Source organism: Rhodobacter xanthinilyticus (genome assembly GCF_001856665.1).
Taxonomy (GTDB): Bacteria; Pseudomonadota; Alphaproteobacteria; order Rhodobacterales; family Rhodobacteraceae; genus Rhodobacter; species Rhodobacter xanthinilyticus.
In genome coordinates this window covers 3,284,559-3,340,732 of the sequence record NZ_CP017781.1, presented here as the reverse complement: position 1 = coordinate 3,340,732, position 56,174 = coordinate 3,284,559, and the positions used below count along the sequence as shown (strand labels likewise).

Sequence of the window (56,174 nt, the reverse complement as noted above, 5' to 3'; positions counted from 1 at the left end):
CCAGGCGATGCAGATCCGGCTGATGCTGTCCCAGATCATTGATGCCGGGCTGAGAACCGACCCCGATTGCTGTGCGGCGATGATGGCGCTCAGAAACCGGCTGGCCGCGGCCGGTCAATGATGAGGCAGGCCCTGACGGAGGGGCTGGCGCGGCGGTCCGGCGTGGCGGTGGCTCTGCTGCTGGGGGCCGAGGCCGCGGTGCTGTTTGCGCTGGGGCGGGGGCTTCATGCCGGGCTTGAAACGCGCAGCTGGCTGGGTCCGGTGCTGCTGTGGCTGCATGAAGCCACGCTGGTTCTGGCTGGCGTTGCGGCGCTGGCGGTACTGTCGGGGCTCTGGCAGCCGGCGACGCGCCACATCATGCTGACCGCGCGGCGCAGCGCGGTGGCCTGTGGCCTGCATCTGGCGGCTTTTGTGACCACAGCAGGGGGGTATGCGGCGCTGGCCACGGGCGGGCGCGGCGCAGCCCTTGATCCCGTGGCGGTGGGGGGGGCACTGGTCTGGCTGGCCGGGGCCACCGCGCTTCTGATCCCGCCCACGGCCAGAACCCGGGGTCTGCGGCTGCTGCTGGGCGGCGGGGCGGCGCTGGCTGCGGCCTGGGGTCTGGTGGCGCAGCTGGCGCAACTGCCGCTGATGCACCTGCAGGCCATCATCGAAGATCTGACGCTGCGGCTGACGCTGCGTTTTCTGGATCTGCTGCATGTCGCCCCGATCGAGATCCTGCGCGATGCGGCCGCCAAGCCGGTGTTGCTGTCACAGGGTTTTGTCATTTCCATCGCAGCCTCTTGTGCGGGTTACGAAGGCGTTGCGGGCGCCGCGACGCTGATCCTGCTTTATGCGATGGCCGAACGGCAGAGGCTGCACAACGGGCGGGCGGCGCTGCTGGCCCTGGCGGCCTGCGGGGCGGTGTTCCTGATCAATGCGCTGCGCATCGCACTGCTGTTTGCGATTGGCGCCGGTGGCTGGGCCGATCTGGCACTAAACGGGTTTCATTCGCATTTCGGCGCGGTGGGTCTGTTGCTGGTGATGGCCGGTGCGGTGGCGGCGCTGCAACTGCCGGCGTTCCAGCGCAGTGCCGCGCCGCGCGCGATGGCCGCGGCCGCCGGTGACCGCCCGGCTGATACGCTGACTGACGCGCTGCCCACGATCATGCCGCTGGCCGGGATGACCATGGCCGGGCTGCTGCTGGGGCTGCTGGCCGGGCCGGTGAACTGGCTTTACCCCCTGCCGGTGATGGTGGGCGCAGCGATGGTCTGGCGGGGCTGGCCATCGCTGCGGCCGAGGTTCGCGACGCCCGCCCTGCCCCGCGCCGCGGCCACCGGCGCGGCAGTCTATGTGATGTGGATCTCTCTTGTGCCGCCCGACCTCGACGGCAGCGCCCTGATCGGGCAGGCACTGGGCGCTGCCCCGGCGGCCGTGGCGCTGGTCTGGCTGGGCCTGCGCACGGTCGGGGCGGCAATCGCCATTCCGCTGCTGGAAGAAATGGCGTTTCGCGGCGGGATTCAGCCCGCGCTTGCCGCCTGGCTGGCGCGGCAGAATGCGGGCCGACTTGGCCCCTGGATTGCCGCCGCCCTGGCGGCGCTTGGTTTTGGGCTGCTGCATCAGGATGCCGTGGCCGGCACACTGGCCGGGCTGGCCTATGGCGCACTGACGCTGAAGGGCCGGGGCCTGTCTGATGCCGTTGTGGCCCATGCCACCACCAACGCACTTCTTGCTGCCCATGTGCTGGTCACAGGGCAATACTCTTACTGGTGATCCGACATGATCAAACTGTTGACTGCTCTGATTTGTCGCTGCGGGGTGGGCCCCGGCCTGCTGTATGCCACGGGAATAATGGCCTGGCTGCTGGCCGCACCGGTCCTGGCGCAGGGCGCGCCAGACATCATCGCCCGGGTCGATGGCCAGATCGTGACGACAGGCGATGTGGAAAACTACATGCGGCTTTTGACGCCCGAACCCGGGGAATCGGCTGACTCGCTGCGCCAGCGGGCGCGCGATCTGTTGCTGGCCGGGCTTGTGGTGCGGCGTCGGCTGATCAGCGGCTCTGACGGGCCGGAAGACAGCCTTTTGCTAAAGCTGAAAGAGGCGCAGCGCCGGGTGATGCTAGATCACTATGTGGCACAGAATTCGACCCGCTACACCCCGACCGAAGGCGATATTCAAGAGTTTGCCCGCCAGAATCCGCAGATGTTCGAAGGCCGCGCAAGCTATCGCTATGTCGAGGTGATCTTGCATGAGATGACAGAGCCGCACAAGCAGGCGCTGCGCAGCGATCTGGCGGGCCTGCCGCAGGGGCCGCTGACCATGGCGCAGGTGACCGATCTGCTGGCCCGGCTGCGCGCGGCCCGGCTATCGTTCAGCGCCCTGTCGGTGACGCGCAGCACCGAACAACTGCCCCGCTCGTTTTCAGCGGCTCTGGATCGGCTGTGGTCAGGGCATCAGCGGTTCACCCTGATGCCGACCGCGGTGGACCAACGGCTGATCCTGCTGATCGACCGCACACCCGATCCGGTGCGGGTTGAAGACATGCGCGATCAGATCGCAGACGGATTGATCCGCCAGAATGCGGCCGACCAGCGTGACCGGATCATTCGCGATCTGGCCCACGAAGCGTTGCAGGGGTCATCGGTCGGCATTCCGGCGCCGACGGCAGATCGCGCGACCGCCAGCCCGCAGGCGGCATCCGCGCCGCGGCCAAACCTGCGCATCGCGCTGATGGCCGCGCTGGCCGGCGCCGCCTGCGGGCTGGCGGCAAGCTGGCTACAGGCCGCGGGCAGCTGGTTTGACCCCGACGACGAAGAGGATTCGCTGCTGCAAAACCCTGCTGCGCGGCTGGTGGCCGCGCTGCCCATGATGGCGGTGCCGCTGGTCTGTCTGGCGTTTCTGCTGACCTATAACCCGCCTTCGGCAGACTGGCGGCAATCCATGATCCTGATGGCGGCAGCGGGGGGGGCCGGGCTGTCGGTAGGGCCGCTGCTGCACAGGGTGGCGCCGCGGTCCATCATCATGCTTGCGCCCCTCGCGGTTGCGCTGATCGTGGTGATCCAGATCGGCGCCGTTCTGCTGTGGCCATGACCTGAGCAGGCTAGGCCCCCGGCGCCGCCCGGGGCAGCAACAAAAAAACCGCGCTGCGATGGGCGCAGCGCGGTCCAGTCAGGGCAAACGGAACAGATCAGATCGCTGTGGGGTTGGGCAGGACGGCAAGCCGACCCGAAGTCTGTCCGCGCCGCCGCCACATCCAGCCGAGGCCGGCCAGAAACACAAACGCCACTGAGGCAAAGCCGCCGCGATCCATTTCGGGCACCGCCGAAACATCCCAGTTGGCGGTGAGTTCCGTGGTCTGGAACCCGGAAACCCCGGTTTTCTTGAAAGACAGCGTATCGCTGTAGGGCTCGCCGCTACCGGCGCCGAAGGTATAAACATAATAACCGGCCTCACCGACCTCGGTATAGAACCGGAAGGACAGCGAAGACAGCTCGCCCGACACCGTGTCATAGGAACCCGAAAAGAACGTCAGGTCATCGCTGGTCAGGGCCCAGCTTCCCAGCGGCGCGGTGAAGGTGCCGGTGAATTCAGACAGGACCCCGTCAGTGCCCGAAAACGTGCCGATGACCGAATGCACCCCGGAGCCCAGATTGGTGATGTAGGGATCTTGGGCATCGGTGTAGATGCTGAAGTTGAAGTAGTCTGTCGTCTGTGCCGCGGCCGCCAGAGGTGCGACAGTGAATGCGACCATCGTTGCCAATGCTTTGAGCATATATCACCTTTGTAGGATGCTGCCATAAGTCTGTGCAAGATTACCCTGTTGCAAGGCCCGGCCCCAAGAACGCTTCGGGCATTGCGCAGTATCTAAAGTGTTCGCCGTGCTGTCCGGTTCGGCGCCCATTCCCCGGCCGGCACCCGCGCAGCAAGATCAGCGACCCCGATTCCCCTTCTGGCCGTGCCCGCCATGCCGGGCCTTTTGCAATGTATCGACACGGCAGGGCTCTGTCGGGCAAACTGGCGGATGGGCGGCCTGTGCCGTTATCCTGGCAGACCGATCTTATGCCTTCCGTTACGGGTTTGGCGGTGTTTGCGATCCAGCCTGTCGCCGTGCAGCGGATAGCCCCGCACAACACCGCAGAGGCGCTGCGCGGTCGGCGATACCGACCGCGTCGAGGATTTGGCGCCCGATGGCACCAGATCGGCAAAGTAGCGGCCGATAACCCGGAGCGACGGGGGCAGAGGATCGGCGCCGCGCACCCAGCACCGGCGCGAAATGGCTCCAGTCCCGGGAATAGGCCTTCAGAGTGTTCTCGGAGGCCGCAGCCTTGGCATATAGTCGCGCGCGGCTTCTACCAGGCGGTCGAGCGTGCTCGGTGTCCGTGATTGCAGCGCTTTACGATGCCTCCAAGAGCACGATGAACATTCCGGCCTACAGAAGCTGCGTTAATGCGCGCGCGGATGGCCAAGCATAGCTGTCCCTCAATCATCGCACGATCTCGCCCGCCATCACGGCCCGCCCATGAACGACGAGCGTCGCGGTGAACCTTGGACAGCCGAACTTCTGGATGACATCCAGAACGCGAGCCTCGTAAGCCGCTTGTCCGATGAGACGGCACAGGTCTAACAGGGCGCTGAAATAGTCCCGCCTCGACAGAGATATGAGAACATGATTCACCGTCGGCACGATAACGGCGGGGGTTATGATGCGCGGGACGGACGAGACGAGCGGGTCGCTGTTCAGCTATGTCGATCTGGAGGCGCGCATCCCCGCGCGGCATCCGTTGCGCAAGATCCGGCAGGTGGTGAATGATGCTCTGGCCAGTCTCGATGCCGGGTTCGAGGCGCTTTATGTCGACTTCGGCCGCCCCTCGATTGCGCCGGAGCGGCTGATCCGGGCGAGCCTGATCCAGATCCTGTTCTCGATCCGCTCCGAGCGGCAGTTGATGGAACAGATGCAGTATAACCTCTTGTTCCGCTGGTTCGTCGGTCTCGGGATCGACGATGCGGTCTGGGTGCCGACCGTGTTCAGCAAGAACCGCGACCGGCTGCTGACAACCGACATGTCGCGCAAGGTGATGGCAGCGATCCTGGCCCATCGCGAGGTGGCGCCGCTCTTGTCGGACGACCACTTCTCGGTCGATGGCACGTTGGTGAAGGCCTGGGCCTCCATGAAGAGCTTCCAGCCGAAGGCGACCGACACGCCGTCTGACGACGATCCGGGCGGCCCGTCCGGTCAAGACAGCCCTGCCGAAGACCACCCCGAACCGACACCGTCCGAGACCGACCCGATGTCCCGTCCCACCCGCCAGAACCGCAATGCGGAAGTCGATTTCCGGGGCGAGAAGCGGTCCAATGCCACCCATGCCTCAACCACCGACCCGGATGCCCGGCTCTACAAGATGTCCGTCGTCAGAACATTTGGCGCAACTTGTGGCGTAGATTAGCGGAGAGCGGGCCTCGTCTGTGGGATGATGTTATGCGGCGAGCTTGCGGTGCTGCAAGCGCCGATATTCGAGGGTCTGTCGTTTGATCCTTTCACGCTGTTTGAGGATGGTCGGCGCCCTGCCGAAGTAGGCGTCGGCGGGCGTCACGTTGTTCAGGCTCTCGTGGTAGCGCTGGTTGTTGTAGTGCTCGACGAAGGCCTCGATCTGGGCCTCAAGGTCGCCGGGCAGGAAGTGGTTTTCGAGCAAGATGCGGTGCTTCAGGGTCTGGTGCCATCGCTCGATCTTGCCCTGGGTCTGGGGATGACACGGGGCGCCGCGGACATGGCTCATCTTCCGCGCCTCGATGTATTCCGCCAGTTCGCCAGCGATGTAGCTGGGGCCGTTGTCGCTAAGCAGCCGGGGCTTGTGCTGCACGGTGGCGCTGTCGCAGCCGGAAGCCGCCAAGGCGAGGTCCAGAGTGTCAGTCACGTCCTCGGCCCGCATGTTGGTGCACAGCTTCCAGGCGATGATGTAGCGCGAGAAGTCGTCGAGGACGGTTGAGAGATACATCCAACCCCACCCGATGATCTTGAAGTAGGTGAAGTCGGTCTGCCACATCTCGTTCGGGCGGGTGGTCTTCGTGTGGAACTGGTCGGCCGCCTTGATCACGACATAGGCCGGACTGGTGATCAGGTCGTGGGCCTTGAGCAGCCGGTAAACCGTGGCTTCCGACACGAAGTAGCGCTGCTCGTCGGTGAAGCGCACGGCCAGTTCTCGGGGGCTCAACTCGGACTGTTCCAGCGCCAGCTCGATGAGTTGGTCGTGGATGCACGCCGGGATGCGATTCCACACCCGGCTCGGTGCCGATGGCCGATCTTCCAACGCCTCCGGCCCGCCTTCAAGGTAACGCTCATACCAGCGATAGAACGTCCGGCGGGGGATGCCGAGCTGGTCCAGTGTGCGCTTGGCGGGCAGGTGCGACTGCTCGACGATCCTTATGATCTCGAGCTTCTCGGATGCGGGATACCTCATTCGTCGCCGCCCCCATCCGCGATCATGCTTTTTTTAAGCAAGCGGTTTTCCAGCGTCAGATCGGCCACGCATTCCTTCAGCGCACGGGCTTCACGACGCAGGTCCTGCACCTCGCCGGTGGTCGCGGCACGGGCAGTGTCGCCCGCCAGGCGGCGCTTGCCCGCTTCCATGAATTCCTTCGACCAGGTGTAGTACAGGCTTTGGGCGATTCCTTCCTTGCGGCACAGCTCGGCGATGCTGTCGTCACCGCGCAAGCCTTCCAGCACGATCCGGATCTTGTCCTCGGCCGAGAAATGGCGACGCGTATGCCGACGGATGTCTTTGACCACTCGCTCTGCAGGGGGCTTGGTCGGCGATTTTGAATTAGAGGATTTGGGCTTCATCTTCGTTCCTTCGTCACTACGACGAAGCCCAAATCCTCCTTAAATCACAACCTCAAATCTGTGCCATAGGCGCTGACGGGGGACAGTTTCACCTATTGAAAACACGTGCTCTAGCTCTGGGCCAAAGTTCCTCGTGTTTACAGCCGTCAGCAGAGCCAATCAATTTGTCTTATTGGGAACCGGTCGTTCACTTGAAGACGGCCAAGGGCGGCTCCGTCCGCATCAGCGACATTCGCCCCGGATTTTGCTGCACAATGCCACGACCGACCGCTTCGAGGAAGCTACGCCGCGGCGACGACGCATGCTCAACCGGCGGCTTTGGGCCGGTCACGTATGCTGTGCAATGATACTTCGCGTCGTCAGAACCGCCGCAGCCAGTTGGGTTCTGTCAGAGGGGCGAAGACCCAGCCCGGCCAGATCGAAGGAGAGCTGATCTGACTCAGCGGCACCCGCAGCGGTCCGTGCAGCCCTCCCTCGCGCCCGCCCTGACGGTGCTGGCTTGGGATCGAGCTGTTTTTGCGAGGGAGATTGAGCCGCTTTGGGCAGCGCATTCGCCTCGGCCCCCTGTGCCCCCGCAGCCGCCCGCACCTCCTGCAGTTCCTGCTTCAACCTCTCCACCGTTTCCCGGGTCTCAGACATCTGCCGATCCCGCCGCAGCCCGTCCTCGTCCGGATACGGGAAACTCCCCGCCTGACCGGCATGCAGCGCCTTTAGCGCCGGATCCTCGAAATACTTGATCCGCCGCGCCCGGATCGGCATCTGCGCGTCGATCACGAGGATCACCTCGTCGAGGTCCATGCGGCGGGCCTGGTCCTCGGTCAGGAGCGGGGTGTCCTCTGTCCGCTCGGAAACGCTGCGCCCCTCAAACGGATTGCGTCCAACAGCGCGAGAGCGGGTCACCACGCGCTTGGTCGTCTTGCCAACGGCCTGGCTCAGCTCCTCAATGGTCTTCTGCTCGGACGGGGTGAGGTAGAGTTTCACACCTGCGCCGCCCTGAAGCGACCTGCGGGTGTTCTCACCATAGATTTCGTCCAACGCCGGAATGGTCTGGGTGACAATGGCTAGGTTCCCGCCGAAAGAGCGCAGCGTCTTGATGCTCTCGGCGACGATCGGCATTTTGCCGAGCCGGTCGAACTCGTCGAGCATGATCATGACGGGCCAAGGCTCGTCGTCTCCGGGTTCCTGAGCCTGCAGCGAGGCGATCAGGTCCGAGAAGAAGAGGCGGATCAGCGGAGCCAGCGGGCGGATCATCTCTGACTCGACCACGAGATAGATCGCATGCGGGCGGCGGCGGATATCCCGGAATGAGAAGTCAGAGGTCGCGGTGGCCGCGTCAATCGCGCGGTTGTCCCAAGTGTCGAGACCCGATGTCATGAGAAGCGAGAGGTAGGAAGTGAGGGTGTCGTTGTTGGTCGATGCCATACGCTCGAAGATCAGCTTGGCCGACTTGTTCTTCACCTCCTGCGAGCGTTTCAGATATTCCTTCTGCTTGTCGCCGCCTGAGGCGGTGATGCGGTAAATCTCGCCGATGGTCGGCACGCCGCGCTCGAAGGCCAGAAGGCCGGCCGCCACGAAGAGGTCGATACCCCCGGCCAAAAGCCCGCTCAGCTTTTCATTGTCGGTCTGCAGGAAGAGCTTCGCGGTGAGTTTAAGCTCCATCTGCTGCCTGTCGGGGTTGGTCATGGCCGCGATGCGCGCCAGCGGATTATAGCGATGTGTCGGTCGGTCCCAGTCGGTCGGCGCGAAGCGGAAAACCTTGTCCCCCATGCTGGCGCGGAAGCGCGAGGTCTCACGGAAGTTCTCGCCTTTCACGTCGAGCACCACGGCCGAGCCCTTGAAGGTCAGAAGGTTCGGGATCACGAACCCCACGCCCTTGCCCCGGCCTGTAGGCGCCACGATCAGCGCGTGGGGGAAGGTTTTTGAGACAAGGAACGGGCGCCTGGATTTCGGGGAGCCGAGCTTGCCCAGAAGGAAGCCGCCGCCCGGCTTGGCAAAGAAACCGTTCCTCTTCATCTCGCTGCGAGTCTGCCAATGCGTCGTCCCGAAGCGGGTCAATGCATCCCCCAGAAGCGTGACGCTCAGCATCAGCGATGCCAGGCCGAAGCCGCCAAGGATGAGGTTCACCCAGAGGAAGTCTTTCGGTGCAGACTGAGACAGACCCCGATATTCGCGGGCAAGCAGGGTGACGTCGAAACGCGAGGGAGAAAGCCCATAGCGGAACATGACAAAGCCGGTCGCCACGACATAGCCCATGGCGAGACCGACCAGCACGAGGCTCAACACTCCTAAGGCAATCTTGCCTTTATCCATGGGTGATCCCCTTCTCACCATGTGCCGCGGCGTGGCGCGCGCGCTGCGCCTCGATCTGCTCTTCGGCCAGAGCATCGAGAACGCGCTCCATGGCTAGGCCATGCGCGGTGACCTCGCTGCTTTGAAGATAGGTCTTGGCGAGTTCCAGCTGGCGCAGCGGATCCTCGGTGAATTTGTCCAGGACGTCCGCGTTACCGGCCCGCAGCGCGTCGATTGCGTCGGAGCTTAGTCGCTCGTTTATCTGCCGGACGATGTCCTGCTGCTCTGCCTCGGAGAGCGGGCCCTCGACGTCGGCGTTTCGCACAAAGGCCATGACGGTTGGCGCTGTCTCTTCCAGATACCGGCGCTCGGCGTAGTCTTGTCGCGCGTGGTCCTCGATCTCGAAACTGCGCTCGCTGATATAGGCACGCGACGCGCCAAGCGAACGAAGGTGATTGATTTCGTCCTGGACGGCTTGACCGAATTCGTCATCCGGCATCTCCGTGCGATAGCGGGCGAGGATGCGGAGCTCTTCCGTGATCGGACCGAGATGATCCGAAGGATCCCGCAAGGCGAGGTCCATGTCGCCAGCATGCAGCGTGCGGTCCTGCTCCGATACCGCATATTGCGGCGGCATTCGACTGTCAGTCATCTGTTCCCAAGCCATCGAGGCCAATTCGGCATGCTGCGGGGATCTCTGCGCGTAGGCGTCGAACGCGGCGCGGGCCTCTTCAACCTCCACGGCGCCCGCCCGCCGCACCGAGGGGTCGTCGGAGAACGGGTGATCGAAATCCGTCCGGCGGAACTGCGCCACCAGCGCCCTGAACGCCTGCCGCTCCGATGGGGCAAAAATGTCGGACCCGTCTTGCGCGAGATCACTCCCAGGTGTCGTCAACCGCTCACCAAGCGCTGCCTTGGCGTCATGCACCTCGTCGACCTCGGTTGGCGCGCGCAGGACGCGTACATCGGTCAGAACATCGCCCAACCGAACATGCACGGCTTCCAGCCGGTCGAGCGCGTCTTCCCGGTCCGCAGATTTCTCCAGATCGAGGTCGCTTGCTTTGGCAATCGCTTGTAGGTCCTGTGCCAGCCACTGGCGTTCCAATGCGGCATTGCCTGCCCCTTCCCGCAGGCGCGCGGCCACAGCCTCGGCATCGATGCCTGTGCCTTGCAACGCCTCGGCCAGCTTTGGTGCCACCTCTCTATCGTCAAGACGCGCGAGGTGATCTTCACTTAAGTTCGGCCTTGCATAGATGCCGTCCCGGGACGGGGCATCGATCAGGGCGGCGGAGCGATCCCCGAGCGGGTTCAAATGCGCGACCGAGGCCAGAACGTCGGTCAGCTTGCGCTCGATCACCGGCCTCTCGGCCGCCGGCGCTCTGTCGATCGCCGCCTCGATCTGGCGAATGTTCTGAGAAAACTCGGTGATCAGCGTGTCGAACGCTGCTTCGTCTTGGGACATGTAGATGGCTCCGTCAGATTGAATCTGACCGCCACTGGCAAGGATGGTGCTGGCCCTCTCGAGCGCCTCGGACACGTCTTCGAAATTCGAACGGGAGGCCTCCGCCGCGAGCCCGCGATAGATCAAAGCGTTGTGCCGGACGGTTTCCAGTGCGGCCGCCAAGTCAGCACCGGTTCTCTGGCGCTCGACTGGGGGACGACCTTCGTCGCGGGCCTTGTAGATTTCATCGATCTCGGCGCGGTAGGTCGTGACGCCGCGATCCAGACGACGCGTCGCCTCAAGGCGGATCCCATGAACCCGGGCCGCCTCGACCATCGCCTCGCGAAAGGCGTCGTAGTTGAAGTGATGATCCTTCCCGAGAAAGAACATTTCGCCATCCTTGCTGCGGCGGTTCAGAACGATATGCGCATGTGGATGCGCGCGATCTTGGTGTATTGCAGCAATATAGTCGAATTGCGACCCCTCACCTTGAAAGAACTTCTCGCAGACCGCCTGGGTGATATCGCGCACCTCTTCACCCCTGGTCCCAACCGGGAATGCCATCAGGAGATGCGACGTATGGCCAAGCTTGGGGCTGTAGCGCTCGTTCCACTGGTTCTCGAACCGCCGCGCCACTCGGTTGATCTCGGCTTCCGAGAGCTGCTTCTTCCCGTCATGGGTGCCGCGACTGTCGAGGATATGGGTCGACTTCGTCGTGAGATATGTGAGCTGAGCCCGTAGCTGCGCCCCGGTGTGGCAGCCCCCTTTCGAGATAGCCTTGAAGATCGCTGGCGAATAGCCGCGCGCGGCCCGAACCATCTGCGCGCCCTTAGAAAGCCCCTGCCAGGATCCCGAAACTCGGCTCCAGCCGCGGTCAAATAGCGCCGGGTCGATGCCACGGACCCGGTCACTCCGCTCCATTTTCATCCCTCTCGGCGAGGTCCACCAGGGCAGAGCTGATCTCAATGTCCAGCACGCTGCGCCGCGCACGCGACATCTCCTGAACCTGGTCGGCCAGATCGAAGACCAGACCCGCAAGGGCGCGGACGTCACGGTGGCTTGAGGCCGGGTAGGACAGTCTCTCGCCCCGCAGCTTGGCCTCGTTCAGACGTCGCGCGATCTGGTTCACATTGTTGCCAACCCGGTTGAGCGCGGCGCCGAGATTGCGCAACTCGTCACACATCTCGTCGTCGGGCAGGAAGACACCTTCGGCCGCCAGCATCAGGCGGCGCATGGCATCCGAGCGGTGCGCAATCCCGCGCCGCGACAGCGCCGCGTCGAACCGGCGCAGGTCGTCGTCCGAGACCCGGATCCCCACAACCCGCGATCGGCTGCCGTTCGCTGTCTGACGCTCATCCCGGTGGTTCACCACGTTGTAGATCGTCTTCAGGCTGACATCGTAGCGCGCGGCCAATGACGCCGCGGAGACGCCGTTCCGGCGCTCCTGGGCGATGGTCGATCGTTCGATCTCTGACAGTCTGCGACGGCGGGGCATTTTGAAGTTAACGTTCCTATTTCTTGCCAACTTCGTACAAGCCCGCCGACTCCCAACGCAAGTGAAGTCGGCCATAAGGGCTTGTACTCAATGTAGAAAATCGCCCTGTAGGGGCGATTTCCCGTCCTTAGTCAAATGGATCGCGCTTCGCGCTCATTGCACCACGCGATGCGGTCCCCGCATCGCGCATCGCGTCTTTTGCACCCCGTCTCTTGCACCCCGCAAGACGGGTTTTGCTGCGTGCTGACCGTCTCGCGTCACCCGCAGAACGACATACGCGAGACTGCCTCCCGTCGTCTGGAGCGCGCTATCCGTCACCTGCATTCCGTCCGCAGTACATCGCCGAGTGCATCCCGACATTTGGAGGGTGTGCGGTGCCCCGCGACGAATGCTGAAGGCGCCACGGCAGACGTCGCACGGTCATCGCACAACGCCGCCCGCTGCATGCCAAACGCGGGTCGCATCCCGACTTCTGCTTGACCCCTCCGCCTCATGCGTTTAGCGACATTTTGGTATTATCGTTGCGATTCACTATTTTTGCGGAGGATCAGAATGCCGAACGAAAATCTTGTGGTGGTCGCAGCGATGGCCCGGAAAGGGGGCAGTGGAAAAACGACGCTTTCGCGCGCCTTGATCAGCGCCGCGATCGCCGCCGGACGCAGAGTGATGTTGATCGACACGGACAGCACGAGGGTACTCGGGGCCTGGCATGCTCGGGCGGAAGCCGGTGGGCTGAGTTCGCCGCTTCTCTGCTCGGCCACCGTCGAAAGCGTGGCGGGTGTCGAGGATCAGATCGATCAGGTCTACATGGCAGGCACGGCAGACTTCATCTTCATCGATACCGCAGGGGTCGGTGCCGAATGGTCAGACGGCATCGCGGTGCTTGCGGACCACATCGTGACGCCCGTCATGCTGTCGACGTCTGATTTCGATGTCGGAGCGCAGACAGCTGATTGGTTTGAGAAACTGAAATCCCGCGTTGACGACCCCTCCAGCCTTCCGCGCCACCACGTCGTCCTCAACATGGTTGACCCGAAAACGACCCGTGCTGACGCGGCCCTGATTGAAGAAGCGCTCACCCGTTTTCCGGTGATTGAGACCGTCATGATGCGGCGGAACACCTACAAGGAGATGGACCAGAAGGGGCTTCTCCACGCCTTGGCGCTGGAAAAGCAATCTGATCCAAACCCTCTGATGCGTCCACATGTACGTCATGTCGTCGAGGCGCTCGAGGAGGCGACGGACATCCTCAACAATATTCTTGCTGCGTGAGGACAGTCGATTGCGCAAGAAGATCCCGACCATCACTGGGCCAGACCCAGCCTACGCCGCCACCCTGCAACAGGGTGACCGCGAGATTCCCGGGAAGGAAGATGAGGCACAGGTCACAGCAACAAAGACAGGCACCCCAGCCACTGACGTTGACGCTGATCGGCACGAGCCAGAGCTTGTGCCGGGAGGTACCGTGGCGCCGCACCAAGTCACCGCGGAAAGCTCTGACCCGCATACCAGCCTGAGAGCTCCCGTATCGGCGCGCGCATTGAGCCCGACCCGGAAGATCGACATCAGGGTCAACGCACTCGAACGACAGGAAGCTGCGCTAGAGACTTGTGGTGTTGAGCCAGCACATGTGGTGCGTGCCGCCCTGCGCCGTGCAGTCAAAGGCTGGCAACTGTCGCCGGTCTTCGCGCCAGTCGCGGAGGAGCGGCGCGCTCGAAACACGCAGTGGCAGGCCCGGACATCACTGGCAGTCGATGCGGCCAGCCTGGGTATGCTCCTTCGGGACCACGACCCCCTCGACGTCTTGAGTAAATGGGCTCTGATCCGCGGTCAGGTGGAACCACGCATATGGGGCGAGATCGACAAAATCTTGGAAGAAATTGCTGTTCGCGCTGCATCGCCGCATGAACCGTAAGATACCTATCTGAAAAGATAACTTGCATTTCGCCGGTGGATTTTCGCCCACCCGGAACGGTTCATCTTGCAGTTGCAGAAACCTAGTCCTAACACCAGCTAACAGGAATTTCAGACCTCAGTAGTGACGAGTTGCGAGGTCCATTTAGGAGGAACGCATTATGAATATGAAGCCCCGCCTGACTGGCGAACCGATCATGCGCATCCTCTGCAAGACATCTGAGAATCTGGTTGGCTACCTTTACCAATGGAACAATGGTGACGTGCAGCCTGCCTGGTTCGACGGCGCCATAGCGGACGTTCGCTATGAACCATTCTTTCAAGCGCCGGAACAAAACCCCGCCGATCCGAAGGCCCCCAGACCGCGTCAGCAAGGTCTGACGCACCTTGAAAAGGTATAGCTCAAGGCCTCGCGTCGGTTTGTGGGTCACCCCATCGCGCAGGTCCTTTGAGCGATAGAGTTGACTTCTATGCCTCAGAAGTGGTCTAGATGTGAGTTATAGAAAGGATGTCTATAACTCATGGCTTGGAACTGGACGCTGCCTGATTGGCCGGATTTCCGGTATGACGCCTCCGCTCTGGAGCCGTTTGAGCAGACGTTCCTGCTGTCGTCCGGAGAAATCCTCGGCGCGGTCCATCATGTCAGCCAGCCGGAACGCGAGCAACTCCGCATCGAACTGCTCAGCGAGGAAGCGATGCAGACGAGCGCCATCGAGGGTGAAATCCTCGATCGGCTCAGTGTGCAATCTTCGCTGCGCCGCCATCTGGGCCTCGATCCGGACAGCTACCCTGCCAAACCGCGCGAACAGGGCGTCGCGGAAATGATGGTCGACGTCTATTCCAGTTTTGCAGAGCCGCTAACCCATGAGACACTGTACCGCTGGCATCGGATGCTCCTGTCCCATGACCGTCGGTTGAAAACCATTGGGGCCTACCGACAACACGCCGAGGCGATGCAAATCGTTTCCGGCCGCCTTGACCGGCCCACGATCCATTTCGAAGCGCCGCCCTCGGAGCGGGTCATGCCTGAGATGGAGCGATACGCGGATTGGTTCAACAAGACCGGGCCGGGGGGAGCAGAGCCGCTTCCAGCGCTAACGCGCGCAGGGCTAAGCCACCTCTATTTCGAGAGTATCCACCCATTCGAAGACGGCAACGGCCGCTTGGGTCGCGCCCTCGCTGAAAAGTCGCTGGCGCAGAACATTGGCCAGCCGACCCTCATCTCGCTCGCCTTCACCATCGAGAAGGAGCGCAAGGGATACTACGATCAGCTCGAGCAGCATCAAAAAACGCTCGACGTGACCGATTGGCTCGTCTGGTTCGCAGAAGTTGTCTTGAAGGCCCAACAGGCAACACTCGACCGCGTCGGCTTCTTCATCAGCAAGGCACACTTCTACGATCGTCACAGAGACCACTTGAACGAACGCCAGGCCAAGGCCATCGCTCGAATGTTTCGGGAAGGCCCTGGCGGTTTCAAAGGCGGCCTCAGCGCCGACAACTATCTCAAGATCACCGGAACTTCACGTGCAACCGCAACCCGCGATCTGCAGGATCTGGTCGAGAAAGGCGCGCTCAGCCGAACCGGTGAGCGACGCCATACGAGGTACTGGTTGAACCTGAAACCACGGGCGTCGAACCAGCTACAATGATTGGCGTAGAAGTGAGGCAGCGTCAAAGGCGTTGCCTATTCTCTGAGCGAGACAGATTGGTTTCCGGCACTATCCGCGCGCAGGTCAAGATCAGACGCAGATGAGAGGACAAAGCCAAGATTGTCGCCGAGGCCAAAGGGATAAATCACAGGTTGGGCCTCTAGCGTTCCGAGTCCGACAGGACGACCTACGGCTTCCAAAACGGCAGTTGTCATCCAACGCACGAGGTCCGATCCTTCCAACGCACAGGCTTTCTTCCGGGTTAGCGTCTTGCCGTTGTCGCTTCGATCAAGCAGCGCCCAGTCTATCTGAGACTGAAGGACCATATTGGTCATCCGTCTGGTCCCCTCACGTTCGCCATAGATTTCTGCCATCCGACGATGCACTTCAGCGGTCGTGCAGTCGCCTTGAAGCGAGGTCAATCTGCCAACGATCTCGGCCACTTTGGCGAAGAAGGGATATGTCACGATAGCCATGCCCCATGTCAGGGCCGCCGGCGAGGTAGATGGTGCCGATTGGAACAGTTCCACGCCGCGTTGAGCAAAAGGCTCCAGATCCTTTCGCGGCTCCAACCAAAGGCGGTTCAGTACGGTTCTGGTCTTCTTCCTAGCCGCAGGCCCTGAATGGGCTTCATCCAACAGAGCATCGAGCTCGCTGATGTCAGCGAGACCGGCCCTGACTTCCAGCGCTTTTTTCGCCCACTCGAGGCGGATGAAGCGGTCAAATCCTATCTGAGGTGCTGTCGGTCGCATGTTCTTCTTTCTTCATTCTTATCTTCACAAACGGCACAACCAGTTCCTCTAACGCCATTCCTCCATGAGCAACTATCTTGTTCCCTCTTGGCACTGTACCGGGGCACGGTTATGAGACAGCGCGTTGCGCTGGTCATGCCGCCATTTTGAACCCTTTGGCGGCGTCGGTTTCAAGGGCCTTCTGTTCGGCCCTGATCTGATCGGGCGTTTTGTAGCCGTGCCGTTCCCGCAGCCATGATGCGTTGTATCGCGCGGCGAAGGCGGCCAAAGCATGCCTGAGCTCTTCGACGGTCACAAAATGGCGGACCCAGAGCAGTTGCTCCTTGAGGGTGCGTATGGCCCGTTCGGCCACCCCATTGCCCTCGGGCTGGCGCACGAAAGCTGGTGAACTGGTGATCCCGAAGCATTTGATCTCGCTCTGGAAGTCTTCTGACATGTAGTTCGATCCGTGGTCGTGCCGCAGGATCAGGCCGAGGGCCGTATCCGGCCCGATACAGCCGAAGTGCCGGGTGACGCCCTGACGGATCGGTTCCAGCGCCTCCCACCGGCTGGCACTTGAAGACGCATGGGTGCCGACGAACTCGCCCGAGCAATGATCCACCGCGATGAACACGTAGGCCCGTCCCTCCCCGATGGTGACCGTCTGGGTCATGTCCGTGCCCCAGACCTGATCGACCCGCTCAGTGACGATCGTCCCGTCATGGGGATGCGCATCCCGCTGGACGGGTCGCTGAGGTGCCAGAAGGTCGTTCTCCTTCATGACCCGCCGCACCCGACGGGGGGCGGTACAGACGCCCAGATGCCGAAGCCGCGCCCATATCTTCCGGTAGCCTTCCCCGGAAAACGGCGAGGCTTCGATGATGGCCTCGATATGCTCCAGAAGCGCGCTGTCGCTGCAGGCCCCCTCCGGACCACGACGACGTGGCGGCCGCGCCTCATTGGCGGCATTGCCCGTAACACGATGCCGGTACACCGTCGCCCGGGGGACCCCCCAGATGTTGCAGACACGCGTCGTCCCGTAGCGCCGGTGCGTGGAGATCGAGTGCGCCTGGCTCATGTCCTCGACCTCCGCCGGGCCAAAGGGCGGCCGCCCTCCAGCTTGTCGATCTTCGCGTACAGCAACTCGTTGGCCATGGTGATCTCGCCCACCTTGGCCTGCAGCCGCGCAATCTCGTCGTCACGCTCATCGCGCTCGCGTTCCTTCAGCGCACTCTCGGCCGCCATGAGCACCCGGTCGCGCCATTCGGACAGCCGGTGAACCGGAACGTTCAGGTCCCGCGACACCGCCTCCAAGCTCTCACCCCGCATGAGCCGCTGAACCGCCACGAGTTTGCGCTTCGCCGAAAGGCGCCTGGCAGGACCGGCCACGGCCCCGCCGTCGCCAGCGTGATGGGCGCGCGCCGACGGGGCCGTGGCCTCCGTCGCACCTGAGGTGTCGTCGATCTTCTTGTCCATGCTCTACTCCCCTTTCCTGAGAGAAATAGCGCTCCGAACTGTCTCAAGAAACCGTGCACCAGCCCATTCCCTCTTGGCACAAACGCGCCGCGTTCATTCGCGTAAACTGGCAAGAAGTCGGACGGAAGCCCTGGACCGCTAAACTGAAATGCATCGATATCGGGCGGAACGGATGCAGTGGAAACGGCGGTGCAAAATTAGGCCACGGTAGCGGCGGGATCGTCTCGCTGCGGGCGGAGTAAAATCCTGCCACTTTTCCCTTCTTGCGGCAGCAGGGAGGGTGGGGAGATTTATACCGTGGAACTTTACAAGAAGGTTCGCTTGGCGTGTGCCGAGGGCATGAGCGCGCGGGCGGCGGCGAAGCATTTCAACATTTCGCGCGGGACGGTTGAGAAGATGTTGGCCTTCTCGGTGCCGCCTGGCTACCGGCGGGACAAGCCGATCAGGCGGCCGAAGCTGGACGGGTTCACCGAGTTCATTGACGCCTGGCTTGAAGCCGACAAGGCGGTGCATCGCAAGCAGCGTCATACGGCCAAGCGGATATGGGAACGGCTTCAGGCCGAGCATGGCTTCACCGGCGGCTATACGATCGTCAAGGATTACGTGCGTGAGCGTGAGCGGCGGACACGGGAGATGTTCGTGCCACTGGCCCATCCGCCGGGCCATGCTCAGGCCGATTTTGGCGAAGCGGTCGTCGTCATCGCCGGTGTCGAGCAGAAGGCGCATTTCTTTGTCATCGACCTGCCGCACAGCGATGCCTATTTCGTCCGGGCCTATCCGGCGGCGACGGCGGAGGCCTGGATAGACGGGCATGTCCGCGCCTTTGCCTTCTTCGGCGGGGTGCCGCAGTCGGTGCTCTACGATAACGACCGCTGCCTGGTCTCGAAGATCCAGCCAGATGGCACGCGCATCCGCGCCACGCTGTTCAGCGGCTTGCAGTCGCATTACCTGTTTCGGGATCGCTATGGTCGGCCCGGGAAGGGGAACGACAAGGGCGCTGTCGAGGGGATGGTCGGCTACGCCCGCCGCAACCACATGGTGCCGATCCCCCACTTTGCCAGTTGGGACGCCTTCAACGCCGACCTTGAAGGGCAGTGCTGCGCACGCCTCACGCGCATTCTTCGGGGTCACAAGGAGACGATCGGCGAGAGGCTGCAGCGCGATCTGGCGGCGATGCGCCCATTGCCTACTGCCCCGTTCGACGCCTGCGACCAAGCGAGCGGCAGGGTCAGCTCGCAGTCGCTCGTGCGCTATGACACCAACGATTACTCGGTCCCGGTCGCCTATGGCCATCAGGATGTCTGGATCCGCGGCTATGTCGATGAGGTCGTGATCGGCTGTCGCGGGGAGGTGATCGCCCGACACCCGCGCTGTTACGATCGCGAGGACATGATCTTCGACCCGGTTCACTACCTCCCGCTGATCGAGCGCAAGATCAATGCCTTGGACCAGGCTGCGCCTCTGGCGGAATGGGACCTGCCCGAAGAGTTCCAGACTTTGCGCCGCCTGATGGAGGCGCGCATGCTCAAGATGGGGCGCCGCGAGTATGTGCAGGTGCTGCGGCTGCTTGAGACCTTTGGCATGGATGACCTGCATGCCGCCGTGAAGAAGGCCCTGAAGCTGGGCGCGGTCGGCTTTGACGCCGTGAAGCACCTCGTGCTTTGCCAGGTCGAGAAGCGCCCCCCAAGGCTTGATCTCGATGTCTACCCCTACCTGCCGCGGGCGAACGTCGAGACGACGCGTGCGGCCAGCTACATGGCCTTGATGTCGGAGGCGGCGGAATGAGCGAGGCTCCGAAGATCCTGCTTGCCCACCATCTGAAGACGCTGAAGCTGCCCACCTTCCTGCGGGAACACGAGAAGGTTGCGCGCCAATGCGCCGCCGAAGGGTTGGACCATGTCCAATTCCTGTCGCGCCTCGTTGAACTGGAACTCATTGACCGCGAGCGGCGGATGGTCGAGCGCCGCATCAAGGCTGCGAAGTTCCCGGCCACCAAAAGCCTCGACAGCTTCGACTTCAAGGCGATCCCGAAGCTGAACAAGATGCAGGTGCTGGAACTGGCGCGCTGCGAATGGATCGAACGGCGTGAGAACGTGATCGCCCTTGGCCCCAGCGGAACCGGCAAGACCCACATTGCCTTGGGCCTCGGGTTGGCGGCCTGCCAGAAGGGCATGTCTGTCAGCTTCACCACCGCCGCCGCGCTGGTCAACGAGCTGATGGAGGCGCGAGACGAACGTCGGCTGCTGCGCGTCCAGAAGCAGATGGCTGCCGTCAAGCTGCTGATCATCGACGAGCTCGGGTTCGTGCCCCTGTCAAAGACCGGCGCCGAGCTGCTTTTTGAGATGATCTCCCAGCGCTACGAGCGCGGTGCCACGCTGATCACCAGCAATCTGCCCTTCGATGAATGGACCGAGACCTTCGGCACCGAGCGGCTGACCGGCGCGCTCCTCGACCGGTTGACCCACCACGTCAACATCCTCGAGATGAACGGCGAAAGCTATCGCCTCGCGCAAAGTCGCGCGCGCAAGACCGGCGACAACACCTGATCCAAAGTATCAGACTTGGACCTGACGGTCCAAGGCGGCCAGTCACCCGCAAGCTATATGGAGAGCGCGGCTGACTGGCCGCCGCCCATCAGCCGCGTCTCGCGCAAACCCAAAGTGGCCCAATTTTGCGCCGCCCCGTGGCCCAATTTTACTCCGCCGTTGACAACGTCACGAAGGCAGTCGTCTGCAATGGACCAGATGAAAGAGATGAGCTTGTTGTGGGCGGCCTGGTTCAAAGTGCTAACTCGTTTCTGTGTGTATTGTGGGGCTTCTGGTGGCGTCGTTCTTGCATCCGGCTGAGTGCAGTTATTCCCTCTTGTGGTCCCCTAAGGCTGCGTCAGGGTTCAGCAGAACAATCTGCTGCTCCTGGGGGTGCCTAGCGTCCGGGTCAGTGTCGAGTCCAAGCCGCCGGAGCGCATAGTAAAGCAATGCCCGTCGAACCCTGATTTCTGCCTTGCCACCGATCATGCCGTAGTCGAGCGAGATCACCTTGGCCTGCGTCTCGGAAAGGGCAGGGTGGGGGCCGATTTCCAGAGTTGCGAAGGTGTGCCAATCCTGATCGTCTTGGGCCACAACGTGGGACGCTCGCGACCCACGGATGTCAAGGATCCGAGACAGCAGGAAATCCTTGAACACCTCGTCGCCGAAGCAGAACGCACGGGTGTGCCAGCGGAAGCCGTCGAACGCGATGGCATGCGGCGCGATCCAGCGCCACCGAGGCTCCGGGTTGGAAAGGGACTGATACTGCACCTCGATCGCCTCGGACCGGCGGATCGCATCGACCACGGACCGAAGGGTTGCAGGATCGACGCCACGCGCTGGGGTGGGAGCGGAATCGTAGGCGGGCAGTCCAGCGATCCAGCAGTCGTCCTGATCGAGGATGCCGTCGGCGACCGACCGCAGTTGCGCCAGGTATCGACCGGCATCCAGCTTGTCGAACACCGGCTTGAAGCTAGGCTGGCGTACATAGGTCCGCAGGCTGCGGTCGTAGTCCATGTTGTCAGGGGCGAGGCCGATGTAGCGGCTCAGGTCGGATGACGCCTGGTTCACCGACAGCCCGAACTGCTCCATCACATCGCTGCGGTTCACATGCCCCTCCCAAAACAGGCGGAACTCGATGAACTCGAGCCTCTGCTCGACCCCCCAACGAAGCTCCGACCTATCGTTGCTCACCACGCTCTCCCGTTATCGGTCGATGCGCATGGAAATTATGCGCGCCCAATTTCTGGGCCTTCTTCGACCGTAGCTGCGCGATGCTTGGGGATCAATCGAAAAGGGAAGGGTTGGCGCGCAATTATCCCAAGGATTGCCGCAGGTTCTGCGCGACGGCATCAGCCGCCATCCGCACGGGTTCGGCGGCAAGATGGGCATACCGCGCCGTGGTCTGGACCTGCGTGTGGCCAAGGAGCTTGCCGATCATCGGCAATCCCTGACCCGAGGCCACGGCCGTTGAGGCGAAGGTGTGGCGCAGGTCGTGGATGCGGACGTCCTTTACCCCGGCGCGGGCACGGACGCGCTGCCAGAAAGATTGCAGATCGCTCAGGGGCTTGCCGGGCAGGGTGCCCGTGATGACCCACGGGTTGCCGTCGATACGCTGGGCGTCCCGCAGAAGGTCCGCCACCGGCTGACCTACGTGGACGACCTTCGCCCCGGTCTTGGAATCCGGCAGGCGCAAAGCAGGGCTGTCGAAATCGATGTATGACCACTTCAAGGACATGATCTCGTTCAGGCGGCAGCCGGTCATGATCAACAGCCGTGCGGCGAGGATGGCCGATGGCAGTTCTACCCCTTCCGCCTCCATCTCGCGCAGCACCTCGCCGATCCGGCGCAGTTCCGCCGCACTCAGGAACCGTTCGCGCTTTTCCTCGGGGTACTTCCGGATGTGCTTGCGCGGGTTGGTCCCGTCTGGACGCAAGCCCCACATTTCGGACAGGCTGAACATCTTCGAGATCACCTCGAGGCAGCGGTTGGCCTGATAGGGGATGTGGCGCAGGTCGTGGTGGAACTTGGCGACATCCGCCCGCGTGATCCCTGTGACTGTCAGCTGCCCGATGGCGGGAAGGATGAAGCGCTGCAGGTTCCGGCGATACTCCTTCCCCGTGCTGGCCTTCACGCGGATCGCGATGTGTTCCTTGTCGAACCGCTCTGCCAGTTCCTTGATGGTGATCGCCTTGCGCCCGGCGTCGCGCTCGGCAGCAGGGTCCTGCCCGTTGCGCGCAGCGGCGACGATGGTGATGGCACGGGTGCGTGCCTGTTCGCAGGTCAGAACCGTGCTGGGGCCAAGGCTGATCCGCCGCGACCGGCGCCCGGCACGGTATTGCACGACGTAGCCTTTCCGCCCGCTTGGCAGCACCCGAAGTCCGAAGCCGGGGATGTCGTTGTCCCAGACGAAGTATTCGGCGGCTTGGGCTTCTGCGGCGTCGACGATGCGCTTTGTGAGTTTGGGCATGGGAGATCGGCTTCCGAGTTGTCTGGCTTCCACAGTGCGCAATGCGGAGGGCTAGTCAACGAACACATTGATATTGCGTGTAAAAAGGAAAATCCGCGTATTCTCACGCAGGGGCTGAATCGTAGTCGTGAGCAGAAAGGATTGCCCGGACGAATCAGAACGCAGGTTCCGGTCTTCCGACCGCGCTGCTAATGTCTGCGAAAAGAAACGGAATCCACATGGCGTCGAAATCCACCCTCAATGCAAAGAACCTGGAGGCGCTCGGCACTGAGCGTCTGGCGCAGCTGCTGATCGAGATCAGCACTGGCGATGCCGCTGCCAAGCGCAAGCTGCGCCTGGCGCTCGCCGGAGCGGAAGGCCCGAGGGAAGCGGCGCGGGAGATCACGAAGCGGCTGACCAGCATCGCGAAGGCACGGACCTTCGTGAACTGGCAGAACCGCAAGCCGCTGGTGAAGGACCTGCAGACCCAGCGCAGCGCCATCATGGAACAAATCGCCCCGCACGATGCTGGTGAGGCGCTTGCGCTGTTGTGGCGATTCATGGCTCTGGCCAAGCCCGTTTTCGAACGCTGCGACGACAGCAGCGGCACCGTCATCGACATCTTCCACCAGGCCTGCGCCGATCTGGGCGAGGTGGCCAAGGCGGCAGGTGCTGTGCCCGAGGCGCTGGCGCGGCAGGTTCTTGATGCGCTGCAGGACAATGGCTTCGGCCAGTATGACGGCTTGATCGCCATCATCGCCCCTGCGCTGGGCCCCGATGGCGTCGCGCATCTGAAGGCACTGGTCGAGGAGCTTGGGCGCACGCCCGTGCCGGTGCCGCCAAAGAGCGAGTGGCAGGCCGTCGGCTGGGGCAGCGGCGGCACGCGCTATGCCCACGAAATGGACGAACGCGCGCGGCAAAGCACGGTCGAGATGGCGCTGAAGGACATTGCCGACGTGCAGGGCGATGTCGATGGCTTCATTGCGCAGTACGATCCAAAGACCCGCAAGGTCCCGAAGATCGCGGCCGAGATCGCGCAGCGCCTGCTGGCGGCGGGCAGGGCAGGGGACGCGCTTGGCTTCATCGAGCGGGCCGAGGTGAAAGAGGCGGGCTGGATCCCGCCCGAGTGGCAGGACGCCCGACTTGCCGTGCTCGAGGCGCTTGATCGGAAAGACGAGGCGCAGGCATTCCGTTGGGCGTGCTTCGAGCGCGACCTGTCGGGTGAGCACCTGCGGGCCTATCTGAAGCGCCTGCCGGATTTCGACGACATCGAGGCCGAAGAACGTGCGATGGCGCACGCCGCCGCGCACCCGGACCTGCTGGCCGCCTTGGCCTTCTTTCTGAACTGGCCATCGCTTGGCCACGCCGCGCGATTGCTGATCGAGCGGCAGGACGAGGTCGATGGCGATCACTACGAATTCCTGGCCCCGGCGGCCGAGACATTGGCCGAGAAGCATCCGCTCGCCGCAACAGTGGCGCTGCGGGCGATGATCGATTTTACGTTGAACGAGGGGAGGCAGAAGCGCTATGGCTATGCCGCCCAGCACTTGGCAACCTGTGCCGATCTCGCCGGACGGATCGAGGACTTCGGACCGGTCGAGCCGCATCACGCCTATGCCGCGCGCCTGAAGGCAGAGCATGGCAAGAAGACCGGCTTCTGGTCGCGGATGGACGGTTGATGGCAGTGCTACCGGAAAATCATTCCGCTACCCATTGGAAGCATGGTGGAAGCATGAGGGGAAAAACCGCTGCGCAATCCTGACAATCCGCGCGCAGTTTGGGCTTGTGGCCCTATCTCGCAATTGGCAGGTTATGCGAAAGAAAACGCGATTCGTCGCGCCTGATCATATTTCGTTTGACACGACTCATAACCTGAAGGTCACAGGTTCAAATCCTGTCCCCGCAACCAAAAAACTACGCGTTGTCAAACGCTTAAGCGCCGCCAACAAGGGCGGCGTTTGCGTTTCTAACACCCTTGGAAGCACTGTGGAAGCAAGAGGGAAAGAAGCCCTTCGCAATCAAGCGTATCGCGGGTACCACCAGAAAGTTCTCCAATCAAACAACCACCTGCACCTGCGCTGCGTTCATCGCTGCAATCGCTGCTTCAATCTCCGTATAGAGGTCCGTTTCGACATCTCCGGTATCCAGTTCAACGACAAGAGCGAAGCGTGCCGTCCTCTGGTCGACGTTCTGGGTCGACTTCGACTTCCACCAACCAGCCACTGGATGGACCGCAAGCATGTTTCTCTGGGCGAGGTCGGAGGCAGCGCACCGCAACTCGTCGATGTGTAAGCTCCCCACATCGCGACGGTTGCGCCCATAGACCCACCCATCATTGTCGCCTACAGCTTCCGCATCCGGGTCATCCGCCAGCTTGTTTATTCGGGCCTTGAACTGCGCCTGGTTTTCATTGGCTCGGTTGAGCTTGAAACGAAGATTGTGCGAGGCGTAGCGGAACTTCGATCCGCGTGCCGCTTCCGAGGGATTTGGCTCAATGAACGTGCTCAGTGTAACTCGTAGCGTTACTTCAGCGGCGGCGAGCGCCCTGAGGGCATTGCGAGGCCAGGGAAGCTCAAAGAACTTCATCTGATTGTGGACAGGGTCAGCCCCGGCCGTGGCGCTCGGCCGATATGGGATGATCGTATCCTGGACGATGAGAGACAACGCATTCACCGCGCTGCGTCGTGCACGCGCTTGGTCCGGGACGCCGTAGCCGTACCGCCGAAACAGCTTCGCAAAGTCGCCCTTTGAGGGATTTGCTGGCAGATGCGTCTTCATCTGCTGCGTCCACCTCGCAGACGAGACGAAGATCGCCCGTATCGTCTCTGGCCACAAGGCAGGGTAGTCCTCCCAGAGCTCGGTAACAGCCTTCGCAGCAAGAGCCGTTGCCGCGCTGGTGTCTGCCGTCGTCGTCAGTGAACGTCGAGGATAGCGGTGATCCGTAGTAAGTAGCGAAAGCGCCGCATGGTTCATCGGGTGCGGCGGACCGTCCTGGATCCAGTTACCACCTTCCATGACCACGTCCGGCTTGATGGCCCAGTGCCGCGACCAGCTGGCAGTCCTAGATGACGGAGAGAGATCACCCATGGGCGCGACTGGATACCCGGTCGAACCCGCCGGAAGCCTCGCCTTGTCAGTATACCCGCCGACGCAGATTGAGTTCCAAGCTTGAGCAGGGGATTCAATCTCATGGTCAAGGTCGTCACAAACGGAAAGGTAATCGGCTCCTTCGAAGCGACCTTGATCCCTGATGTTGCCCGCTGAAATCACAAATAGTCGCTGCAGACGCCGATCTCCCGACACACCAGCTGCAAGTTGATCAATCTCACTGGACCAAGATGTGGGTGCGCCGTCGTGTGGCGTGTCCTGGTCGGTCGTGCTTGCCATCGAAAACGTTCGGCCACGCTCGGCATTCGCCTCGACCGCGTTGATGGCCTTGAGAACTACGTCTCCCAAAAGGTGATAGGGATTCTGGCCAGCATCAGGGATGATCTTGGCTGACTCAAGCCGATGCCGAACATGCACCGGTAGGTTGCTTTGGATCAGCGGCAGCAAGTCCCCATAGAGCGCAAGACCTGCCAATTGCGTGCCATGCCCGTGCGTGTCATCCAGCCCCCATCCGGGTTCTGCTGCATGCCGATCAACTGGATCAAGGTAAGGTCGAACTAACGGGTGATTCAGCCCCACACCGCTATCAAGTAGCGTAATGTAACGTGGATCCGCTGCAGCGGGCGGCTGCAGGAGACGTTCCATCGCTTGCGCCCACTCAGCCTGCTCATCCGGCGGCATACCGTCAAAATAGTCCGAGAGGACGGTCGGGGCGGCAAGGGCCTTCACAATTCCAAGGCTGCGGACTGCCCCGGCTATCTGAGCGTGGGTTGCGTGGCCAACTACTACTACGTCTTCAGGAAACTCAAGGCGCCCTCCTCCGGCCTGACCTTCCCCGCCTTCAAACCGGATTCCGAGGCCGCGCGCATTCGCAATGAAGTGATCAGCTTCGCTGCGGTCCAGCCAGATTTCCCAGGGATGCGTTGCCCCATCGTCTGCGGGAAATTTAGCTGCAGGACTTCGCCAAAGTGCGCGCAGTCCTGCCTCAACGATGGCCTTTATGCTCTGCACAAGGTCGGCATTCTTAGGCCGGCCCTTCGGGGTGTCCTCGTCCTGAAAGGCTTCGACCTTCCGACGTAGATTGGCCACGCCAGTTGGCGACGCAAAAACTGTGGCGCGGGCGGGAGCCGCACCATTCTCGGCGGCAGCGTCAACTCGGAGCAGGTGTAGGCCGCTTGAATCAAGGCTCTTGGTCACGAACGGTTCGTTCGGTCTCGCCTCAATCTCGAGATAGACCCCAGGGCGCCCCTGCTCTGAGGGATCCCCGAGCCCATCGATCGCTCGCAAAAGCGCCAGCGCATGCGCGCGGCGGTTAGGCACATCACTCGGATGCTTTGTCTGACCGTTGACCTTTGCCTGAAACGCGACTGCTTGTCCGGGGCCGTTTATGATCAGATGAGGGCGATTGCGTTCCATTCAGCGATGTTCCAAGTCCATGCAACGAACGCCGACGCTCCATTGATGCGATAAGCGTATCCGTCAAAATCCTGTCGGTAGAGGACAAGACCGCGCGTCGCCCGGCATCTTCCCCCGCAGCAACAACATCTGCGGTTGAAAGACCTTCCGCAACCCTCGACACAGCATCCCAATCCACATCAGTGACGCTGAAACCGATCAAGCGCCGCCGCAAAGCCTTTTGAACCGCCTCTCTGGAGGGCAACTCGTATGGCAGCACGAGTTCGAAACGCCGAAGGATTGCCCTGTCCAGAATCTCAGGGATATTCGTGGTGGCGACAACGATAGACGGCCCGGTATCTTCATCTAGGAACTGGAGGAACGAGTTCAGAATTCGCCTGGCTTCTCCAACGTCATTTTCGTTTCCGCGAGACGCCGCGAGCGCGTCGATTTCGTCGAACAGGTAAACGCCACGAGTTGTGCGGATCGCATCGAAGATCAGGCGCAACTTCTGAGCGGTCTCTCCCATGAACTTGGTGATCAGCCCATGAAGTAGAACTGTGAACAAGGGGAACTTGAGTTCCCCTGCCAATGCTTCAGCGCTCAGGGTTTTTCCTGTGCCTGGAGGGCCCGAAAAGAGAAGTCGTCGACGTGGATGTAGCCCCTTCTCTTCAAGAAGATCGCGCTTCCGAGTTTCTACAACGATTTGACGCAGTTCGTCGGAGAGGTGATCCGGCAAAATCAGGTCGTTGAGCGTTGTTGTCGGGTATCGCGCGCCCAAGATGCCCGCGAGATCACCCCGCGGAGCTGCCAGCGGTGTCAACTTCGCAGTCGCAGCGGCCTTCGGTGTCTTTGATGCTTCAGCCCATTGGCGCAGCTGTTCCGCTAACCGATTGTGGCCGCGCTGTTCTTCTGCCGCAGCAAGCTGCATCGCGAGATCGAAGAATCGCTCTTCGTCCCCCTCTGCATGGCTCTTTATGAGCCCGATAAGTTGCTGTGCCGAAGCCATTTTTGAGCCTTTACGACCTTCTCGTCGCGGCCTAAAATCCGCGCCTTTCGTTACTGTTTAGCAATCTCGGGGGCTGATGCGCCAGCAAAACCGGTCTCCGAGCCTGAGTTTTTCCGTCGCGTTGCCCGCGGGACTCGTGATCGTTGCAGTCCTTCCGATCTTTGTTTTCTCCAAGATGCTTAACCTTCGACCCCAAGGGGGATGTTGTTGCCGCTGACGTGGGCTGATCCCAGGTTCGCCTAAGTCTATGCAGCGGATAGAGGAAATGCGTTGACAAACCTGCCTCCCTTGACGCAAGTTCCAATCATCGCAGAGGTGCGCCCGGAGAGAAATCTCGCGGGCGCTTTTTCGTTTGTGGCCCCGGGCGGGAACGGCACCACCCATCCTCATATCTCCCTCGCGAACCAGCGGATGCGGCCTATGATGCGGATCTCGTCGGCCGTGCGCTCGTAGGCGGGGTAGAGCGTGTTGTCCGAGATCACCCGCACAGCTGGTGGGTCGCTGTTGGGAATATGCTCGAGGCGCTTTGCCACCAGGCCCATGCCGTCGTCGAGGACGAAGATGCCGGGGGGGCTGGGGAACTGGCGCGTCATGTCGACTAACACGGCGTCGCCGTCCTGCAGCGTGGGGACCATGCTATCGCCTTCGACATGCATGATCCGGAGCTGTGACGGGTTGGCCTTCAGCTTGTGGCGGATCCACGACTGGCGGAAGTGGTAGGCACGGCCGGGCGTGTCGCCATCCTCGGTCACCACTGCGCCGCCACCCATGGCGGGGCGGGGCGTGGCATGCGCGATCGCCACGAAGGTATCTTCGGGGTTCTCGCTGAAGGGGGAGGGGCCCTCGATCTCGCCGATCCCGTGAATCAGCCATTCGCGGTCGACCTTCAGCACGCGGGCGACATCGGCCAGACGGTCGATGCTGGGGCGCGAGGAGCGTCCGCGTAGGATGTCATAGACGAAGGAGCGGTTGACCCCGGCCATCTCCGCAACATGGGCCGGTGCCAGGCCGAGCTGGTCGGAGCGAGCCCGCAGACGGTCGGCCAGGGTGTGATGTTCGGTCATCTTTTCCCCAAGGGGCTGTGGATAGAGTGGGATATGACAGGATTGAATTGGGATCGTCAAGCGGTTAGAACAAAAGCCAAACAGATTGCATTGGAATCGGGGGCCCGGATGGAGATCGAGAAGGCGTATTTCACCCTGCCGGAAGTCCTCGCCCGGTGGTCGATGCCCGAGGTCGATCTGGTCTATCTGGCCGAGAACGACCAGCTGCGGCTGTCGGTCCGCATCCTGAACCTGCCCATCGAGTTTGGCGACTACGAGGAAACCGACGATGGCCGCTGCTACTCGATCCCCACGGAGCGGTCCTTGTTCAATGGGCTGCTGGACCTGCACGTCCAGGACGTCTTCCAGCTCTTTCGCAAGGGTGAGGTCAGCGTCACCCGCTTCCGGACCGCAAAGGCGGACTATGCCTGTTTCTACGGCTCACGCGAGAGCCTGACGATCCGCAAGCCAGATTTGATGCTAAGGCGCGAAGAACGCGACCGTTTCGAGGCGGCGACAGGCTTCGGCGGTGCCTCAGGCATGAAGCCAGCGGGCGAGTTTCACGCCTCTGTCGACTATCAGAGCGTCCGCTGCCATGGCCGGGAGTTCCGGCTGGGTCCGATCCAGGCACAGGTCGTGCGGATCCTGCATGCGGCGGCCAAGCAGGGCGATCCGTGGCAGAGCGGCAAGGCAGTGCTTTCGCAGGCGGGGTCGCGCAGCCTCAAGATGGCCGACGTCTTCAAGTCCAAGAAGGACTGGCCGCTGCTCATCGAGTCGAACGGCCGTGGGGCCTATCGCCTCGCTGGCCTCTGAGTCGGACCCTCCGCGCGTCCCTGTTTGCTTCCCGCTGTGGGATGCACCGGGGGATGGAGGGGGATGGCGATCCCACCGTCATACGTTTCACCCCATGATTGAAACGGTCCGGCTGATCCCCCGCCGCATCCCACTCTGATCCCGACGACATCCCCGCATCGCCCCGTGCATCTTCCTCCCAACAACACACCGGGAGAGGACGATGCAGACCAGAACCTGCCTGAACCAGACCGAACTCGCCGCACGCTGGAGCATTTCGGCGCGCACTCTTGAACGCTGGCGCTGGACCGGCGAGGGCCCGGCCTTCCTGAAAATCGGTGGCCGTGTGGTCTACCGGCTCGAGGATGTGCTGGCCTACGAGCAGGCCCGCCAGCGGCGCAGCACCGCGGATCGGGGCGCGGCATGATGGCCCGTCATTCCATCCTCCGGGCCACGGGTGTTGTGTCGATCTTCGGCGCGGCCGGACCAGCGCTCGACGAGGTCGGGCTTTCGGCCTGGATCGCGCAGGCCGCCCCCGGCGAGACGCTGGTCTACCATCGCGGCTTTCTCGCGGTCGACGCAACCTCCGTCATCTCGAAGCTGCCCGCCGAACAGCAGCGCGCCCTGCGCCTGGTGGCATCGGCCGCGCTGCGTGCCGCCGAGCAGGGTCTTGTTCACCTCGTGCAAGCCCGGATCGGCCCCGACCAGTTCGCCTACATCGCCATCGCCCGGGCCAGACCCCGCCAGGCCGGTCCCTCCCTTTCGGTGCGCCTCCTCGAGGCCGCCTGACCCCATTCCCCATCACGGAGACCCCCATGACGTTCCCGCAGAACACCCCCAGCATCGATCAGCTGATCAACCTGCCCGCAGGCGAGATCGCCCAGCTTCCCGTCGAGCTTCTGGCCGCCCTGCAGCGCGAGATCGATGCTGCCGCCAAACAGATGAAGGCCGTCACCGCACGGTTTTCCACCGCGCTCGAGGTCCGCTACGCCGCCCGCGCTGCCGAAGCGCGCCGCGCCTGTGGCAAGGACACCGGCACCGTCCGCATTGTCGATGGCGATTTCACGGTGGTCGCCGACCTGCCGAAACGCGTCGAATGGGATCAGGCCAAGCTCGCCGTCATGGTCGAGCGCATCCGCGCCGCGGGAGAGGATCCGGCCGAATACGTCGAGATCAGCTTCAAGGTGCCCGAGCGCGCCTATGTCGCCTGGCCCGAGGCGATCCGCCAGGGCTTCGAGCCCGCCCGCACCGTCAAGACCGGCACGCTGAAGATCGACCTCCTGCCGCAGGAGGACCGCGCGTGAGCCTGCCCATCATCACCGCCGACCAGCGGCTGGCCGAGCCCCGCGGCATCAAGGGTTGCATCTTCGGCAAGTCCGGCATCGGCAAGACCAGCCTCCTCTGGACGCTCGACCCGGCCCGCACGCTGTTCATCGACCTCGAGGCGGGCGATCTGGCCATCGAGGGCTGGCCGGGTGACAGCATCCGGCCGCGCACATGGGCAGAGTGTCGGGATTTCGCAGTGTTCATCGGCGGGCCCAATCCGGCGCTGCGCGACGAACAGCCCTACAGCCCCGCGCATCATGCCGCTGTCTGCCAGAAGTTCGGCGATCCCGCCGCGCTCGACCGCTACGACACCATCTTCGTCGACTCGATCACTGTGGCAGGGCGTCTCTGCTTCCAATGGTGCAAGGGCCAACCCGAGGCGCTGTCGGAAAAGACCGGCAAGCCGGATGTGCGCGGGGCCTACGGGTTGCACGGGCGCGAGATGATCGCTTGGCTGACCCACCTCCAGCACACCCGGGGCCGCAACGTCTGGTTCGTGGGGATCCTCGACGAGAAGTTCGACGACTTCAACCGTCGCATTTTCCAGCCGCAGATCGACGGCTCGAAGACCGGCCTCGAACTGCCGGGGATCGTCGACGAAGTGATCACCATGGCCGAGTTGAAGGCCGACGGCGGTGATCCCTACCGCGCCTTCGTTTGCCACACCATCAACCCCTGGGGCTTCCCTGCCAAGGACCGTTCCGGTCGCCTTGGCCCGGTGGAAGAGCCGCATCTTGGCCGCCTGATGGAGAAGATCCGCGCCCCCGGCACGCCCGCGCCCCGCCGCCTGACCTTCACGCCGCTCGCTGATGGCGCGGCCGATCACCCCCTTCCGCAATCCTGATCCGCAGAGGAGACACCCCATGGGTTCCTGGAACGACTTCAACGACGCGCAGTCCAACACCAACCTCATCCCCAAGGGCACGCTGGCCAAGGTGCGGCTGACGATCCGCCCTGGCGGCTTCGACGACGCATCGCAGGGCTGGACCGGGGGCTATGCCACCCGCGGCTCGACCGGCGCCGTGTACCTGAACGGCGAGTTTACGGTGACCGAAGGCCAGTATGCCCGGCGCAAGATCTTCACCCTGATCGGTCTCTACAGCCCGAAAGGGCCCGATTGGGCCAACATGGGCCGCAGCATGATCCGCGGCATGCTGAACTCGGCGCGAGGGATTTCCGACAAGGACCAGTCCCCGCAGGCGCAAGCGGCGCGGCGGATCAACGGGCTCGGGGATCTGGATGGGATCGAGTTCCTCGCCCGGATCGATGTCGGCACCGATGCCACCGGCGACGACAAGAACGAAATCCGCAGCGCGGTGACGCTGGACCATCGTGACTATGCCCAGCACATGGGGCTGGCGGCGCAACCGGGCTATCACCCGCCCGCACAACCCGCGGCGCAGCAGCCGGTCCAGCAGCAACCTGCGTCGCCGGTGCCCGGTCGTCCCTCCTGGGCACAGTGAGGGCCTGATCCATGCGCCTTCGCCCCCGTCAGAGCCTGTTCGTGGAGCGCAGCCTCGCTGCGCTCTGCGATCACGGCAACACCCTCAGCATCGCCTCGACGGGCTTCGGCAAGACCATCGCCCTGTCGGCGGTTGTCGCGAAGTCCCTCGAGGGCGGTGATGCCAAGGCCTGCATCCTGGCCCATCGCGACGAGTTGACCGCGCAGAACCGGGCGAAGTTCGGCCGGGTCGCGCCTGGCATCCCCACGTCCGTCGTCGATGCCGAGGCCAAGAGCTGGGCCGGACGTGCGACCTTCGCCATGGTGCCGACCCTCTCGCGACCCACCAATCTGGCCGCGATGCCCGCGCTCGACCTGCTGGTCATCGACGAGGCGCATCACGCGGTGGCTGACAGCTACCGCCGGATCATCGATCATGTCCGGGGTGCCAACCCCGCCTGCCGGATCTTCGGCGTCACCGCCACGCCGAACCGGGGTGACCGCAAGGGTCTGCGCGAGATCTTCGACAATGTCGGCGACCAGGTGCGGCTGGGCGAGCTGATCGCCTCGGGCCACCTCGTCCCACCCCGCACCTACGTCATCGATGTCGGTGTGCAGGACCAACTGCGCGCGGTGCGCAAGAGCGCCGCGGATTACGACATGACCGAGGTCGCGCAGATCATGAACCGCGCGCCGGTGACGGACGAGGTGGTCCGGCACTGGCAGGAAAAGGCGAGCGAGCGGCCGACCGTGGTCTTCTGTTCCACCGTCGCCCATGCCGAAAACGTCGCGGCGGCCTTCAAAGGCGCAGGTGTTTCGGCGGCCGTCATCCATGGCGATCTCGATGCCAGCACGCGTCGCCGGATCCTCGCCGCCTATGCCTCAGGCGAAATCCGCGTCATCGTCAACGTGGCCGTGCTGACCGAGGGCTGGGACCATCCGCCCACCTCCTGCGTCGTGCTGCTGCGGCCGAGTTCCTACAAGTCCACCATGATCCAGATGGTCGGGCGCGGTCTGCGCACGGTCGATCCCGAGGAACACCCCGGTGTCGTGAAGACCGACTGCATCGTGCTGGATTTCGGGACATCGAGCCTGATCCACGGCACGCTGGAACAGGATGTCGACCTCGACGGCAAGACCGAGGCCGGTGAGGCGCCGACGAAAACCTGCCCGGCCTGCGAAGCGGAAATCCCGCTTGCCGCCATGGAGTGCCCGCTCTGCGGCGAGGTGTTCGCGCGCGACCTGGAGGAGCAAGGCGAGGGCCAGGATGCCGTCCCGCTCTCGGGTTTCATCATGTCCGAGATCGACCTTCTCAAACGGTCAAGTTTCGCATGGGTCGATCTGTTCGGCGATGACGCGGCCCTGATGGCCAACGGCTTCAATGCCTGGGGCGGGATCTTCTTTCTCGATGGACGCTGGCACGCGGTGGGCGGTGCGAAGGGGCGTGCACCCCGGCTTCTGGGCGTGGGCGAGCGGACGGTTTGCCTCGCGCAGGCCGATGACTGGCTGAACGAATACGAGACCGACGAAAGCGCCTTCAAATCGAAGGGCTGGCTGAAGCAGGCCGCAACCGAAAAGCAGCTGCAATACCTGCCGCCTGAGTTCCGGCGGGACTATGGCCTGACCCGCTATCGCGCTTCGGCGCTGATGACCTTCGGTTTCAACAAGCGTGAAATCCGCCAGCTTGTCGGCCGTGCCAGCCCGGACATCGGGAGGGCGGCGTGAACCATGTCGCGGAAATCGCATCTGCACCCGACCAGGTTTCGGACCGTGCACGCCTCTGGCACCCACGCTTCGTGCCCTGTGCCGTCTGCCTGCGTCCCGCGCAAGGCTTCGGCTTCTTCAACCCCGCCAAACCACGCCCCCGCAAGCATCGCTGGTTCTGCTCGATGCCCTGCCAGACCTGGTTCGCGGCCCGCCATCGCAAAGGACTGACCATGCAGGGAATGACCGAGGAAGAGCGCGCGGCCATCGCGCTGGTGATGAAGCGTCTGGGCCAGACGATGGACCAGATCGGCTGGGACAAGCGGCTTCGCGATCTCACGGCGGCCGAGGTCACCGCTCTGATCGAGGAAGTGCTGGAGGGCTACGGCGCCGAGATGTCGCGCATCGCCGCCACGGCGGAGGTGCCGTTCTGATGCTGGACTACAATCACCGCCCCGGCATCGCCGAACGCGTCAACGCTGCCATCGATGCCGCGTTGATCGCCGAGCGCGAGGCCACGCCACCTCGAACCTATCTCGGCGCATCCCGGCTGGGCCATGCCTGCGAGCGCGCGCTGCAGTTCGAATTCGCAGGCGCGCCCAAGGATGAGGGCGCGGATTTCGGCGGCCAGACGCTGCGGATCTTCGAGATCGGCCACCAGCTCGAGGATCTCGCAATCCGCTGGCTGCGCGCGGCCGGGATCGACCTCTACACCCGCAAGGGCAATCGCCCCGATGGCGAACAGTTCGGCTTTTCCGTCGCGGGGGGGCGCATCCGGGGCCATGTCGACGGGATCATCGCCGCGGCACCTGCGCCGCTTGGCATCGGCGTTCCAGCGCTTTGGGAATGCAAGACCATGAACGCGAAGAACTGGCGGGCCTGCGTCAAGGACGGGGTCGCCGTCGCGAAGCCGGTCTATGCCGCGCAGATCGCGCTCTACCAGGCCTACATGGAAGGGACGGTCCCCGGCATATCGGCCCATCCGGCGCTGTTCACGGCGATCAACAAGGACACCGCCGAACTGCACCACGAGCTTGTGCCCTTCGATGCAGGGCTCGCGCAGCGCATGTCGGACCGGGGCGTGCGGATCCTGCAGGCGACCGATGCGGGCGAGCTGCTGCCCCGGATCGCCACCAATCGCGACTTCTTCGAATGCCGCTTCTGCCCATGGGCTGCACGCTGTTGGGGGCTGCCCGCATGAGCGACGACAAAATCATCCACTTCAGCCCATGGCAGGATTTCAACGACGCCCCGGGGGCAGAAGATCCGTTTGGCGTTGAGCCAGACCCGGTCCAGATCGCGACGTTCCTTGATGTCGTGTTCGGCTGGTGCGAGGGCCAGATCCCGGTCCGGGGCTTTGTCGACATGGGGCAGGGCAAGGAGGGCCGGCCCCACAACGTCTGGATGGACGCTGACGCCACGGCAGCTGGCAAGCTCGCCACCTTCGCCAACTGGGCCTGGCGCGAAGGGGCCGCCGTCTACGTGATCCCCGGCACGGTCGCCGGGGCAGGGCAGGCCAAAGCCGCCGAAGTCCTGCAAATGCAGGCTCTGGTCGTCGACCTCGACGCGGGCGACATCCCTGCCAAGCTCGCTCATCTGTTGCGTCATCTGGGTCAACCCACCCTGATCATCGAGAGCGGTGGGCGGACGTCCGAAGGTGCAGCCAAGCTGCATGTCTGGTGGAAGATGACCGAACCCGCCGAGGGGGCGGCGCTGGCAAGTCTTTGCCGCCTGCGGGGCGAGATTGCCCTGAAGGTCGGCGGCGACACGCATTTTCGGTCTGCGCACCAGCCGATCAGAGTGGCAGGCACAGTCTATCACAAGCATGGCAACCAGCGGCTGGTGCAAATTCGCGAGCACCATTCCGTCGAGGTCGATCTCGACGAGTTCGCAGAGCGCGTCGCCGAAATGCCGCCCTTGCCGGGGGCCGGGATGGTCGCCAGCGGCAGTGTCACCCCGGACAAGCCCCGCCTCGACGATGTCTTGGTGACCCCAGTGCGCGAGGGCGGGCAGGACGACTGGTCCCGCTTCGAAGGCGCATCGGCCGCGATCGGCCATTTCATCCGCATGGTCCACGAAGGCCGGATGTCGAAGGACGAGGGCTGGCAGGCGATCTGCGGCTACAATTCCGCGATGCTCCGGCCCTCCTGGCCGATCGAGCGCCTTCAGCGCGAGTCCGAGCGGCTCTGGGATCTGCATGTCCAGAAGAACGGGCCGCCGCTGGTCCGCCTCGAGAGCGCAGCCCCCGCACCCAGTGAAATGCCCACCTTCACGCTCGGCGCGCTGCTGGACGATGCCAGCCCGATGCCCGAGGACATCATCGCGCCCCGTGTGCTCACGCCGGGCGGACTTTTGGTGCTGGGCGGTGCGCCGAAGGTCGGCAAGAGCGATCTGACGATCAGCTGGCTGGTCCACATGGCCGCCGGTCAGCCCTTCCTTGGCTTCACCCCGCCGCGCCCGCTGCGGGTGTTCTACCTGCAGGCCGAGATCCAATATCACTACCTGCGCGAACGGCTGGGCCAGATCGCGCTGCCCGCCAGGGTTCTGGCAGCAGCACGCGACACCTTCGTGGCAACGCCCAAGCTGAAGCTGCTGCTCGATGCCGAAGGCAGCATCCGGGTGGCGCGCGCCATCCAGGCGGCGTTTCCGGATGCGGGCCCGGACATCATCTGCATCGACCCGATCCGCAACATCTTCGACGGCGGTCCGGCCAATTCACATGGGAGCAGTGGCGGCGAAAATGACAATACCGCCATGATGTTCTTCCTCAAGGACCGGGTCGAGGTGCTGCGGGATTACATCAACCCCGCCTGCGGGGTGATCCTGGTCCATCACACGCGAAAGCTGTCGAAGCAGCAGCTGAAGGACGATCCGTTCCTCGCCCTGTCGGGGGCCAGCGCGCTCCGGGGCTTCTATACCTCCGGCCTGATCCTGCACCGGCCGGATGAGGACGCACCGGAGCGCAAACTCGAGATCGAGCTCAGGAATGGCCCGGCGCTGCCCTCGAAGCTGATCGACAAGGTCGGCGGCCAGTGGGTCGAGATCAACCCGATGAACGAGCGCCTGGTCCGAGCTGAGGTTGGCGCGAAATACGACGCCGAGCGCGTGCGCAAGCAGGAGGTGATCCTCTCCATCCTGCTCGAGGAGGCGGCCGAGGGGCGGCTCTACACCGTCAACCAGTTCGCAGAAGTCTTCGAGAACAAGGGCGGTCTGGGAGGCAAGGATGCCATCCGCGACCGGATCGCCGTGCAGGCCACCAAGGGTGGCATCAAGTTCGTCCGCGACGGCGGCCCCTATGGTCTTGGGCCGTCACGCTCGCGTTTCGGATACCTCTGCGTCGAGGGAATGGTCATGCCTACAGGCGGCGAGGAGGTCGATCCGGAGACCGGCGAAGTCACGCCCGTCCGCGTTGCGGTGCTGCCGACCCATTACAAATCGCCTCAGACCGGCGCGCTTCTCGAGGTCGAGAACCCGCATGTCTGGGTCTATCCCGAGGGGGAACGGCCATGATCGCCCCCGACAACTGCTTTGCGCGGCAATGCGCAGGGACCAGTTTGAACCAGATTGGCCCCGCCACTGAGACTGCCTCGCCATCCTCACGCAGGACCACGCAGGGTCAAGTTGTGACCAGTTTCGGCCCGCTTCCGAAACTGCCCCTGCAGGATTGCGCGGATGGCGCAACGGCTACGCTGCAACCAGTTTCGGCAGGATCGACCGAAACCCACCTCCCGAAACTGGAATTTCCGTTTCCTGTCAGTGTCTTGATCGGTGTTCCAAGTTTAGGGGGTGAAACCACCCCCTACGGGGGTGGGGGAGAACGCCGCAGGCGGGTTCTCCCACGCCCACCCCCAGGGGTTTCGCGCGCGGGGCCTGTCGCGGGTCCGATCACCCGACCTGACAACCGAATCCCCGACCTTCCGCAACATACACCCGATGTCGCCTTCCACCGAGCAGCCAACCAGAAGAGGAGACCACCCATGGCTGACCTGACCTTCGCCACCCAACCCCATGTGGCCATCCCAGATCTGCCGACCGCCGTCCGGTTCGGCCGCACCCTGTTGGCCCTCGACCTCGGCACCACGACGGGATGGGCGCTGCAGGGCCTTGATGGGCTGATCACCAGTGGCACCGTCTCCTTCCGTCCCGGTCGCTTCGACGGCGGTGGCATGCGCTATCTGCGGTTCACCAACTGGCTGGGCGAGCTGGATCGTCTGTCCGGGCCCATCGCATCCATCTGGTTCGAAGAAGTTCGTCGCCACGCCGCAACCGACGCCGCCCATGTCTATGGCGGGCTGATGGCCACGCTGACCGCATGGGCGGAACTGCGGGGCGTGCCTTACGAGGGCGTCCCGGTCGGTACCATCAAGCGCCATGCCACCGGCAAGGGCAACGCCGACAAGGCGGCAATGATCGCTGCCGCCCGGGCGCGGGGGTTCAGCCCCGCCGATGACAACGAGGCAGATGCCATCGCGATCCTGTTCTGGGCGCTCGAGACCAAGGGGGGCCTGCAATGACCGGGATGCGGTTCACGCCGAAAGGCTATGGCGGCCGGCGTCGGAACCCCGATGAGGTCAAACGCGATGGCTGGCACGAACAGCGCGTGTTGGCCGTCGCCCTCGACGATCACCGCCTGACCTGGCCCGAGCGGGAACTGGTGCGACAGTTGGGCGAAAAGCTTTACGGCCCAGCTGCGACCGGGCGGGAGGTGCAGCGATGACTGTCTGGACCCCCGCGCTGGTCGAGGAACGGCTGGCCGAGGCCGCCTTCGTCCTGAAGCGTCTGCCCGAGCCACGCAGGCAGGGCTACTTCAGCACATGGCCTGCGGTCCTGCACAGCTTTGGCGACAAGGTCGGGCAGGAACCCAAGCCCATGCGCGTGCTTCCCTCGCCGCAGGCGATCAGCCGCATGGAGGAAACGCTGACCTGGACTGCCTGCCTCGAGCCGGTGGACGGTCGCATCGTCTGGATGAAAGCCCATGGCGAGCGGTGGAAGGAGATATGCTGGTCCGCAGGGCTGCACCGGTCGGCCGCGCATCAGCACTGGCAATTCGGCCTCGCGGTGATCGCCCTCACTCTCAACAAGCGGCGGTTCAACCGCAACCTGTCGAAGCAGAGGGTAATCGACCTAGCCAGTGACGCGTAACCCTGCGTTCCAGATAGAAAATTGTCCGGCGGACAGTTTTCGAAGGGACAGAAAGCCCTCTCCCGGGCTAGAAAGTTGATATGCTCGGGAGAGGCGCGCGCGGGGCAGGGGGCCACTGGCTTCCGGTATCCAGCGAGAGTCCGGTCGGGGTCCAGCCCCGGCGAGTTGGCGGTTCCTTCCTGGCGACATTCGTATGCTGGCGGGCGAAGCGCGGCACATCGCTAGCGACAGGGCCGGATTTTTGGGAAGCCACCCGGAAGCCAGCGTCGCCTGAGCCCGCCTGAAACACTGCAAATTCAAACCCTTGATGCTGGACACCCCTGGTGGCCACAGGACCCCGCGTGGAGTCCAGAATGGACCCCGGAGTCCGGAAGCCAGGGGTATCCACTCTGATCCGAGGAATGACCCAACCATGACGCTGAGCTTTGCCCCGGATCGGATCGAGACCTGGCCGCTGTCGCGCCTCCAGCCCTACGCAAGGAACGCGAAGGCACATGGCGCGGATCAGGTCGCGAAGATTGCCGCCAGCATGGCCGAGTTCGGCTGGACCGTGCCCTGTCTGGTCGGCGAGGGCGGCGAGCTGATCGCGGGCCATGGCCGGGTGCTGGCAGCGACGCAGCTGGGGCTGACGGAAGCACCGGTGATCGTTCTCGGGCATCTGACGGAGGCGCAGCGTCGGGCTTACCGGATCGCGGACAACAAGCTGACGGAACTCGGCACCTGGGACGAGGCGCTGCTGTCGGCGGAACTGAACGACCTGCTGGCAGAGGATTTCGACCTTTCGCTGGTCGGCTTTTCCGACGGCGAACTCGACAAGCTCTTGGCCTTCGTTCCGGAGGGGGACGGTGAAGAAGGTGGCGCCGGGGGCTCGGTGCCGCCGGTGATCATCCCCGAACCGCCGCGCAACCCGGCGTCGCGCACCGGCGATCTGTGGATCCTCGGCGACCACCGTCTGCTCTGCGGTGACAGCACCTGCGCGGCCGACGTGCGCCGCCTGATGAACGGCGAGCGGGCGATCCTGTTCGCGACCGACCCACCGTATCTCGTGGACTACGACGGTTCCAACCATCCGACACGGAACAAGGATTGGTCGGCGTCCTACGGCACGACCTGGGACGACAGCTCGCAGGGGGCCGAGCTTTACGAGGGCTTCATTGCGGCCGCGGTGGCCGAGGCCATCGCCGAGGACGCCGCCTGGTATTGCTGGCACGCTTCGCGCCGCCAGGCGATGCTGGAAGCCTGCTGGGAAAAGGCGGGCGCTTTTGTCCACCAGCAGATCATCTGGGTGAAGGACCGCGGCGTCCTGACGAGATCACACTACCTTTGGAAGCACGAGCCCTGTTTCATGGGCTGGCGCCGCCCGAACCGCCCGCCGAAGGTGGCGGAAGAAACCCTGCCATCCACATGGGCGCTGCCCAGCTTCGCCAAGGACGACCGGCCCGACCATCCGACGCCGAAACCGCTCGACGCCTTCGGCATCCCGATGCGCCAGCATGTTGCGCGGGGCGGTCTCTGCTACGAGCCGTTCTCAGGTTCGGGCTCGCAGATCATGGCGGGCGAAGCCAACGGCCGCCGCGTCTTCGCGATGGAAATCAGCTCGGCCTATGTCGATGTCGCCGTCGAGCGCTGGCAGGCCGAGACCGGCCGCGACGCGATCCTCGACGGAGATGGTCGGACCTTTGCACAGGTCAGAACCGAGCGGCTGGGCGAAGCCCCGGCCGCACCTGAAAACCAAACCGAAACCGCAGCGTGACATGCATGACCTGGCTTTACCTTCCTCCGGACGCGCTTCCGGAGCCGGAGACGCGTCCCTGTTCGGACTCTCGCTGTGCTCTGGCGCGGGCGGGCTTGACCTCGGGCTCACCATCGCCATCCCCGGATATCGTGCTGTGGGCCATGTCGAACGGGAAACCTTCGCCGCAGCCACGCTCGTGGCGCGGATGGAGGACGCGTCCCTGGATCGCGCGCCTGTCTGGGACGATGTTGCCACCTTCGACGGCCGCCCTTGGCGCGGCGCGGTGGATATCGTCACTGCGGGCTATCCGTGCCAGCCGTTCTCCGTCGCGGGCAAGCGCCGGGGTGCCGACGACCCGCGCCACCTCTGGCCGCATGTCGCTCGCATCATCGGCGAAATCAAACCGCCCTTCGTCTTCCTCGAAAATGTCGCCCATCATCTCCGCCTCGGCTTCCCCGAAGTCGCCAGCGGACTGGTCGGCATGGGCTACCGCCTTGCGGCAGGCCTGTTCACGGCGGCGGAAGTCGGCGCGCACCACAGGCGCGAGCGGCTCTTCGTCCTGGGCATCCGCGAAGGCGACGAGTTGGCCGACCCCGCGCGCCTGCTCTGGCACCCGGTCGAGTGGCGGGAACCGGACGGAACTGCTGCGCCTCTGGCCGACGCCCCGTGCCAGTGCGAACGAGAACCGGCAGACGAAGCCGACGCCCTCGCAGGAAGCGGGGCAGCACGGCATGAACCTCGCGACGACGGCCGCGCTCTGGCCGACGCCGATGGCGAACGATGGCTGCAAGCCGAGCGCGGGCAATCGCCGGACAGCGGACCTGACGCATTCGGCGGGGCTGTGGATGACGCCGACGGCGCGCGATCACAAGGACGGCGCGACGAGCTTGGCGAACACGCCGGTCAACGGCCTGCTTGGCCGCCAGGTCCTCACGACGCCGATGGCTGGGCGCGATACCTGCGATGCGCGCCGGACCTTGAACCCGCTGTTCGTCGAGGCGCTGATGGGCTGGCCCACCGGGTGGACCGGCTTCGCCTCTGTGGCAATGGCGTGGTCCCCCTGGTTGCGGCGCATGCGCTGCGAACTCTGGCGGCTGAATTGCTGGCCGATGGATGAGGTGGAGGCATGAGCCAGACCCGCCTCATGTCGCTGGTCGAGTCCGTCGCCAACGTAATCGTCGGCTATGGCGTCGCCGTGGTCACGCAGATCGTGATCTTCCCTATCTTCGGGCTGCACACGACGCTGGCCCAGAACCTGAAGATGGGCGCGGTGTTCACCGTGGTCAGCATCGCGCGGTCCTACGTCCTGCGGCGGCTGTTCGAAAGGTTCCGTTGACGTGATGCGGGACGATCATTTATCCTGGCGCTGCTGCGAATTTGGCCTCGGCCGAATTGAGTAAGCCAGCGGCTACTCTGACCTGAGGTCTTGTCCTGCAGGTTTCGCGGTCCGGCATGCGGAGCCACGGATCACCGGGCCTCGCGCGAGCAGGAGCTTCCAGCCGGGGAGCGTCCGTTACGGGCGTCGCGCATTCGCTTCTCACGAAGTCGAATGAAAGGACCCGTGTCATGGGATCTGTTAAACGTATCCGTCAAAGGAAGATGATGGCCCAAGGTGGCCGCTGCTACTATTGCGGCCTGCCGATGTGGGACGATGCTGTGGAAGCCGCAACTTCTCAACGAAACTACCAAACGAGGCGGACCCCAAAGGCGCTACGCTGCACCGCCGAGCATCTACACGCCCGCTCCGACGGTGGTAGCGACACGGATGAGAACATCGTTGCGGCCTGCTGGTACTGCAACAGCCAGCGCCATAAGCGGAAGTGCCCGCCCTCGCCCGAAGAGCATCGCGTGTATGTCCAGAAGCGCATGGCAGCCGGAAAGTGGCTGCTGGCGCAGGTGTCATTGGTCGGTCTCACAGCGACACTGACGAGGCCATCGTAGATACAGGCCGCCGCCCGGTCGGGGCGGCGGCGTAGCATTTCTGGCGTTGGGTCAGGCGGCGGGAAGCCGGTACACCCGGCCGCGCCCTTCGACCTTCTCCGAGGTCACCTCGAGCCCGAGCTTCTTCTTCAGGGGGCCAGCCATGGCCCCTCTGACCGTGTGGGCAGCCCATTCGAGCGCGGTGGCGATCTCTTCGATGGTGGCGCCGCCCGGCACGCGCAACATCTCGATCAGCGATTCCTGCTTGGTGCCTTTGCGGCGCTGGACAGACGCGGTGACGGTTTCGGCAGGCGTCGTGGTCGTTTCGGCCTCCGTGATCCCAAGCGTGCTCTGTGCCAGCGGCGTCGCGCGCAGGGTGATCGGGCCGCGCGCTTCGTCGTGCCGCCAGACGGTGTTGAGGTCGGTGGCCGGGATTTCCTCGATCAGTCCGAGCTTAAGGAGGCTCTTGCAGACATTGCCAACGGCGCCGCCCTTCAGCTTGGCGGTGACAGGAAAGACCGCGCCATCGTCGCGCGCGCAGGCCGCCGAGAGGACAACGGCTTGGGTGTCGGTCAACTGGATCTGGGTCATGGGGTCGTCTCCGTTCGCGGGGCCGCGACTGCCGCAGCCCTCCTACGACCCCAAGCCGCGCTGGGCGCGCGGCTGGAGCTTTGGCGTTGGCAGATGGTCAGATTGCGTGTTCGCCCTCCTTGAAGGCGCCGTCGGTGATCTCGCGCAGCTTGGCGCGGTAGTGGTTCAGGGTGCCGACGTGCCCCCAATGGATCTCGTCGGGGCTGGTTTCGAAATGGTCGGCGCTGAGGGCAGCGAGGCGTGCCAGCATCGCGTCGATCTCGCATTTGGCGGCGATGAAGGCGTCGAGGGCCTTGGTGTTGTCGGTCTTGCGGCAGGTCATCGGGGTGGCTCCTTGGGTCGAGTTGCATCGTCCTTCTGGAGGGACGTTCGCTCCGGTCGCGACGCTTATCAACGAGATAAGCACATGAAACTGAATGATAATCGGAGCCGTCGATGCAGGGCATGAGCGAGCGCCAGTACGCCGCGCATGTCGGGCTGTCGCGGGGCGCGATCCAGAAGGCGAAGACGGCCGAACGGCTGGTCCTCTATCCCGATGGCAGCATAAACGCGGCCGCCAGCGATGTGCGTCGGTCTGAAACCACTGACCCGTCCAAGACCCGCAAGCCGCCCGAACCTAAGCTGAAACCCGTCCCCGAGGCGGCAGTGGCTGCCGTCGGCGACACCCTGCGCGAACAGGGCCTCGCGGTCCCTGCGGTCGGTGGCGGCACGACCTTCCTGCAGGCGAAGACCGCCAACGAGGTGCTGAAGGCGCAGGAGCGACGCATCCGGCTCCAGAAGCTGAAGGGGGAATTGATCGAGCGAGCGCGCGCGCTGGCGCTGGTGTTCCGCCTGGCGCGGGAAGTGCGGGACGCTTGGGTGAACTGGCCTGCACGCGCGGCGGCGCTGATGGCGGCCGATCTGGGGGTCGAGCCAGCCGCGATGCAGAAGGTCCTGGAGAAACATGTCCGTGCCCACCTCGAGGAACTCGCCGAGGTCCGGCCCGACTTCCGCTGAAAATGACCCGCTGACAGACTTCGACGGCGCGGGCGAGATCCTGCGTGCCTGGGGCAGCGGGCTGCGGCCTGACCCCGACCTGGCGGTTTCGGAATGGGCCGACCGGCACCGCATGCTTTCAGGCCGCGCCTCGGCCGAGCCTGGGCGGTACCGCACCGGGCGCACGCCCTACATGCGCGAGATCATGGATCGGCTGTCGCCCGGCGATCCCACACAGCGGATCGTGTTCATGAAGGCGGCGCAGGTCGGCGCGACCGAGGCCGGGAACAACTGGATCGGGTTCGCCATCCACCAGGCGCCGGGGCCGATGTTGGCGGTCCAGCCGACGGTGGAACTGGCGAAACGCAACTCGCGGCAGCGGATCGATCCGCTGATCGACGAGAGCCCCGAGCTGCGGGAGCGGGTCAAACCGGCCCGGTCCCGCGACGCGGGCAACACCATGCTGTCCAAGGAATTCGCGGGCGGCATCCTGATCATGACGGGCGCGAACTCGGCGGTCGGGCTGCGCTCGACCCCGGCGCGTTACATCTTCCTCGACGAGGTCGACGCCTATCCGGCCTCGGCCGACGAGGAAGGCGATCCCGTGACGCTGGCCGAGGCCCGGTCGCTGACCTTCGCCCACCGGCGCAAGGTGTTCCTGGTCTCGACGCCCACGATCCGGGGGCTGTCGCGCATTGAGCGGGAATACGAGGCCAGCGACCAGCGCCGGTTCTTCGTGCCGTGCCCGCATTGCGGCGCGATGCAATGGCTGAAGTTCGACCGGCTGCGCTGGGAGAAGGGCCGCCCGGAAACGGCGGAATACATCTGCGAGGGCTGTGAGGCGGCAATCGCGGAACACCACAAGACGGCCATGCTGGAGGGCGGCGAATGGCGGGCGACCGCCACGGCCGCCGATCCGACGACGGTCGGGTATCACCTCTCGGCGCTGTACTCGCCGATCGGCTGGCTGAGTTGGGAGCGGATCGTGCGGTCATGGGAAGCGGCCCAAGGATCGGACGAGGCGATCAAGGCATTCCGCAACACGATCCTTGGCGAGACATGGGTCGAAACCGGGGAAGCCCCCGACTGGCAGCGGCTCTACGACCGGCGCGAGCGCTGGACATCCGGCACGGTGCCAGCGGGCGGGTTGTTCCTGACCGCCGGGGCCGATGTGCAGAAGGACCGGATCGAGGTCGACGTCTGGGCCTGGGGGCGTGGGCTGGAAAGCTGGCTGGTCGATCACGTCGTGATCGAGGGCGGGCCGGATCGGCACGACGCATGGTCGGAACTGACCGCGCTGCTAGACAGAAGCTGGCCGCACGAACGCGGCGCGCAGCTGCGCATCGCTCGGCTCGCCATCGACACCGGCTACGAGGCCCCGGCGGTCTATTCCTGGTCGCGGGCGCAGGGCTTCGCGCAGGTCTCGCCGGTCAAGGGCGTCGAGGGGTTCAACCGATCCAGTCCGGTGTCCGGCCCGACCTTCGTCGACGCGACCGAGGGCGGCAAACGTCTGCGGCGGGGGGCGCGGCTCTGGACCGTGGCTGTGTCGACCTTCAAGGCCGAGACCTATCGCTTCCTTCGGTTGGAGAGGCCGACCGATGAGGAACGCGCCGAGGGCGCAGCGTTCCCGCCCGGGACGATCCACCTGCCGACATGGGTGGAAAGCGAATGGCTGAAACAGGTCGTAGCGGAACAGCTGGTGACGGTGCGCACGAAGCGCGGCTTCGCCAAGCTCGAATGGCAGAAGCTGCGCGAACGCAACGAGGCGCTGGACTGCCGGGTCTATGCCCGCGCCGCCGCCTGGATCGCGGGTGCGGATCGCTGGACCGACGAAAAATGGCGCGACCTCGAGGATCAGCTCGGGGCGGCGCCAACGGAAATCGATGGTGCGGGGCGGGTCAATCGACCGCAAACCGCGCCCCAGGGAAAACGGCAGTCGGATTGGCTTGGCCGACGCGGAGGATGGTTCTGATGACCGACTGGACGGAAACCGAACTTGCAGCCCTGCGCCGGGCCTATGCCAGCGGCACGACCCGGGTCAGTTACGACGGCAAGTCGGTCGACTACGGCTCGGCGGAGGATCTGCTCGGCCGCATCCGCACCATCGAACGGGCCATCGCGGGGACGACCCGACCTCTGCCGGTCGCCGGGCTGGCGGGCTTCTCGCGCGGGGATCGCTGATGTCGGCCAACTGGTTCGATCACGCTATCGCGACGATCGCGCCTCGGGCTGCCGCCCGTCGCGTGCTGGCGCGGCAGGCCTTCGAGACCCTGACGCGCGGCTATGACGGGGCGTCCAAGGGCCGTCGCACGGACGGGTGGCGCGCGCCGGGATCCTCGGCCGACACCGAGATCGGCGTGGCTGGGGCGCTCTTGCGCGACCGGATGCGCGATCTGGTGCGCAACAACCCGCACGCGGCCAAGGCCGTCGCGGTGCTGGTCAACAACATCATCGGTGCGGGCATCATGCCGCGTGCGGCGAGTGGCGACGACACGCTGGACCGAAAGGTCGATGGGCTGTTCGAGCGGTGGACGGCGGAGTGCGATGCCGATGGCCAGCTCGACTTCTACGGGCTGCAGACGCTGATCTGCCGCGAAATGGTCGAGGCAGGCGAAGTTCTGGTCCGCCGCCGGTTGCGGCGCGCCAGCGACGGTCTGCCGGTGCCGATTCAGTTGCAGGTGCTGGAGGCCGACATCCTCGACGCCACGAAATCCGGCGCCCTCGGCGCGGGGCGGCTGGTGCAGGGGATCGAGTTCGACCCGGTCGGCAAGCGGCGGGCCTACTGGCTGCACGCCGAGCATCCGGGCGACGCCTATGGCGCCTTGCAGAACGGGCTGCAAAGCCGCCCGGTCCCGGCGAGTGAGATCGCCCATGTCTACGAAAAACAGCGCACACAGGCGCGCGGTGTTCCCTGGGGCGCACCGGTGATCCGCAGCTTGCGTGACCTCGACGACTACGAGGTGGCAGAACTGGTCCGCAAGAAGACCGAGGCCTGCGTCACCGCGATCGTCTTCGGCGACGACGAGGCTCAGCAGGGCATCGCGCCGTCCGTGGTCGATGCCGACGGCAACCGGGTCGAGCAGTTCGAGCCCGGGCTGATTGCCTATGCGCGCGGCGGCAAGGACATCCGCTTCAACCAGCCCTCGGCGACCGGCGGCTACGGTGAATACAAGCGCGCCAGCCTGCACACGATCTCAGCCGGGTTCCGGGTGCCTTACGAATTGCTGACCGGGGATCTGTCCCAGGTCAACTATTCCTCGATCCGGGCGGGTCTCGTCGAGTTCCGCCGCATGATCGACGCGGTCCAGTGGCAGCTCTTCATCCCGATGCTCTGCGCGCCGGTCTGGCGCTGGTTCACCGAGGCTGCATGGGCAGCAGGGCAGATCCCGACTCCGGATGTGCCGGTGGAATGGTCGCCGCCGAAGTTCGACGCGGTCGATCCCTACAAGGACGCGATGGCCGACCTGCTGGCGATCCGGACCGGCACCATGACGCTGGCGCAGGCCATTGCCCGGCAGGGCCACAACCCGGACGCGGTGCTGGCAGAAATCGCCGCGACCAACGCAAAGCTGGATGCCCTCGGCCTCGTGCTCGACAGCGACCCGCGCCGCGTCACCAAGACTGGCAGCGCGCAGGCGGGCGATCCGGCCAAGGAACCGACCGCTCCCGCATCCGAACCAGAGAAGGAATAGGGCCATGCCCGACACGATCATGGCGGCGCCGGTCGCCCTGCCGATGCAGCTGCGGCGCGCGCCCATCCTGCCCGCGACCGTCAATTCCGAGGCTAGATCGGTCGACGTCGTCTTCACCACCGGCGCAGCCGTCCGGCGGCGGCGCTGGACCGGCTGGGACACCTCCGTGCCCTTCGACGAGATCCTCGAGGTGAGCGACCGCGCAGTGGACCTGACGCGCCTCAACGCCGGGGCCCCGGCGCTCGACAGCCATTCGGTCTGGTCCTCGCATTCGCAGGTGGGCGTGGTCGAACGCGCCTGGATCGAGGGCAAGGAAGGCAAGGCCACCATCCGCTTCCCCCGTGAGGGGCTCGACCAGGCCGCCGACCGCATGTTCGGGCTGATCAGCGACGGCATCATCCGCAACGTCTCGGTCGGCTATTCCATCGAGCGGGTGAAGGTGGTGGAGTCCGCCGCCAAGGGCGAGGTCGAGCAGCGCATCGTCGAACGCTGGACGCCGCTCGAGGTCAGCTTCGTGACCGTTCCCGCCGATCCCCGCGCGCAGGTCCGCGCCGCGGATCAGGCCAGCTATCCCGTCGAGATCGTCGACACCCGCATGCAAAAGGAGGCATCCATGCCTGAGAGCACGACCAACGTGGCCGGGGATGTTCCCGCCAGCCATGAAACCCGCCAGCCGCCTGTCGCGGCCCCGGCGCAGGCCGAACAGGCCGCCAGGCGCATGCCGGAACCGGCTGCCGCACCCGACAGCGAGGCCATCGCCACCCGCGCCCGCGAGGCCGAGCGAGACCGTGTGTCCACGATCTACGACCTGACCGGCCGTCTGAACCTCGAACGCAGCTTCGCCGAGGACCTGGTCAGGCGTGGCGTCAGCGTCGACGAGTCCCGTCGCCTGATCCTCGACCAGGTCGCCGCCAAATCGGACGAGACCCGGACCTTCCCGCATGTCTCCGTGCCCCTCGGCGGCCGCGACGAGCGCATCACCCGCCGCGACGCCGTGGCGAATGCGCTCCTGCACCGCTACAGCCCGACGCTGTTTCCGCTGGAAGATGCCGCGCGCCAGTATCGCGGCATGACGCTGCTGGAACTTGCGCGCGAAAGCCTCGGCAATGCCGGGGTCAACACGCGGGGCCTGTCGCGCGACGAGGTGGCGACCCGGGCGCTGCATTCCACCTCGGACTTCCCCGAGATCCTGTCGGCCGTCACCAACAAGACCCTGCGGCAGGCCTATGACGCCTATCCCCGGACCTTCGCGCTCTTCTGCCGCCAGGTGCTGGCGACCGACTTCAAGTCCATGCACCGCGTCCAGCTGGGCGAAGCGCCGCAGCTTCTGGAGGTCGGCGAAAGCGGCGAGTTCAAGCGCGGCACGCTCGGCGAGAGCAAGGAGAGCTACCGCGTGAAGACCTACGGCCGGGTCGTGGCCATCACCCGGCAGGTGCTGATCAACGACGATCTGGATGCCTTCACCCGGATCCCGGCGATGTACGGCAACTCCATCGCCCAGCTGGAGTCGGACGTAGTCTGGGGCATCATCACCGCCAACCCGGCGATGGCCGATGGCAACGCGCTGTTCCACACCACGCACAAGAACCTCGCAGGCACCGGTGCGGCACTGGATGTGGCGAGCGTCGGCGCGGCCCGGGCGGCGATGGCGCTGCAGACCGGCCTCGACAAGAAGACCGTGTTGAACATCCGCCCCGCCTTTCTGATTGTCCCCGCGGCCCTCGAACTGAAGGCCGAGCAACTGGTCGCCCAGAACCTTGTCCCGGCCGACAGCGCCAAGGTGGTGCCGCAGTCGATCCGGACGCTGTCGCCGATCAGCGAGCCGCGCCTCGATGCCGCCAGCGCCACCTCTTGGTATCTCGCGGCCTCGCCCAACCAGATCGACACCATCGAATACGCCTATCTGGAAGGCCAGCAGGGCGCCTATATCGAGACCCGCAACGGCTTCGACGTCGATGGCGTCGAGATCAAGTGCCGCCTCGACTTCGGCGCCAAGGCCATCGACTGGCGTGGCCTCTACAAGAACCCGGGCGCGTAAGGTCAGATGAGGCCGTAGAGGTCGCGCCGCCCGTGCACGGCGCGGACGATCTCGATGTACTCGCCGTCGATCCGGTAGAGCAGCAGGTAGGACCCGCTGACCAGATAGCGCAGCCCGGGGCGGATATCGTCCCGGGCCGGACCCATCTGCGGATTGTCGGCCAGATGCGACGCAACCTCGTCCAACCTGTCGAGGACGCGGTCGGCTGCGGACGGATCGTCCTCGGCGATGTGCGTCCAGATATCGATCAGGTCTTCGCGGGCCGTCCGCGTGAAGAAGATCCGTGGCATGCGTGTCAGGACGCGCTTCTGCGGTTCCGGGCCTCGCGCTTGATGTCAGTCATGGTCGTGCCCGGCTCGGCGCGGCCGCTGGCAAGGCCCGCGTCCCAGAGATCTCCGACAACGCGACGGGCCCGCCACTCGCGCAGCGCCTCGCGGACCACTTCGCTCGACGAGGCATAGGCGCCGCTGCCGACCGCCTCCTGCAGCAGAGCGGCGTGTTCGTCGGTGATGGAAATGCTGATCTTGCCGGCCATGTCCGATCCTCCTGCCGCAAAGGTAGGAAAAATTCGCACTCCTTGCAACCACGATCCAGAGGGGAACCTCCATGAAAACCTACGTTCAGCCCGGCAACACCATCACCCTGACCGCGCCCTATGCCGTCGCCGCGGGCGATGGCCTGCTCGTCGGCTCCGTCTTCGGCGTGGCCTCCGGCAGCGCCGCCCTCGGCGAAACTGTCGAAGCCGCGCTCGTCGGCGTCTACGAGTTGAAGAAGCTCGGCTCGCAGGCATGGGCGGTCGGCGACCGCATCTACTGGGACAACACCGCCCGCCAGACCACCAAGGTCACCACCTCGAACACGCTGATCGGCGTGGCGACCGAGGCAGTGGCGGGCGGTGCGGGCGATGTGGTCGGCCGGGTGCGCCTGAACGGGGCCTTCTGATGAGCGCCTTTGCCGCCGCCGTGGGTGCGCTCTTCGCCGATCCGAATATCGGCCGGGATGCGGTCTACATCGCCGACGGCGGCGCGCCCGTCCTGGTGCGCATCGTCGCCCGGCGTGCCGATGCGATCACCGACTTTGGCGATGCCAGGCTCTGGTCGGAAACCACGCGCATCGATCTACGCGTGGCCGAGGTGCCGAACCCGCGCCCCGGCGACCGCATCGAAATCGACTCCGAGGCATTCGTCATACAGGGCGAGCCTGTCCGTGATCGCGAACGGCTGGTCTGGACGGTCGATCTGCACCCGGCGTGACGGCGATGAAGTTGAAGCTCGACATCGATCCCGACATCGTCGCGATGATGGCGGCCGAGGTCGCAGCGGGCGAGCGCGCGGTGTCCGCTGCGATCCGCGAGGCCGGGACCGGGCTGAAGGCCGCCTGGCGGCTGCAGATCACCGGCGCGGGGCTCGGGCCGCGCCTTGCCCGCACCATCCGGTCGGAGCAGTTCCCCAAGACCACGCCCAGCCTGAACGCGGCGACCGTGGTCTGGTCCAACGCCCCGGTCATCGTCGGCGCCCACGACACCGGCCCGCTGATCCGCTCGAAGAACGGGTTCTGGCTGGCAATCCCCACGCCCGCAGCAGGAAAGTCCCTGCGCGGGGGCCGGATCACCCCCGGCGAATGGGAGCGCCGCACCGGCCTGCGCCTGCGGTTCATCTATCGGCGTAGAGGCCCGAGTCTGCTGGTGGCCGAGGGGCGGTTGAACACGAAGGGCCGCGCCGTGGCGTCACGGTCGAAGACTGGCCGAGGCCTCGTGACCGCGCCGATCTTCCTGCTGGTGCCACAGGTGAAGCTGCCGAAGCGGCTGGACCTGGCACGGGATGCAGCTCGGGCGCATGACGCGGTGCCGGCGCTGATCGTGGCGAACTGGGTGGATGGGAGGATTGTTTGAACGGCAGCAACCCGCGCTTTTGCTTTCGTCCGACGAATGTCGGCTTCAGGTACCTCTTCGCCTCATTTTTCACAGGCAGACCTACGAGGTCGCTACTGGCCCAAGCGGTGGCTTTCGCGTATCAAGGAATGACAAAACTAACGAAAATGGAACACCATGACAGTCGACGACTTCATCGCTTTGATCAAGAAGAGTGGACAGCATGATTGTCTTTACCCTGCATTCCCCAAGTGGCGTGTCGTTTGAGGTGAAGATCGCCTGTATCCGAGCGCTAGACAAGGATTTTCTGCCGCAAGCGGCACCTGCGGTCGCGCAGACTGCTGGATCTGGACGGATCAGACCGCGAAGCCGCTGTTTCCTTGCCCAGGGGCGGCGTTTTTCAGCGCAGCGGACAGATCTGTCCAGCCGCTTTCGTTCAGTTTGAGCGTGGATCGCGATCATGCGCATAGCGGTGGCGCTCGCAATCGGCGGATAGCGGCGAGGATGGCGCGTACCATCGTGCCGGTGACAGCGACCTCGGCCAGCTGGAAGGTGATGGTGCGGGCGTGACGGACCACACGTGCCCCGATCTTGATCAGCTTCAGTTGCAGGCTGGTCAACGACCAGTCGGCCATGGCCTCGGGCAGCTCGATGCAGTGCAAGAAGGTGGCCAGGTTGTACGCCAGGGCGTGCAGTTGCAGCCGCACCTCATTGTCGCGGAACTTCCGGCACGACAGCCGCGTCCAGCGAAAGGCGTATTTGCCCTCTTTGATGTGCTGCTCGGCGGTGCCGCGCTGGTTGTAGAACCGCACCACCCAGTCCGGCTCCATCGGCAGGTTGGTGACGATGAAGCCGACACGCGGGAACAGTTCGCCCGGATGCCATTCGATCTTGGCGATCACCCGGCGTTCCTTGTCCCAGGACGCCGCCTGATACTCGAATTCCTCGAAGAACCGCTTGACCTTGGTCAGTGACGGCCGCCCGACAGGGCGCGTTAGCCGATGCGCGATCTTGTCCTTGAGGACCGCGTTTGCGGGCAGCCGGATGGCGTAGAAGAACCGCGCTTCTTCCAATCGCTCATAGATCGCCGGGATCGCGTAGGCAGCATCGGCCCGGAAGAACCTGCCACCAAGGTCGCGCTCCGCGTAGCGCGCAATGACGGGGTCGAGAACATCACGCCAGCCATCGGCGCTGTGGACGTTGCCATGGCGCAGGGCGCAGCGTTCCAGCATCCCGAACTGGTTGAACAGAAAGTTGGGGTGATAGCAGCTACAGTCGAAATGGCCATTCCAGGCGGACCCTTCCTGGTCGCCATGGGTCGGGCTGACCGAGCTGTCCATGTCCAGAACGATGTACTTCAGCCCGTTACGGTCATGGAACCGGTCGATCCATTGCCCGTTCAGGTCGGCCAGCGCGGCACGGTTCCCGGCCAGAGCCAGCGTCTCGGTCTCGAACCGTCCCATCTGCGATGCCGAGGCCGCTTGTGCATCGACCGCTCTGCCGCCGACAACTTGGCGCATGACCGGATCGCAGGCGAGACGGTTGGCGTCGTTGACATCCTCGTATCCGGCCAGCCGCCCAAAGACTGATTGCCGGAACAGGCCGTCGAGCCGATGGACCGTGTTCTTGCCAGAGCGAGTATCGCGCAGCGCCGCTGACGCCAAATCGGACAACCCGAGCGCGTCATCAAGCTCGCGCATCACCAGAAGGCCGCCGTCGGAACTGAGCTGCGTGCCGCGAAATTCCAGCCGCACGCGAGGGTCGAAATCCACCCGATCTGCCCGTTGCAAGCCCGCACCCTCTGGGTGATCCATGAAACGCGCCCCTCGCAGCCTTCAACACCATGTTTTATATAGGAAATATAATGGTCAGGACAGCGAAATCAGCGCCTTACTTGGGAAATGTGGGATCCTATGTCATTCGACATAAGTTGATGACACTGAAACCGGTCAAGAACCTCTATTCAGCGGATATGGTTACAGGCGGTTGTCAACTTGAATACGCAATTGACCGAGGTCCGGTACAGACTGGATTGCTCGCGCACCGAGCCAGATGTGGACAGGCCGCCTGTGTAATACCTGCATATTCAATTTTGGGGGTAACTCTAATTGGAATGTGGGTCGGACAACGCGCTCCTTTGCTGTGCGAGAGCGGATCCGTTCGATCAGTTTCGGTTGTGCGCGTGATCCAAACAGTCTGAAATTTCTGGGCGGATACCTTTGAGGCACAGGTTCCGCCTTCATCCTATCCAATCGCATTTTATCCAATAAGGAGCGGGCACCATGACACAGCAAGAACTTACCAAGCCACGCAATCGCCGGGCACGACATCCGAAGATCGTCATCAATGCCGATGATCTTGATCATCTCGAAGCGCTGGCAGAAGGCGCCATGGCGCGAAATGCCGACCTGGCCCACCGATTGGTCAATGAGCTTGGCCGTGCAACGGTCCTACCTGCGAGAAAGATGCCGGCGAATGTGGTCGGAATCGGAAACACGGTCACGTATCGCGATGAAACCTCTGGTCAGAAAAGAACGGTGACGCTTGTCTATCCGGAAGACGCAGATATCTTGCAAGGCAAGATTTCCGTCATGACCCCGATCGGGGTGGCGCTTCTTGGATTGCCCGAAGGTACGTCGTTTCATTGGGACACCCGAGCGGAACAGCGCAGAACGTTAGCCGTGATATCAGTCTCGTAATAATACTGAGGGGGGTCTTGGCCTTCTCTTCAGCGATTGAGCGACTTCATGGCGCGATCGGCTAGAAAGCCTAGTCGAGCTTGCAAATCGCGACAGCGAAACCAGCCCGCTGTCGCGATGAAACCTAGAAACTCCAGCCCCGGCTCATCCAAAGATGGGACCAGCGCACGAGTAATCTTCGAGGATTGATCTGTGCTAAGTGGCATGGTGTTGTGCCGGTCTAACTCTTTAGCATCTGGTCCATGATCTTCACGCCCGCTTCGATCTTTTCTTCGGCAATAGACGAGTAGCCCAAGCGAAAGAACGGGCAGGGATTGGGTGGATTGGCGAAGAAGGGGCGCCCATGCTCGATAAGCACCCCACGCGTTGCCAGCATCTCCGCAAAACGCGCCGACTCCACTTCTTTGGGGGCTTCGATCCAGAGGCTAGAGCCGCCATGCCGCGCGGCGCCGGCAATTCGAAACGGGGTTCTCTCCAGTGCCTGCGTCAGTGTCTCGCGCCGATGCCGAAACGCCTCCCGCAGACGCACGATATGGGCGTCGTAATGGCCGAGCGCGAGGAAATATCCGGTGACGCGCTGCATGTGCCCCGGCGCGTGCCGCAACATCATCGCGCGCAGCGCCCGCGCCTGTTCGATAAACGGCGCTGGCCCCACAACATACCCAATGCGCAGCCCCGGAAAAAGCGCCTTCGAAAAGCTGCCGATATAGATCACCCTGCCCCCACCATCGAGGGATTTGAGCGCCGGAGACGGCGGCTCAAGAAAGCTCATCTCGAATTCGTAGTCGTCCTCGATGATCAGGAAATCGTTCTTGTCCGCCATCGTCAGAAGCTCGCGGCGCTTCTGGATCGGCATCGTGGCACCGGTCGGGATCGAGTGGCTCGGCGTCACAGCGACAAGCCCG

At 64.0% G+C, this 56,174-nt stretch carries 53 protein-coding genes and 3 pseudogenes (2 of these 56 cut by a window edge); 38 read left to right on the top strand and 18 right to left on the bottom strand.

What is annotated here, in order from left to right:
• The 3 genes in view from LPB142_RS16180 to LPB142_RS16170 are tightly spaced (at most 6 nt apart) and all read left to right on the top strand, a layout consistent with a single transcriptional unit that may run on beyond the window.
• On the top strand, nt 1-121 hold the 3' end of the coding sequence (locus tag LPB142_RS16180) for a hypothetical protein (protein WP_071167001.1). 293 nt of this gene lie to the left of the window's left edge; the window shows 121 of its 414 coding nt (coding positions 294-414); its start codon lies off the left edge, out of view; it ends in the stop codon at nt 119-121.
• Nucleotides 121-1,752 carry a CAAX prenyl protease-related protein gene (locus tag LPB142_RS16175; RefSeq protein ID WP_198037847.1) on the top strand — a complete coding sequence of 544 codons (1,632 nt, stop codon included), beginning with the start codon at nt 121-123 and terminating at the stop codon, nt 1,750-1,752. Before LPB142_RS16180 ends, LPB142_RS16175 begins: the two co-directional genes overlap by 1 nt.
• A gap of 6 nt (nt 1,753-1,758) precedes the next feature.
• Entirely contained in the window at nt 1,759-3,072 is a 1,314-nt protein-coding gene (locus tag LPB142_RS16170) for a hypothetical protein (RefSeq protein ID WP_156894406.1), read from the top strand.
• Between the two features lie 97 nt (nt 3,073-3,169).
• Here the strand turns inward: LPB142_RS16170 and LPB142_RS16165 are convergent, their stop codons facing one another.
• Entirely contained in the window at nt 3,170-3,754 is a 585-nt protein-coding gene (locus LPB142_RS16165; RefSeq protein ID WP_156894405.1) for a hypothetical protein, read from the bottom strand.
• 931 nt (nt 3,755-4,685) lie between these two features.
• Between LPB142_RS16165 and LPB142_RS16155 the strand changes: the two are divergent.
• Nucleotides 4,686-5,381: pseudogene (locus LPB142_RS16155) on the top strand (transposase); the annotation flags it as partial.
• Nucleotides 5,382-5,456: 75 nt separating this feature from the next.
• Here LPB142_RS16155 and LPB142_RS16150 read toward each other — a convergent pair.
• From LPB142_RS16150 to mobC, 4 genes are all read right to left on the bottom strand, one after another.
• Nucleotides 5,457-6,820, bottom strand: a protein-coding gene (locus LPB142_RS16150) for an IS3 family transposase (protein WP_156894403.1) whose coding sequence is annotated in 2 segments (ribosomal slippage) — nt 5,457-6,472 and nt 6,472-6,820 — 1,365 coding nt in all. Because the reading frame shifts where the segments join, the coding sequence is not laid out codon by codon here.
• A gap of 327 nt (nt 6,821-7,147) precedes the next feature.
• Nucleotides 7,148-9,130 (bottom strand): type IV secretory system conjugative DNA transfer family protein, encoded by a 1,983-nt coding sequence (locus LPB142_RS16140; RefSeq protein WP_071166994.1) that lies wholly within the window; start codon nt 9,128-9,130, stop codon nt 7,148-7,150.
• Nucleotides 9,123-11,471, bottom strand: a complete 2,349-nt coding sequence (locus tag LPB142_RS16135) for a relaxase/mobilization nuclease domain-containing protein (protein WP_071166993.1) — start codon at nt 11,469-11,471, stop codon at nt 9,123-9,125. The genes LPB142_RS16140 and LPB142_RS16135 overlap by 8 nt, the downstream gene beginning before the upstream one ends.
• On the bottom strand, nt 11,458-12,045 hold the full coding sequence (mobC, locus tag LPB142_RS16130; RefSeq protein WP_071166992.1) for a plasmid mobilization relaxosome protein MobC: 588 nt from the start codon (nt 12,043-12,045) through the stop codon (nt 11,458-11,460). The genes LPB142_RS16135 and mobC overlap by 14 nt, the downstream gene beginning before the upstream one ends.
• A 552-nt stretch (nt 12,046-12,597) precedes the next feature.
• Between mobC and LPB142_RS16125 the strand changes: the two genes are divergently transcribed.
• The 4 genes from LPB142_RS16125 (at nt 12,598) to LPB142_RS16120 (ending at nt 15,608) form a co-directional block, all read left to right on the top strand.
• Nucleotides 12,598-13,317 carry a nucleotide-binding protein gene (locus LPB142_RS16125; RefSeq protein ID WP_008336065.1) on the top strand — a complete coding sequence of 240 codons (720 nt, stop codon included), beginning with the start codon at nt 12,598-12,600 and terminating at the stop codon, nt 13,315-13,317.
• A gap of 10 nt (nt 13,318-13,327) precedes the next feature.
• On the top strand, nt 13,328-13,960 hold the full coding sequence (locus LPB142_RS18625) for a hypothetical protein (protein WP_083392782.1): 633 nt from the start codon (nt 13,328-13,330) through the stop codon (nt 13,958-13,960).
• A gap of 160 nt (nt 13,961-14,120) precedes the next feature.
• On the top strand, nt 14,121-14,360 hold the full coding sequence (locus LPB142_RS18620) for a hypothetical protein (RefSeq protein WP_083392719.1): 240 nt from the start codon (nt 14,121-14,123) through the stop codon (nt 14,358-14,360).
• Between the two features lie 120 nt (nt 14,361-14,480).
• Nucleotides 14,481-15,608: a Fic family protein gene (locus tag LPB142_RS16120; protein WP_071166991.1), complete on the top strand. Its 1,128-nt coding sequence runs from the start codon at nt 14,481-14,483 to the stop codon at nt 15,606-15,608.
• Nucleotides 15,609-15,643: 35 nt separating this feature from the next.
• Here the strand turns inward: LPB142_RS16120 and LPB142_RS18615 are convergent, their stop codons facing one another.
• Together LPB142_RS18615 and LPB142_RS16115 are read right to left on the bottom strand one after the other, a co-directional pair.
• The gene (locus LPB142_RS18615; RefSeq protein ID WP_083392718.1) at nt 15,644-16,360 is read right to left on the bottom strand and encodes a hypothetical protein; all 717 of its coding nucleotides are present in this window, start codon (nt 16,358-16,360) and stop codon (nt 15,644-15,646) included.
• A 133-nt stretch (nt 16,361-16,493) separates the two neighbouring features.
• Nucleotides 16,494-17,728: pseudogene (locus LPB142_RS16115) on the bottom strand (IS3 family transposase).
• A 384-nt stretch (nt 17,729-18,112) separates the two neighbouring features.
• Between LPB142_RS16115 and istA the strand changes: the two are divergent.
• Together istA and istB are read left to right on the top strand one after the other, a co-directional pair.
• Nucleotides 18,113-19,600 (top strand): IS21 family transposase, encoded by a 1,488-nt coding sequence (gene istA, locus LPB142_RS16105; protein ID WP_071165182.1) that lies wholly within the window; start codon nt 18,113-18,115, stop codon nt 19,598-19,600.
• Nucleotides 19,597-20,361: an IS21-like element helper ATPase IstB gene (istB, locus tag LPB142_RS16100; protein ID WP_071165181.1), complete on the top strand. Its 765-nt coding sequence runs from the start codon at nt 19,597-19,599 to the stop codon at nt 20,359-20,361. Before istA ends, istB begins: the two co-directional genes overlap by 4 nt.
• 306 nt (nt 20,362-20,667) lie before the next feature.
• On the opposite strand, the gene LPB142_RS16095 is transcribed toward istB, so the two are convergent.
• Together LPB142_RS16095 and LPB142_RS16090 are read right to left on the bottom strand one after the other, a co-directional pair.
• Entirely contained in the window at nt 20,668-21,534 is an 867-nt protein-coding gene (locus LPB142_RS16095) for a WYL domain-containing protein (RefSeq protein WP_068765907.1), read from the bottom strand.
• A gap of 121 nt (nt 21,535-21,655) precedes the next feature.
• Nucleotides 21,656-22,810 (bottom strand): tyrosine-type recombinase/integrase, encoded by a 1,155-nt coding sequence (locus LPB142_RS16090; protein ID WP_068765715.1) that lies wholly within the window; start codon nt 22,808-22,810, stop codon nt 21,656-21,658.
• 218 nt (nt 22,811-23,028) lie between these two features.
• Between LPB142_RS16090 and LPB142_RS16085 the strand changes: the two genes are divergently transcribed.
• Complete coding sequence (locus tag LPB142_RS16085) at nt 23,029-24,468, top strand: DUF6880 family protein (RefSeq protein ID WP_068765716.1); 1,440 nt, start codon at nt 23,029-23,031, stop codon at nt 24,466-24,468.
• Nucleotides 24,469-24,844: 376 nt separating this feature from the next.
• Here LPB142_RS16085 and LPB142_RS18610 read toward each other — a convergent pair whose 3' ends face one another.
• The 3 genes from LPB142_RS18610 to LPB142_RS16070 form a co-directional block, all read right to left on the bottom strand.
• Nucleotides 24,845-27,313, bottom strand: a complete 2,469-nt coding sequence (locus LPB142_RS18610; RefSeq protein ID WP_232230916.1) for a S8 family peptidase — start codon at nt 27,311-27,313, stop codon at nt 24,845-24,847.
• A complete protein-coding gene (locus tag LPB142_RS18605; RefSeq protein ID WP_083392717.1) occupies nt 27,219-28,301 on the bottom strand; it encodes an AAA family ATPase in 1,083 nt (360 codons plus the stop codon). The genes LPB142_RS18610 and LPB142_RS18605 overlap by 95 nt, the downstream gene beginning before the upstream one ends.
• Nucleotides 28,302-28,687: 386 nt before the next feature.
• Nucleotides 28,688-29,365 carry a LexA family transcriptional regulator gene (locus LPB142_RS16070; RefSeq protein ID WP_071166988.1) on the bottom strand — a complete coding sequence of 226 codons (678 nt, stop codon included), beginning with the start codon at nt 29,363-29,365 and terminating at the stop codon, nt 28,688-28,690.
• A gap of 108 nt (nt 29,366-29,473) precedes the next feature.
• Between LPB142_RS16070 and LPB142_RS16065 the strand changes: the two genes are divergently transcribed.
• The 18 genes and pseudogenes from LPB142_RS16065 to LPB142_RS19965 all read left to right on the top strand — a co-directional run bounded on the left by LPB142_RS16065 (nt 29,474) and on the right by LPB142_RS19965 (nt 43,425).
• On the top strand, nt 29,474-30,157 hold the full coding sequence (locus LPB142_RS16065; RefSeq protein WP_198037900.1) for a hypothetical protein: 684 nt from the start codon (nt 29,474-29,476) through the stop codon (nt 30,155-30,157).
• Between the two features lie 202 nt (nt 30,158-30,359).
• A complete protein-coding gene (locus LPB142_RS16060; protein WP_071166986.1) occupies nt 30,360-30,563 on the top strand; it encodes a helix-turn-helix transcriptional regulator in 204 nt (67 codons plus the stop codon).
• Nucleotides 30,560-30,925: a hypothetical protein gene (locus LPB142_RS16055; RefSeq protein WP_232230914.1), complete on the top strand. Its 366-nt coding sequence runs from the start codon at nt 30,560-30,562 to the stop codon at nt 30,923-30,925. The genes LPB142_RS16060 and LPB142_RS16055 overlap by 4 nt, the downstream gene beginning before the upstream one ends.
• A 26-nt stretch (nt 30,926-30,951) precedes the next feature.
• On the top strand, nt 30,952-31,440 hold the full coding sequence (locus LPB142_RS16050; protein WP_071166984.1) for a hypothetical protein: 489 nt from the start codon (nt 30,952-30,954) through the stop codon (nt 31,438-31,440).
• Nucleotides 31,437-32,306 (top strand): ATP-binding protein, encoded by an 870-nt coding sequence (locus LPB142_RS16045; protein WP_071166983.1) that lies wholly within the window; start codon nt 31,437-31,439, stop codon nt 32,304-32,306. The genes LPB142_RS16050 and LPB142_RS16045 overlap by 4 nt, the downstream gene beginning before the upstream one ends.
• A 19-nt stretch (nt 32,307-32,325) precedes the next feature.
• Nucleotides 32,326-32,925 carry a hypothetical protein gene (locus LPB142_RS16040; RefSeq protein ID WP_071166982.1) on the top strand — a complete coding sequence of 200 codons (600 nt, stop codon included), beginning with the start codon at nt 32,326-32,328 and terminating at the stop codon, nt 32,923-32,925.
• Nucleotides 32,926-32,966: 41 nt separating this feature from the next.
• On the top strand, nt 32,967-34,628 hold the full coding sequence (locus LPB142_RS16035; protein ID WP_232230908.1) for a DEAD/DEAH box helicase: 1,662 nt from the start codon (nt 32,967-32,969) through the stop codon (nt 34,626-34,628).
• Nucleotides 34,625-35,041 (top strand): DUF6511 domain-containing protein, encoded by a 417-nt coding sequence (locus LPB142_RS19635; RefSeq protein ID WP_232230906.1) that lies wholly within the window; start codon nt 34,625-34,627, stop codon nt 35,039-35,041. The genes LPB142_RS16035 and LPB142_RS19635 overlap by 4 nt, the downstream gene beginning before the upstream one ends.
• The gene (locus tag LPB142_RS16025) at nt 35,041-35,808 is read left to right on the top strand and encodes a hypothetical protein (protein ID WP_071166980.1); all 768 of its coding nucleotides are present in this window, start codon (nt 35,041-35,043) and stop codon (nt 35,806-35,808) included. The genes LPB142_RS19635 and LPB142_RS16025 overlap by 1 nt, the downstream gene beginning before the upstream one ends.
• On the top strand, nt 35,805-38,117 hold the full coding sequence (locus LPB142_RS16020; protein WP_083392780.1) for an AAA family ATPase: 2,313 nt from the start codon (nt 35,805-35,807) through the stop codon (nt 38,115-38,117). The genes LPB142_RS16025 and LPB142_RS16020 overlap by 4 nt, the downstream gene beginning before the upstream one ends.
• 467 nt (nt 38,118-38,584) lie before the next feature.
• On the top strand, nt 38,585-39,121 hold the full coding sequence (locus tag LPB142_RS16015; protein ID WP_071166978.1) for a hypothetical protein: 537 nt from the start codon (nt 38,585-38,587) through the stop codon (nt 39,119-39,121).
• Nucleotides 39,118-39,324, top strand: coding sequence for a hypothetical protein (locus LPB142_RS16010; protein WP_083392716.1), 207 nt, complete (start codon nt 39,118-39,120; stop codon nt 39,322-39,324). Before LPB142_RS16015 ends, LPB142_RS16010 begins: the two co-directional genes overlap by 4 nt.
• Nucleotides 39,321-39,749: a DUF6362 family protein gene (locus LPB142_RS16005; protein ID WP_068765055.1), complete on the top strand. Its 429-nt coding sequence runs from the start codon at nt 39,321-39,323 to the stop codon at nt 39,747-39,749. The genes LPB142_RS16010 and LPB142_RS16005 overlap by 4 nt, the downstream gene beginning before the upstream one ends.
• Before the next feature lie 412 nt (nt 39,750-40,161).
• Nucleotides 40,162-41,502 carry a site-specific DNA-methyltransferase gene (locus LPB142_RS16000; protein WP_071166977.1) on the top strand — a complete coding sequence of 447 codons (1,341 nt, stop codon included), beginning with the start codon at nt 40,162-40,164 and terminating at the stop codon, nt 41,500-41,502.
• Nucleotides 41,417-42,010: pseudogene (locus tag LPB142_RS19630) on the top strand (DNA cytosine methyltransferase); the annotation flags it as partial. The gene LPB142_RS16000 and the pseudogene LPB142_RS19630, both read left to right, overlap by 86 nt.
• 205 nt (nt 42,011-42,215) lie before the next feature.
• Nucleotides 42,216-42,614 (top strand): hypothetical protein, encoded by a 399-nt coding sequence (locus LPB142_RS19625; protein ID WP_071166975.1) that lies wholly within the window; start codon nt 42,216-42,218, stop codon nt 42,612-42,614.
• Nucleotides 42,611-42,820 (top strand): DUF7220 family protein, encoded by a 210-nt coding sequence (locus LPB142_RS15985; protein ID WP_071166974.1) that lies wholly within the window; start codon nt 42,611-42,613, stop codon nt 42,818-42,820. The genes LPB142_RS19625 and LPB142_RS15985 overlap by 4 nt, the downstream gene beginning before the upstream one ends.
• Before the next feature lie 116 nt (nt 42,821-42,936).
• Nucleotides 42,937-43,425 (top strand): HNH endonuclease, encoded by a 489-nt coding sequence (locus tag LPB142_RS19965; RefSeq protein ID WP_394328601.1) that lies wholly within the window; start codon nt 42,937-42,939, stop codon nt 43,423-43,425.
• Between the two features lie 51 nt (nt 43,426-43,476).
• On the opposite strand, the gene LPB142_RS15980 is transcribed toward LPB142_RS19965, so the two are convergent.
• Together LPB142_RS15980 and LPB142_RS15975 are read right to left on the bottom strand one after the other, a co-directional pair.
• Complete coding sequence (locus LPB142_RS15980) at nt 43,477-43,995, bottom strand: DUF3489 domain-containing protein (protein WP_071166973.1); 519 nt, start codon at nt 43,993-43,995, stop codon at nt 43,477-43,479.
• Between the two features lie 97 nt (nt 43,996-44,092).
• Nucleotides 44,093-44,317 (bottom strand): hypothetical protein, encoded by a 225-nt coding sequence (locus LPB142_RS15975; protein WP_071166972.1) that lies wholly within the window; start codon nt 44,315-44,317, stop codon nt 44,093-44,095.
• 113 nt (nt 44,318-44,430) lie between these two features.
• On the opposite strand from LPB142_RS15975, the gene LPB142_RS15970 reads away from it, so the two are divergent.
• From LPB142_RS15970 to LPB142_RS15950, 5 genes are read left to right on the top strand one after another with little or no spacing between them, the layout of a single operon-like run.
• A complete protein-coding gene (locus tag LPB142_RS15970) occupies nt 44,431-44,991 on the top strand; it encodes a hypothetical protein (protein WP_071166971.1) in 561 nt (186 codons plus the stop codon).
• Nucleotides 44,939-46,942 carry a phage terminase large subunit family protein gene (locus tag LPB142_RS15965; protein WP_071166970.1) on the top strand — a complete coding sequence of 668 codons (2,004 nt, stop codon included), beginning with the start codon at nt 44,939-44,941 and terminating at the stop codon, nt 46,940-46,942. Before LPB142_RS15970 ends, LPB142_RS15965 begins: the two co-directional genes overlap by 53 nt.
• Nucleotides 46,942-47,151 (top strand): phage head-tail joining protein, encoded by a 210-nt coding sequence (locus LPB142_RS15960; RefSeq protein WP_071167294.1) that lies wholly within the window; start codon nt 46,942-46,944, stop codon nt 47,149-47,151. Before LPB142_RS15965 ends, LPB142_RS15960 begins: the two co-directional genes overlap by 1 nt.
• A complete protein-coding gene (locus LPB142_RS15955; protein WP_071166969.1) occupies nt 47,151-48,662 on the top strand; it encodes a phage portal protein in 1,512 nt (503 codons plus the stop codon). The genes LPB142_RS15960 and LPB142_RS15955 overlap by 1 nt, the downstream gene beginning before the upstream one ends.
• Before the next feature lie 4 nt (nt 48,663-48,666).
• Entirely contained in the window at nt 48,667-50,700 is a 2,034-nt protein-coding gene (locus LPB142_RS15950) for a prohead protease/major capsid protein fusion protein (protein WP_232230905.1), read from the top strand.
• Between the two features lie 2 nt (nt 50,701-50,702).
• Here the strand turns inward: LPB142_RS15950 and LPB142_RS15945 are convergent, their stop codons facing one another.
• Nucleotides 50,703-50,990: a type II toxin-antitoxin system RelE/ParE family toxin gene (locus LPB142_RS15945; protein ID WP_071166968.1), complete on the bottom strand. Its 288-nt coding sequence runs from the start codon at nt 50,988-50,990 to the stop codon at nt 50,703-50,705.
• Nucleotides 50,991-50,995: 5 nt separating this feature from the next.
• Nucleotides 50,996-51,235 carry a ribbon-helix-helix domain-containing protein gene (locus LPB142_RS15940; protein ID WP_071166967.1) on the bottom strand — a complete coding sequence of 80 codons (240 nt, stop codon included), beginning with the start codon at nt 51,233-51,235 and terminating at the stop codon, nt 50,996-50,998.
• Between the two features lie 71 nt (nt 51,236-51,306).
• On the opposite strand from LPB142_RS15940, the gene LPB142_RS15935 reads away from it, so the two are divergent.
• The 3 genes from LPB142_RS15935 to LPB142_RS15925 are packed head-to-tail and all read left to right on the top strand — an operon-like array spanning nt 51,307 to nt 52,591.
• The gene (locus LPB142_RS15935; protein WP_071166966.1) at nt 51,307-51,642 is read left to right on the top strand and encodes a DUF2190 family protein; all 336 of its coding nucleotides are present in this window, start codon (nt 51,307-51,309) and stop codon (nt 51,640-51,642) included.
• Entirely contained in the window at nt 51,642-51,953 is a 312-nt protein-coding gene (locus LPB142_RS15930) for a head-tail joining protein (protein ID WP_028031185.1), read from the top strand. The genes LPB142_RS15935 and LPB142_RS15930 overlap by 1 nt, the downstream gene beginning before the upstream one ends.
• 5 nt (nt 51,954-51,958) lie before the next feature.
• On the top strand, nt 51,959-52,591 hold the full coding sequence (locus LPB142_RS15925; RefSeq protein ID WP_028031186.1) for a DUF6441 family protein: 633 nt from the start codon (nt 51,959-51,961) through the stop codon (nt 52,589-52,591).
• 437 nt (nt 52,592-53,028) lie between these two features.
• Here LPB142_RS15925 and LPB142_RS15920 read toward each other — a convergent pair whose 3' ends face one another.
• The gene (locus LPB142_RS15920) at nt 53,029-54,384 is read right to left on the bottom strand and encodes an IS1380-like element IS1247 family transposase (protein WP_078527637.1); all 1,356 of its coding nucleotides are present in this window, start codon (nt 54,382-54,384) and stop codon (nt 53,029-53,031) included.
• Nucleotides 54,385-54,852: 468 nt separating this feature from the next.
• Between LPB142_RS15920 and rnk the strand changes: the two genes are divergently transcribed.
• Nucleotides 54,853-55,269 carry a nucleoside diphosphate kinase regulator gene (rnk, locus tag LPB142_RS18590; RefSeq protein ID WP_083392713.1) on the top strand — a complete coding sequence of 139 codons (417 nt, stop codon included), beginning with the start codon at nt 54,853-54,855 and terminating at the stop codon, nt 55,267-55,269.
• A gap of 220 nt (nt 55,270-55,489) precedes the next feature.
• Here the strand turns inward: rnk and pdxR are convergent, their stop codons facing one another.
• Nucleotides 55,490-56,174 carry the end of a MocR-like pyridoxine biosynthesis transcription factor PdxR gene (gene pdxR, locus LPB142_RS15915; RefSeq protein ID WP_156894401.1) on the bottom strand. The gene runs 794 nt beyond the window's last position, so only the last 685 of its 1,479 coding nucleotides appear in the window; its start codon lies beyond the right edge, outside the window; it ends in the stop codon at nt 55,490-55,492.

Bases quoted from the DNA above. Each gene is read 5' to 3' on its own strand.
- LPB142_RS16175 (WP_198037847.1), top strand. From the start codon at position 121: ATGAGGCAGGCCCTGACGGAGGGGCTGGCGCGGCGGTCCGGCGTGGCG.
- LPB142_RS16170 (WP_156894406.1), top strand. From the start codon at position 1,759: ATGATCAAACTGTTGACTGCTCTGATTTGTCGCTGCGGGGTGGGCCCC.
- LPB142_RS16165 (WP_156894405.1), bottom strand. From the start codon at position 3,754: ATGCTCAAAGCATTGGCAACGATGGTCGCATTCACTGTCGCACCTCTG.
- LPB142_RS16140 (WP_071166994.1), bottom strand. From the start codon at position 9,130: ATGGATAAAGGCAAGATTGCCTTAGGAGTGTTGAGCCTCGTGCTGGTC.
- LPB142_RS16135 (WP_071166993.1), bottom strand. From the start codon at position 11,471: ATGGAGCGGAGTGACCGGGTCCGTGGCATCGACCCGGCGCTATTTGAC.
- mobC (WP_071166992.1), bottom strand. From the start codon at position 12,045: ATGCCCCGCCGTCGCAGACTGTCAGAGATCGAACGATCGACCATCGCC.
- LPB142_RS16125 (WP_008336065.1), top strand. From the start codon at position 12,598: ATGCCGAACGAAAATCTTGTGGTGGTCGCAGCGATGGCCCGGAAAGGG.
- LPB142_RS18620 (WP_083392719.1), top strand. From the start codon at position 14,121: ATGAATATGAAGCCCCGCCTGACTGGCGAACCGATCATGCGCATCCTC.
- LPB142_RS16120 (WP_071166991.1), top strand. From the start codon at position 14,481: ATGGCTTGGAACTGGACGCTGCCTGATTGGCCGGATTTCCGGTATGAC.
- LPB142_RS18615 (WP_083392718.1), bottom strand. From the start codon at position 16,360: ATGCGACCGACAGCACCTCAGATAGGATTTGACCGCTTCATCCGCCTC.
- istB (WP_071165181.1), top strand. From the start codon at position 19,597: ATGAGCGAGGCTCCGAAGATCCTGCTTGCCCACCATCTGAAGACGCTG.
- LPB142_RS16090 (WP_068765715.1), bottom strand. From the start codon at position 22,810: ATGCCCAAACTCACAAAGCGCATCGTCGACGCCGCAGAAGCCCAAGCC.
- LPB142_RS16085 (WP_068765716.1), top strand. From the start codon at position 23,029: ATGGCGTCGAAATCCACCCTCAATGCAAAGAACCTGGAGGCGCTCGGC.
- LPB142_RS18610 (WP_232230916.1), bottom strand. From the start codon at position 27,313: ATGGAACGCAATCGCCCTCATCTGATCATAAACGGCCCCGGACAAGCA.
- LPB142_RS18605 (WP_083392717.1), bottom strand. From the start codon at position 28,301: ATGGCTTCGGCACAGCAACTTATCGGGCTCATAAAGAGCCATGCAGAG.
- LPB142_RS16070 (WP_071166988.1), bottom strand. From the start codon at position 29,365: ATGACCGAACATCACACCCTGGCCGACCGTCTGCGGGCTCGCTCCGAC.
- LPB142_RS16065 (WP_198037900.1), top strand. From the start codon at position 29,474: ATGGAGATCGAGAAGGCGTATTTCACCCTGCCGGAAGTCCTCGCCCGG.
- LPB142_RS16060 (WP_071166986.1), top strand. From the start codon at position 30,360: ATGCAGACCAGAACCTGCCTGAACCAGACCGAACTCGCCGCACGCTGG.
- LPB142_RS16055 (WP_232230914.1), top strand. From the start codon at position 30,560: ATGATGGCCCGTCATTCCATCCTCCGGGCCACGGGTGTTGTGTCGATC.
- LPB142_RS16050 (WP_071166984.1), top strand. From the start codon at position 30,952: ATGACGTTCCCGCAGAACACCCCCAGCATCGATCAGCTGATCAACCTG.
- LPB142_RS16040 (WP_071166982.1), top strand. From the start codon at position 32,326: ATGGGTTCCTGGAACGACTTCAACGACGCGCAGTCCAACACCAACCTC.
- LPB142_RS16025 (WP_071166980.1), top strand. From the start codon at position 35,041: ATGCTGGACTACAATCACCGCCCCGGCATCGCCGAACGCGTCAACGCT.
- LPB142_RS16020 (WP_083392780.1), top strand. From the start codon at position 35,805: ATGAGCGACGACAAAATCATCCACTTCAGCCCATGGCAGGATTTCAAC.
- LPB142_RS16015 (WP_071166978.1), top strand. From the start codon at position 38,585: ATGGCTGACCTGACCTTCGCCACCCAACCCCATGTGGCCATCCCAGAT.
- LPB142_RS16010 (WP_083392716.1), top strand. From the start codon at position 39,118: ATGACCGGGATGCGGTTCACGCCGAAAGGCTATGGCGGCCGGCGTCGG.
- LPB142_RS16005 (WP_068765055.1), top strand. From the start codon at position 39,321: ATGACTGTCTGGACCCCCGCGCTGGTCGAGGAACGGCTGGCCGAGGCC.
- LPB142_RS16000 (WP_071166977.1), top strand. From the start codon at position 40,162: ATGACGCTGAGCTTTGCCCCGGATCGGATCGAGACCTGGCCGCTGTCG.
- LPB142_RS19625 (WP_071166975.1), top strand. From the start codon at position 42,216: ATGAACCTCGCGACGACGGCCGCGCTCTGGCCGACGCCGATGGCGAAC.
- LPB142_RS15985 (WP_071166974.1), top strand. From the start codon at position 42,611: ATGAGCCAGACCCGCCTCATGTCGCTGGTCGAGTCCGTCGCCAACGTA.
- LPB142_RS19965 (WP_394328601.1), top strand. From the start codon at position 42,937: ATGCGGAGCCACGGATCACCGGGCCTCGCGCGAGCAGGAGCTTCCAGC.
- LPB142_RS15980 (WP_071166973.1), bottom strand. From the start codon at position 43,995: ATGACCCAGATCCAGTTGACCGACACCCAAGCCGTTGTCCTCTCGGCG.
- LPB142_RS15975 (WP_071166972.1), bottom strand. From the start codon at position 44,317: ATGACCTGCCGCAAGACCGACAACACCAAGGCCCTCGACGCCTTCATC.
- LPB142_RS15970 (WP_071166971.1), top strand. From the start codon at position 44,431: ATGCAGGGCATGAGCGAGCGCCAGTACGCCGCGCATGTCGGGCTGTCG.
- LPB142_RS15965 (WP_071166970.1), top strand. From the start codon at position 44,939: ATGTCCGTGCCCACCTCGAGGAACTCGCCGAGGTCCGGCCCGACTTCC.
- LPB142_RS15960 (WP_071167294.1), top strand. From the start codon at position 46,942: ATGACCGACTGGACGGAAACCGAACTTGCAGCCCTGCGCCGGGCCTAT.
- LPB142_RS15955 (WP_071166969.1), top strand. From the start codon at position 47,151: ATGTCGGCCAACTGGTTCGATCACGCTATCGCGACGATCGCGCCTCGG.
- LPB142_RS15950 (WP_232230905.1), top strand. From the start codon at position 48,667: ATGCCCGACACGATCATGGCGGCGCCGGTCGCCCTGCCGATGCAGCTG.
- LPB142_RS15945 (WP_071166968.1), bottom strand. From the start codon at position 50,990: ATGCCACGGATCTTCTTCACGCGGACGGCCCGCGAAGACCTGATCGAT.
- LPB142_RS15940 (WP_071166967.1), bottom strand. From the start codon at position 51,235: ATGGCCGGCAAGATCAGCATTTCCATCACCGACGAACACGCCGCTCTG.
- LPB142_RS15935 (WP_071166966.1), top strand. From the start codon at position 51,307: ATGAAAACCTACGTTCAGCCCGGCAACACCATCACCCTGACCGCGCCC.
- LPB142_RS15930 (WP_028031185.1), top strand. From the start codon at position 51,642: ATGAGCGCCTTTGCCGCCGCCGTGGGTGCGCTCTTCGCCGATCCGAAT.
- LPB142_RS15925 (WP_028031186.1), top strand. From the start codon at position 51,959: ATGAAGTTGAAGCTCGACATCGATCCCGACATCGTCGCGATGATGGCG.
- LPB142_RS15920 (WP_078527637.1), bottom strand. From the start codon at position 54,384: ATGGATCACCCAGAGGGTGCGGGCTTGCAACGGGCAGATCGGGTGGAT.
- rnk (WP_083392713.1), top strand. From the start codon at position 54,853: ATGACACAGCAAGAACTTACCAAGCCACGCAATCGCCGGGCACGACAT.